At 70.3% G+C, this 55,864-nt stretch carries 51 protein-coding genes and 4 pseudogenes (1 of these 55 cut by a window edge); 31 read left to right on the forward strand and 24 right to left on the reverse strand.

All coding sequences use genetic code 11. The features are described 5' to 3' along the window. Positions 1–409: 409 nt before the first annotated feature. Positions 410–709, forward strand: coding sequence for a hypothetical protein (locus D4B81_RS15540; protein ID WP_122263608.1), 300 nt, complete (start codon positions 410–412; stop codon positions 707–709). A gap of 186 nt (positions 710–895) precedes the next feature. Here D4B81_RS15540 and D4B81_RS18220 read toward each other — a convergent pair whose 3' ends face one another. Continuing rightward, the gene (locus D4B81_RS18220) at positions 896–1,345 is read right to left on the reverse strand and encodes a hypothetical protein (RefSeq protein WP_161965206.1); all 450 of its coding nucleotides are present in this window, start codon (positions 1,343–1,345) and stop codon (positions 896–898) included. A gap of 158 nt (positions 1,346–1,503) precedes the next feature. Beyond that, a complete protein-coding gene (locus D4B81_RS15545; RefSeq protein ID WP_122263609.1) occupies positions 1,504–2,190 on the reverse strand; it encodes a DUF4145 domain-containing protein in 687 nt (228 codons plus the stop codon). A gap of 246 nt (positions 2,191–2,436) precedes the next feature. On the opposite strand from D4B81_RS15545, the gene D4B81_RS15550 reads away from it, so the two are divergent. Continuing rightward, a complete protein-coding gene (locus D4B81_RS15550) occupies positions 2,437–2,808 on the forward strand; it encodes a hypothetical protein (protein ID WP_161965207.1) in 372 nt (123 codons plus the stop codon). Between the two features lie 151 nt (positions 2,809–2,959). Here the strand turns inward: D4B81_RS15550 and D4B81_RS15555 are convergent, their stop codons facing one another. Further along, a complete protein-coding gene (locus D4B81_RS15555; RefSeq protein ID WP_122263611.1) occupies positions 2,960–3,613 on the reverse strand; it encodes an SMI1/KNR4 family protein in 654 nt (217 codons plus the stop codon). Positions 3,614–3,732: 119 nt separating this feature from the next. Here D4B81_RS15555 and D4B81_RS15560 point away from each other — a divergent pair, with 119 nt between their 5' ends. The 4 genes and pseudogenes from D4B81_RS15560 to D4B81_RS18230 all read left to right on the forward strand — a co-directional run bounded on the left by D4B81_RS15560 (position 3,733) and on the right by D4B81_RS18230 (position 9,837). Then, positions 3,733–4,203, forward strand: a complete 471-nt coding sequence (locus D4B81_RS15560) for a UPF0158 family protein (RefSeq protein WP_122263612.1) — start codon at positions 3,733–3,735, stop codon at positions 4,201–4,203. A gap of 730 nt (positions 4,204–4,933) precedes the next feature. Next, positions 4,934–5,116, forward strand: a pseudogene (locus D4B81_RS18965) (ISL3 family transposase); the annotation flags it as partial. Positions 5,117–5,381: 265 nt separating this feature from the next. Continuing rightward, positions 5,382–5,771: a trypco2 family protein gene (locus D4B81_RS18225; protein ID WP_161965208.1), complete on the forward strand. Its 390-nt coding sequence runs from the start codon at positions 5,382–5,384 to the stop codon at positions 5,769–5,771. A gap of 76 nt (positions 5,772–5,847) precedes the next feature. Continuing rightward, positions 5,848–9,837, forward strand: a complete 3,990-nt coding sequence (locus tag D4B81_RS18230; protein ID WP_161965209.1) for a P-loop domain-containing protein — start codon at positions 5,848–5,850, stop codon at positions 9,835–9,837. Positions 9,838–10,379: 542 nt separating this feature from the next. On the opposite strand, the gene D4B81_RS15575 is transcribed toward D4B81_RS18230, so the two are convergent. The 5 genes from D4B81_RS15575 to D4B81_RS15590 all read right to left on the reverse strand — a co-directional run bounded on the left by D4B81_RS15575 (position 10,380) and on the right by D4B81_RS15590 (position 13,655). Next, entirely contained in the window at positions 10,380–10,625 is a 246-nt protein-coding gene (locus tag D4B81_RS15575) for a ribbon-helix-helix domain-containing protein (protein WP_122263614.1), read from the reverse strand. Further along, the gene (locus D4B81_RS18235) at positions 10,615–10,866 is read right to left on the reverse strand and encodes a hypothetical protein (protein ID WP_161965210.1); all 252 of its coding nucleotides are present in this window, start codon (positions 10,864–10,866) and stop codon (positions 10,615–10,617) included. Before D4B81_RS18235 ends, D4B81_RS15575 begins: the two co-directional genes overlap by 11 nt. A gap of 371 nt (positions 10,867–11,237) precedes the next feature. Next, on the reverse strand, positions 11,238–11,735 hold the full coding sequence (locus tag D4B81_RS15580; RefSeq protein WP_122263615.1) for a DUF6326 family protein: 498 nt from the start codon (positions 11,733–11,735) through the stop codon (positions 11,238–11,240). A gap of 101 nt (positions 11,736–11,836) precedes the next feature. Beyond that, positions 11,837–12,583, reverse strand: a complete 747-nt coding sequence (locus tag D4B81_RS15585) for a hypothetical protein (RefSeq protein WP_237566043.1) — start codon at positions 12,581–12,583, stop codon at positions 11,837–11,839. 70 nt (positions 12,584–12,653) lie between these two features. Continuing rightward, entirely contained in the window at positions 12,654–13,655 is a 1,002-nt protein-coding gene (locus D4B81_RS15590) for an NAD(P)-dependent alcohol dehydrogenase (RefSeq protein WP_237566044.1), read from the reverse strand. A gap of 159 nt (positions 13,656–13,814) precedes the next feature. Between D4B81_RS15590 and D4B81_RS15595 the strand changes: the two genes are divergently transcribed. The 4 genes from D4B81_RS15595 (at position 13,815) to D4B81_RS15610 (ending at position 18,044) form a co-directional block, all read left to right on the forward strand. After that, positions 13,815–14,489 carry a TetR/AcrR family transcriptional regulator C-terminal domain-containing protein gene (locus D4B81_RS15595; RefSeq protein ID WP_122263617.1) on the forward strand — a complete coding sequence of 225 codons (675 nt, stop codon included), beginning with the start codon at positions 13,815–13,817 and terminating at the stop codon, positions 14,487–14,489. A 226-nt stretch (positions 14,490–14,715) separates the two neighbouring features. Then, positions 14,716–15,564: a nitrilase-related carbon-nitrogen hydrolase gene (locus tag D4B81_RS15600; RefSeq protein ID WP_122263618.1), complete on the forward strand. Its 849-nt coding sequence runs from the start codon at positions 14,716–14,718 to the stop codon at positions 15,562–15,564. Positions 15,565–15,589: 25 nt separating this feature from the next. Beyond that, positions 15,590–17,011 (forward strand): dihydropyrimidinase, encoded by a 1,422-nt coding sequence (gene hydA, locus D4B81_RS15605; RefSeq protein WP_122263619.1) that lies wholly within the window; start codon positions 15,590–15,592, stop codon positions 17,009–17,011. Positions 17,012–17,027: 16 nt separating this feature from the next. Next, a complete protein-coding gene (locus D4B81_RS15610; RefSeq protein WP_122263620.1) occupies positions 17,028–18,044 on the forward strand; it encodes a TIGR03842 family LLM class F420-dependent oxidoreductase in 1,017 nt (338 codons plus the stop codon). Positions 18,045–18,113: 69 nt separating this feature from the next. Here D4B81_RS15610 and D4B81_RS15615 read toward each other — a convergent pair whose 3' ends face one another. Further along, positions 18,114–18,548: a DUF6653 family protein gene (locus D4B81_RS15615; protein ID WP_161965211.1), complete on the reverse strand. Its 435-nt coding sequence runs from the start codon at positions 18,546–18,548 to the stop codon at positions 18,114–18,116. Between the two features lie 121 nt (positions 18,549–18,669). Between D4B81_RS15615 and D4B81_RS15620 the strand changes: the two genes are divergently transcribed. From D4B81_RS15620 to D4B81_RS15630, 4 genes are read left to right on the forward strand one after another with little or no spacing between them, the layout of a single operon-like run. Further along, entirely contained in the window at positions 18,670–19,422 is a 753-nt protein-coding gene (locus D4B81_RS15620; RefSeq protein ID WP_237566046.1) for a DUF4037 domain-containing protein, read from the forward strand. Between the two features lie 26 nt (positions 19,423–19,448). Further along, entirely contained in the window at positions 19,449–19,736 is a 288-nt protein-coding gene (locus D4B81_RS18970; RefSeq protein WP_237566047.1) for a hypothetical protein, read from the forward strand. Between the two features lie 38 nt (positions 19,737–19,774). Beyond that, positions 19,775–20,377 (forward strand): DUF2975 domain-containing protein, encoded by a 603-nt coding sequence (locus D4B81_RS15625; protein ID WP_161965212.1) that lies wholly within the window; start codon positions 19,775–19,777, stop codon positions 20,375–20,377. After that, positions 20,377–20,625, forward strand: coding sequence for a helix-turn-helix domain-containing protein (locus D4B81_RS15630; RefSeq protein ID WP_122263623.1), 249 nt, complete (start codon positions 20,377–20,379; stop codon positions 20,623–20,625). The genes D4B81_RS15625 and D4B81_RS15630 overlap by 1 nt, the downstream gene beginning before the upstream one ends. Here the strand turns inward: D4B81_RS15630 and D4B81_RS15635 are convergent. The 4 genes from D4B81_RS15635 to D4B81_RS15650 all read right to left on the reverse strand — a co-directional run bounded on the left by D4B81_RS15635 (position 20,565) and on the right by D4B81_RS15650 (position 24,114). Continuing rightward, positions 20,565–21,317: a polyamine aminopropyltransferase gene (locus tag D4B81_RS15635; RefSeq protein WP_122263624.1), complete on the reverse strand. Its 753-nt coding sequence runs from the start codon at positions 21,315–21,317 to the stop codon at positions 20,565–20,567. The genes D4B81_RS15630 and D4B81_RS15635 overlap by 61 nt on opposite strands. Further along, entirely contained in the window at positions 21,314–21,760 is a 447-nt protein-coding gene (locus D4B81_RS15640) for a helix-turn-helix domain-containing protein (protein WP_122263625.1), read from the reverse strand. Before D4B81_RS15640 ends, D4B81_RS15635 begins: the two co-directional genes overlap by 4 nt. Beyond that, complete coding sequence (locus D4B81_RS15645) at positions 21,757–23,358, reverse strand: peptide chain release factor 3 (protein ID WP_122263626.1); 1,602 nt, start codon at positions 23,356–23,358, stop codon at positions 21,757–21,759. Before D4B81_RS15645 ends, D4B81_RS15640 begins: the two co-directional genes overlap by 4 nt. Before the next feature lie 171 nt (positions 23,359–23,529). Continuing rightward, the gene (locus D4B81_RS15650; RefSeq protein WP_161965213.1) at positions 23,530–24,114 is read right to left on the reverse strand and encodes a cell wall-active antibiotics response protein; all 585 of its coding nucleotides are present in this window, start codon (positions 24,112–24,114) and stop codon (positions 23,530–23,532) included. Positions 24,115–24,210: 96 nt separating this feature from the next. Here D4B81_RS15650 and D4B81_RS15655 point away from each other — a divergent pair, with 96 nt between their 5' ends. Next, positions 24,211–25,833, forward strand: coding sequence for an SLC13 family permease (locus tag D4B81_RS15655; RefSeq protein WP_122263628.1), 1,623 nt, complete (start codon positions 24,211–24,213; stop codon positions 25,831–25,833). 64 nt (positions 25,834–25,897) lie between these two features. Here D4B81_RS15655 and D4B81_RS15660 read toward each other — a convergent pair whose 3' ends face one another. Then, positions 25,898–27,118: an endonuclease/exonuclease/phosphatase family protein gene (locus D4B81_RS15660; protein ID WP_122263629.1), complete on the reverse strand. Its 1,221-nt coding sequence runs from the start codon at positions 27,116–27,118 to the stop codon at positions 25,898–25,900. Between the two features lie 86 nt (positions 27,119–27,204). On the opposite strand from D4B81_RS15660, the gene D4B81_RS15665 reads away from it, so the two are divergent. From D4B81_RS15665 to D4B81_RS15685, 5 genes are all read left to right on the forward strand, one after another. After that, positions 27,205–28,716, forward strand: coding sequence for a purine-cytosine permease family protein (locus D4B81_RS15665; RefSeq protein ID WP_122263630.1), 1,512 nt, complete (start codon positions 27,205–27,207; stop codon positions 28,714–28,716). After that, positions 28,713–29,237, forward strand: coding sequence for a cysteine hydrolase family protein (locus tag D4B81_RS15670; protein WP_122263631.1), 525 nt, complete (start codon positions 28,713–28,715; stop codon positions 29,235–29,237). Before D4B81_RS15665 ends, D4B81_RS15670 begins: the two co-directional genes overlap by 4 nt. 104 nt (positions 29,238–29,341) lie before the next feature. Continuing rightward, positions 29,342–30,583, forward strand: a complete 1,242-nt coding sequence (locus D4B81_RS15675; protein WP_122263632.1) for an inorganic phosphate transporter — start codon at positions 29,342–29,344, stop codon at positions 30,581–30,583. Beyond that, positions 30,580–30,882 carry a hypothetical protein gene (locus D4B81_RS15680; RefSeq protein WP_122263633.1) on the forward strand — a complete coding sequence of 101 codons (303 nt, stop codon included), beginning with the start codon at positions 30,580–30,582 and terminating at the stop codon, positions 30,880–30,882. The genes D4B81_RS15675 and D4B81_RS15680 overlap by 4 nt, the downstream gene beginning before the upstream one ends. Continuing rightward, the gene (locus D4B81_RS15685; protein ID WP_237566048.1) at positions 30,879–31,250 is read left to right on the forward strand and encodes a DUF3349 domain-containing protein; all 372 of its coding nucleotides are present in this window, start codon (positions 30,879–30,881) and stop codon (positions 31,248–31,250) included. The genes D4B81_RS15680 and D4B81_RS15685 overlap by 4 nt, the downstream gene beginning before the upstream one ends. On the opposite strand, the gene D4B81_RS15690 is transcribed toward D4B81_RS15685, so the two are convergent. Beyond that, positions 31,234–31,638: a hypothetical protein gene (locus D4B81_RS15690; protein ID WP_122263634.1), complete on the reverse strand. Its 405-nt coding sequence runs from the start codon at positions 31,636–31,638 to the stop codon at positions 31,234–31,236. The two genes, D4B81_RS15685 and D4B81_RS15690, sit on opposite strands and share 17 nt — an antisense overlap. Positions 31,639–31,701: 63 nt before the next feature. Continuing rightward, complete coding sequence (locus tag D4B81_RS15695) at positions 31,702–32,115, reverse strand: aromatic ring-opening dioxygenase LigA (RefSeq protein WP_237566049.1); 414 nt, start codon at positions 32,113–32,115, stop codon at positions 31,702–31,704. A 105-nt stretch (positions 32,116–32,220) separates the two neighbouring features. Between D4B81_RS15695 and D4B81_RS15700 the strand changes: the two genes are divergently transcribed. After that, positions 32,221–34,833 carry a DEAD/DEAH box helicase gene (locus D4B81_RS15700; RefSeq protein ID WP_122263636.1) on the forward strand — a complete coding sequence of 871 codons (2,613 nt, stop codon included), beginning with the start codon at positions 32,221–32,223 and terminating at the stop codon, positions 34,831–34,833. 37 nt (positions 34,834–34,870) lie between these two features. After that, positions 34,871–35,302: an SRPBCC family protein gene (locus D4B81_RS15705; RefSeq protein WP_122263637.1), complete on the forward strand. Its 432-nt coding sequence runs from the start codon at positions 34,871–34,873 to the stop codon at positions 35,300–35,302. A gap of 54 nt (positions 35,303–35,356) precedes the next feature. Here D4B81_RS15705 and D4B81_RS15710 read toward each other — a convergent pair whose 3' ends face one another. Then, on the reverse strand, positions 35,357–36,133 hold the full coding sequence (locus D4B81_RS15710) for a methylenetetrahydrofolate reductase (RefSeq protein ID WP_122263638.1): 777 nt from the start codon (positions 36,131–36,133) through the stop codon (positions 35,357–35,359). A gap of 169 nt (positions 36,134–36,302) precedes the next feature. Between D4B81_RS15710 and D4B81_RS15715 the strand changes: the two genes are divergently transcribed. After that, positions 36,303–37,073 carry a DUF5995 family protein gene (locus D4B81_RS15715; protein ID WP_122263639.1) on the forward strand — a complete coding sequence of 257 codons (771 nt, stop codon included), beginning with the start codon at positions 36,303–36,305 and terminating at the stop codon, positions 37,071–37,073. Positions 37,074–37,103: 30 nt separating this feature from the next. Here the strand turns inward: D4B81_RS15715 and metH are convergent, their stop codons facing one another. Genes metH through D4B81_RS15730 form a run of 3 tightly spaced genes read right to left on the reverse strand, consistent with a single transcriptional unit; the run spans position 37,104 to position 41,660 of the window. Further along, positions 37,104–40,853: a methionine synthase gene (gene metH, locus D4B81_RS15720; RefSeq protein WP_237566050.1), complete on the reverse strand. Its 3,750-nt coding sequence runs from the start codon at positions 40,851–40,853 to the stop codon at positions 37,104–37,106. A 47-nt stretch (positions 40,854–40,900) separates the two neighbouring features. Continuing rightward, complete coding sequence (locus D4B81_RS15725; RefSeq protein WP_097188834.1) at positions 40,901–41,098, reverse strand: hypothetical protein; 198 nt, start codon at positions 41,096–41,098, stop codon at positions 40,901–40,903. A 52-nt stretch (positions 41,099–41,150) separates the two neighbouring features. After that, entirely contained in the window at positions 41,151–41,660 is a 510-nt protein-coding gene (locus tag D4B81_RS15730; RefSeq protein ID WP_202613723.1) for a CHRD domain-containing protein, read from the reverse strand. Between the two features lie 192 nt (positions 41,661–41,852). Between D4B81_RS15730 and D4B81_RS15735 the strand changes: the two genes are divergently transcribed. Then, positions 41,853–43,859: a hypothetical protein gene (locus D4B81_RS15735; protein WP_122263640.1), complete on the forward strand. Its 2,007-nt coding sequence runs from the start codon at positions 41,853–41,855 to the stop codon at positions 43,857–43,859. Between the two features lie 9 nt (positions 43,860–43,868). Here the strand turns inward: D4B81_RS15735 and D4B81_RS15740 are convergent. Then, a pseudogene (locus D4B81_RS15740) lies at positions 43,869–45,200 on the reverse strand (glycoside hydrolase family 3 protein); the annotation flags it as partial. Between D4B81_RS15740 and D4B81_RS19335 the strand changes: the two are divergent. From D4B81_RS19335 to D4B81_RS15770, 7 genes and pseudogenes are all read left to right on the forward strand, one after another. Continuing rightward, positions 45,200–45,610 (forward strand): annotated as a pseudogene (locus D4B81_RS19335) (hypothetical protein); the annotation flags it as partial. The pseudogenes D4B81_RS15740 and D4B81_RS19335 sit on opposite strands and share 1 nt — an antisense overlap. Before the next feature lie 25 nt (positions 45,611–45,635). Next, positions 45,636–45,887 (forward strand): annotated as a pseudogene (locus tag D4B81_RS19340) (hypothetical protein); the annotation flags it as partial. Between the two features lie 124 nt (positions 45,888–46,011). Next, complete coding sequence (locus D4B81_RS15750) at positions 46,012–46,428, forward strand: hypothetical protein (protein WP_161965214.1); 417 nt, start codon at positions 46,012–46,014, stop codon at positions 46,426–46,428. Continuing rightward, entirely contained in the window at positions 46,380–48,389 is a 2,010-nt protein-coding gene (locus D4B81_RS15755; protein ID WP_122263644.1) for a GH36-type glycosyl hydrolase domain-containing protein, read from the forward strand. The genes D4B81_RS15750 and D4B81_RS15755 overlap by 49 nt, the downstream gene beginning before the upstream one ends. Before the next feature lie 93 nt (positions 48,390–48,482). Next, positions 48,483–50,930, forward strand: a complete 2,448-nt coding sequence (treY, locus tag D4B81_RS15760; protein ID WP_122263645.1) for a malto-oligosyltrehalose synthase — start codon at positions 48,483–48,485, stop codon at positions 50,928–50,930. After that, positions 50,927–52,702: a malto-oligosyltrehalose trehalohydrolase gene (gene treZ, locus D4B81_RS15765; RefSeq protein WP_122263646.1), complete on the forward strand. Its 1,776-nt coding sequence runs from the start codon at positions 50,927–50,929 to the stop codon at positions 52,700–52,702. The genes treY and treZ overlap by 4 nt, the downstream gene beginning before the upstream one ends. Next, positions 52,699–53,322, forward strand: coding sequence for a hypothetical protein (locus D4B81_RS15770; protein WP_237566051.1), 624 nt, complete (start codon positions 52,699–52,701; stop codon positions 53,320–53,322). Before treZ ends, D4B81_RS15770 begins: the two co-directional genes overlap by 4 nt. 414 nt (positions 53,323–53,736) lie before the next feature. Here the strand turns inward: D4B81_RS15770 and D4B81_RS15775 are convergent, their stop codons facing one another. The 3 genes in view from D4B81_RS15775 to D4B81_RS15785 are tightly spaced (at most 32 nt apart) and all read right to left on the reverse strand, a layout consistent with a single transcriptional unit that may run on beyond the window. After that, positions 53,737–54,678: an NUDIX hydrolase gene (locus tag D4B81_RS15775; RefSeq protein ID WP_122263647.1), complete on the reverse strand. Its 942-nt coding sequence runs from the start codon at positions 54,676–54,678 to the stop codon at positions 53,737–53,739. Then, positions 54,675–55,628 carry a mycothiol synthase gene (gene mshD / locus D4B81_RS15780; RefSeq protein WP_122263648.1) on the reverse strand — a complete coding sequence of 318 codons (954 nt, stop codon included), beginning with the start codon at positions 55,626–55,628 and terminating at the stop codon, positions 54,675–54,677. The genes D4B81_RS15775 and mshD overlap by 4 nt, the downstream gene beginning before the upstream one ends. Before the next feature lie 32 nt (positions 55,629–55,660). Next, a protein-coding gene (locus D4B81_RS15785) for a winged helix-turn-helix transcriptional regulator (protein WP_122263695.1) crosses the window boundary here: on the reverse strand, positions 55,661–55,864 show its 3' portion. It continues 528 nt past the right edge of the window; the window shows 204 of its 732 coding nt (coding positions 529–732); its start codon lies off the right edge, out of view — the gene reads right to left on this strand; the stop codon is at positions 55,661–55,663.

A 55,864-nucleotide genomic window follows, 5' to 3' on the forward strand; every position in this document is an offset into this window, starting at 1 on the left:
GCTGGACGCGGTCGAGGCGGTCTCGAGGTGCTGCTGTACGAGCTCTGTCAGTGACTCTTTGGGCATCGGTTCTCCTCATCAGTGAGTGAACACTCTGGATCACACGCCTGCGGGTCTGGCTGGTGCTGTCTAGGCTAGCCAACAATCCTCACGGACACGTCCGGGTCTGCGCCGCCACCACCCGCCGCATCTGCCTGACCAGCGGACGCACACAACTGCGCATGGAGTGTGCACGCACGCCGGTGCCGCATGAGAACCAGACGCGCGCCTCTGCCGCCCTCCGCACATTGGGCCGGTGACGAGAAGCTCTTCCAGGAGTACCGTTTGCCTCTCGTCCACGTCGGAAGGTCGCAGGGTGAGTCGAAGGTCCGGCAGCGCGGGACGTCGAACCCGGTCGATCGCCTGTGCAATGAGCGCCGTTGCCCTCCTCAGCGGTTGCCAGGTCTCAGCGCCTGTCATCGAGGTATGGGTGGGAACGGATGATCGAGAACTGCAAGTAACCGTCGATTCGTGCAACCGTGAGCCGGAAGTCACCGTTGTGGAGACGGCCGAGGAGGTACTCCTTCAGGCACGCGTCGACCGCTCCTTCGCGGTGGCGACCAACGACTGTGCCGACGGCGCAATCGTGATGCTTGAGGAGCCCCTCGGGAAGCGTCCGGTGATGGACGAAAGCACTGGAGCGCAGTTGACCGTTCAGAAGACCGGCTAACGCTTGCCAGGGCCAGTCCACCTGGTAGGCAGCGCAAAGCCGCGAGAAGCACCCGCCCGGGACCCTTACTCTCATGCCGCTGTGATCGCGTAGCATCCGACCATACCGCCGGTCGCTCGTGCCGAAGTGCGGGTGACGCTGACTACTGGTACGCGATCACCTGGGGCAGCCTTGTCCGTTTCGGTTTCACTCGCACTGGTCGCATGCTCCCGTGGCAGGGAGTTCGACGAAGTGAACCGGGCAGGTCTTGACGCTGGCAGGCGCAGCACGGTCGGTGGCAGACCGAGCCCTTGGCGCTCGACTCTGTTGCGGTGCGGTGGAGAACTCGATGATGACGTACTGGTCGTACTCGCCACGACTTCCCGGGAAAGCACGAGCCGTCAGGTCAGGAGGCAGGTCGACGTCGCGGTCAACAGCGAGGTGATGCAGATGGAGGTAGAGGGGGACACGTGAGGTGCCTGCGGCAGGCTTGAGTGCCCAGTAGCTCTGCCTACGATACGCGTGATCGACGCGTTCCGACACAGCATCCAAAACCCGCCGCAACGTCTCACGGTCCACATCTGTCCATTGGGGATTGCGTGCCAGAAACTCGGAACGCGTGATGCGCTCGGGACCGCTTCCACTCCAGTCCTTCATCTTGCCTACCCTACGATGGGGGCATTGGACTGTTCGAATCAGCCCGTGACTCCCTGCTCCAGCACCTCTGTGAACGCACCTAATTGCCGCAGGTAGGGACCGAACGGTCGGAGCTGAGAGAGCGCCCGAACGCGTGGAGGCCGACCCTCCACAAGCGGCTAGGCTGTCGCCGAGTCGCGCCTGGCCTTCCGCGCGGCCCGCATCGCCCGCTTCTCCTCGGGCTGAACATAGAGGACGAGCACTGCCTCTTCAATCAGTCTCGCAACGTCTTCCACCTCATCTGCCGAATAGATGATGCCGGCATGAATGCTGTCGTTCCCGAGCATCCTCGCCTCGTGGAGATCCTGAATCAAATCGACGGGCAACTGACCCTGGAGGCTGTCGATCTTTGTGTAGAGGTCACGACCAGTGGCGTTTTGGTCCTTCACCAGCTCCTCGACGGTCGCGCGATACATTACGCCGGCCGCGCGGAACGCCGTGGCCCTCTCACAGATGCTCGCCTCGGCGAACAGGCTCCGCACCCCTGCAGGTGCTGCTTCGTGCAGCGTCCGCGGAGACTCGGACGGTGAGACCAGCGTGCGCCAAGTCTGAACTTCCTCCTCCCCGCCAGCCTCATCCGGGGGTAGTCTGGCCTCGGTTTCCAAAACGATCACTGACTTCTTGCAGTGCAGGCACTCCAAGATCATGACGCCGGTGTGCACCGGGTCGTTGGGGAACTCTCGACTCGTCGCCGAGCCCATGTGCGAGTAGAAGTGCGGTGAGGCGTAGTTGAGCGAATGGACAACTTTGAAAGAGCTGTCCCGCTTGTGCCAGGGACAGAATCCCACCCCATCCTTGAATAACATGCGTGTACCCCTTACGTCCGATCATCTGTTGGCCATGATGATCATCGCAGAGCATGCCGACTTCCCGGTGAGTGGCGGTGACCCGAGGAGTGGCCTGCTGCGATCCCCTGCTGGGCAGGGCACTCATCTGCCGCCGGTCGGTCGTCCGGCCCAAGCAGCGTTCGAAAGCGATGCGCAGCACGGTCCCGGCGGCGCATCCCGCGAGCGTGCCACACTTCTACTGACGCCGTGGGTCAGGCTCGGCCGATGGAGGTTTCGCCGGTGACCAAGAGTATATTCAGTGCAATCTCTGCATCGGGGCTAGCCGCCCTCTTTTTGACGGGGTGTCAGACCGACGGTGAGGATCCCCTCGTCGAGGCGGGGCGCGTCGCTCTCGACGATGCAAGGATTCCCGACGGCTGGCTTCAGGGCACGACGCTGAGCGTGACGTCCGATGCAGATGCTTTTCGAGTGGTCTACACGCTTGCTCAGCCACGTGAGCATCTCGAGTGGCCGGAGGCGACCTGCGCCATTGAGCACGGGGAGACCATCACGGCCATCGAGTGGCTCATTTCAAGGGAGAACGAGATCGAGGCTATGTCGCCCGTGTGGGATGAGGTCTCATGCCTCTCTGGGTGACTCGGCGGGCGGGTCTCTGACAGTTCGCGGACGGGCGCGACCCCCTCGTTCTTGCGCGCTGTGGAGTGCGCGCTTCTGCCGCATGTACTCAATCCGGCTCAAGCCTGCCAACGTGCGCCGCGCGAGGGCGCCCCGATCGCGGCATGTTGCGTTACGGGAGTCCGATCATGGCTTTCCAACGCACGGCGTGCTCGCCGTGAGGGTCGATCATCCCGTCGGTGGGGTTGCTGAAGATGTGCCACTGGCAGAACTCGGGGCCGGGCTGGCCAAGCGGGCTCCAACGCTCGAGCAGGTCGGTCAGACTGGAGGCCATGCGGTAGCCGTTCCCGGCGTCGGTGAGCCCGTGAGCCTCTAGGTAGATGACTTCACCGGCCCGCTCGGGGTGCAGATCGACGGCCAGGTAGTCACCGTTTCCTACCGCGCAGATGGGCAGCGTCTCGCGCCAGGGCTGACCGGCTGCGTCCCCCGGGTCGGGAAAGATGATGTCGACGGCCTGCTGCCTGTGCTCGTTGAGCAGGGGTAGGTGATCCAGCCGGAACCACGTCGAGCCGCAGAAGATGTCGTCGAATGGGGCGGGGAGGTCCGCCCCGTCGGGCACCCACCAGGACCACTCGACCTGTCGTGTGATGGTCAGGAACGCCGTCCGCAGGCTGTCCGGCAGCGTGAATCCCAGCTGCAATTCGACCGCTGCCACCTCCGTCTCGGTCGCCGGCGCATGCACTTTCTTGTCCTTAACGTCCAACCCAAACCGCTCAAGTGGCGCAGCACACCCATCGAGTTGACGAACCAGCTCCCCATGATCCATGGACGCACGCTACTGCCGGGGCGAGTGCGCCTGTGCGGCGGCATGGGGCCGCGGTACCCCATGAGGTGGCCGTGGGCGGACTGCTGCCACGTCGACGTCTTTCCTTCTACTGTGGGGTCATGCTCGAGCTCAGCCAGCTTGACTTGGACGAGATCGCCACGGCTCTGTCCGACCAGACCGACTACGACCACCGGTGGCTGATCGACCCAAAGTCGGGGCAGGTGGCTTTCTGGACCTCGGACACTGGCCTGGACGGGGAAAACCCCGTGGACTTTGAGGACCTGGATCTCACGCCCATCGATCCGCTCCCGTCGCACGTCTGGTATCAAGACATGGCCGACTTCGCGGACCGGATCAGCGATGATGCTGCGGGACGCCGACTAGCACGAGCCATTGCAGGCAAGGGCGCCTTCCGGCGGTTCAAGAACGCGTTGTACGAGGAGCTTCCCCAGCTCCTACCGGCCTGGCACGCCTTCCGAGAAGCCCGCGCCAACAGGCGAGCCGTCGAATGGCTCGCGGATGAAAGTCTCATCCCAGAGGAAGACGCCGACCAGTATCGAGAGAACCACCCCGACCCCGACGTGCCCTAACCACGGAGTCACTCAGCGCCCTTCGGGGGGCGCACTCATTTGCCGCGTGGAGGACGGCTGCGCTCGTCCGACTTTGCCGCCGATCGAGTGGCCGGTTCGGCACCGTGTCTGCGCCGGCCCTGTGCGTCAGGATGGGGTGAGACGCCAGCCCTGCTGACGTTCGCACTGCACGAGGCGAGATCGGACCACTACTGAGATGACGATTAGGACTGCTAACGTCGGCGCCGATGATGGGGTCATGTTCCCTTGCGCTGATTAGCCGAAGCGGCGCAAGTTCACCGCGGAGTTCAAGGCGGCGATCCTCGCCGAGTACGACGCGGCTGAGCGTGGCGTGATCCCGCGCCGGGAGGGCCTGTACACCTGCTGCCACATCATCGAGTGGCGAAAGGCCGCCTCTGCGGGTGCGCAGGCAGGGTTGGGCGACAAGCCACGAGACCGGCCGGGCGGGGGGATTCAGAACGCACAGCCGAGCGTCTGGCCAAGGGGCAATACGCTGCGGCGGAGGCGGGTGCCAGCTTTGTGACAGGTCTGCGGGCGTTATTTGCTCACTCGTGCACGGGTCCGCAGCAAAATTGGGCCTGTCCACCGCGAGGCCCTAGTTCCCACCAGCGCCGTGACCTGCGCTGTTCAGGTTGCGTCCTGGTATCGCCCGGGAGGCGCCTTGCTCCAGAACGATCACGGCGAAGTCGCTGTCCTCCTCCACCGGGGCAACACGAGCACGTGTGGCGGCGCCGCGGACGTCCTGGCCTACTTCGGTCGGACGCACACTAGCAACGGACCGACCGGGGCCGTGAATGGTCGGCTCGAGCACCGGCGCGGCCCCGAGGTCAGGTTCCGCAATCCCATCAACATCGTCGCCCCAGCCCTGCTCGAAGCCGGCGGATTCGGACCAGAGCTACGCCCTGAATTGTAAGGAGCCCCTTCACCGCGTCCGCTACCGCTCGGTCGCGGACAACGGCGCCACCGACGCCGCACCAGCACTACGTGATGGGCAGCGCCCTGACGCACGCACATCCGAAGGACGCGGGACGGACCGCGCTCTCGCCTCGTGGGAAGGGACGCGTCGTCCACAACCCGCCAGTCTCGGCACGGCATCGTCGCGATCACGACCGAGTGAACGCAGTGACAACGCGACCACGCATCCGTAGAATGGCGGAAGAACCGACCGAGGGGTAGACATGCTGAACTTACCGGGTCCCGAACGGGCCAAGGCGCTTGACCCGTTTGGCAGGATCGACCTAGCCGACGTGGTGGCCTACCTGCGCACGGAACTTAGCGATGCGTCGACCTTGTCTGAAGACGAGCATGTGCAGTTCGAGTTGGGTCCTATCGAGCTCACCTTGGCAGTCCAAGTCACCAAGGAAGCTACTGCTGGAACCGAGGTTGGAGGAAAAATACGATTCTGGGTTCTCGACGCGGATGCCAAGGCGTCAGCGTCGGCGTCCGCCTCATCACAGACGACCCAAACCATCAAGCTCACGCTGTCCCCCGTCGATCTGAGGAACCCGAATCGCGACCCCGCTACCCCGGTTCGGATAAGGGGGCGACAGGCTCTGGGGGAAGCGTAGGAACCATGTCTCTTGCGCACACGCTACATAGACTTGCTTTCCCACGCAGGAGTCTACGCCTCAGTTGGAGGCCGCAATGAGTGAGGGATTGCAGGCGGAACGGGTGACTCAAATACTGGCGGAGACAGAGGAAGGACACTTCCGTGGTTCTGGCTACTTGATTAGCCAAAACCTTGTTCTCACCAGCGGACATGTTATTGCCGGCGCGAAGAGTATCAATGTTGTTGTGTTCTCCCCCGAACACAGGGAGGAAGTCATACCGGCCCTTTCGTGGCTTCTTTCTGATGAGGACGTCCCGCACTTCGGTCTAGTTATACTGCCGCACGTCAACGTCTCAAACGATGAGAACCCGCCATTCGGCAGACTGAAGCGGCGAGCCGCAGTACTGACCGCGGAGACCTTGGGCTTTCCATTATACAAGCTTCGCCCCATCGCGGGCAATGACAGCAATGACGAAACGGGGTCTAGCCGGGTACTGGTAAGAGACTCCCTGCATGTGCCACAAGGAAAAATTGCGCTCCTTAGCAACTTGCGCAACGGCACACTTGCCCTGAGTACAGGCGAGGAACCTACTTGGAGCGAGGGGGCCGACAACCCGTGGGAGGGTATGTCTGGTGCGCCCGTGTTCATTGCTGAACACATCATAGGTCTTATTGACTGTAGATACCCGGGTGAATCGCCAGGTACACTAACAGTTCGCCCCATCGAAGACCTCAAGTCAATGCCCAGCCACAATCTTGAGTTCAGTACCATGCTTGGTCTTCCTGCGGATTTGGACAGCCTCCCCGATATGACTCAAGGCAGCAGCAGGACGAGTGCTGTCCTTGCAGCCTACGCGCGTGACGTTAGAGCGATCGCACCAGAAACTCTTTTTGGACGCAGCTCTGAACTTGCGGACCTCGTCTCTTTCATCGCAAGCCACGAACAATATCTGTGGTGGCAGGCGGGGCCCTGGGCAGGGAAGACAGCATTCTCTGCAACCATCGCTTTCGATCCGCCGGGCGGCGTCGAAGTCGCCTCATTCTTTATAACGGCCCGACTTCCGAGCCAGTCGAACTCAGCCGCGTTCCTGCTTGCGATGATCGACCAGTTGGCTGGCATTGCGGATGAGGCCAGAGTTACTTTGGATTCCCGACCTGGTCAAAGAGGACGCTATTTCGCCTTAATTGAGGCGGCAGGAAAAGCGGCCGCAGCAAGACGGCATCGGCTCCTCTTGGTTGTTGACGGCCTGGATGAGGATCAAGGTACGGGTCAGGAGAGCATAGCCTCGCTGATACCGGAAGTCCTGCCGGACAACGTCAAGGTTCTTGTTACTAGCAGAGCAAACCCGGGGCTCCCCCAGGACGTTGGCGCGAAGCACCCTTTGAGAGACTGCCTCTCGCCCTCCTGGCCCGAATCTGAGTATGCCGCTGAGGTTCGAGATCGAGCGGACGCGGAACTGGGAAGAATTCTCAAGTACGCGGAACCAACAGAGATCGCCATTCTTCAGGCAGTAACAGTATCCGGCGGCGGCCTGTCTGTTCATGACATCTGTGCAATCACCAAGATGCCGCGGTGGGTGATTCGCGACTGCCTCACACAGTCATTCGCACGCTGTCTACGATCTCGCTCGCCGGTTCATTCGCCGGCCACCGGACCAGTCTTCCTCTTTGCGCACGATAAACTCAGGGAAGCGGCGGAGGAAGCCTTGAGCGACGACCTAGAAGACGTTCGTTGCAACTTGATCTCGTGGGCAGACGGGTACCGCGATGATCGCTGGCCGATGGATACTCCCGAGTACCTTCTGCGATCATATCCTCGAGTGCTGGGAACGCACCTTCGAAAGAACGATACCGTTTCCATCGTTATCGACTTAGCGCGACACGAGCGCATAGTCTCGCGGACGGGGTCGGGGCTCTTATCGATGTCCGAATTGGCCGAGGCAGCAAGACTGCTAAAGTCAGACCATTCCACAGAGTCCGTGGCCGCTCAACTCGCCGCAGTCGGAATGGAGGATTTCGTGCGACAGTCCGACATCCCCGACATGCTGGTTGACGTGATAAAGGTTCACGCACTGCTGGGGGAGTTTGGACCGGCGGAGGGGAGGGTTTATTACCTTGGGACGATGTTGGAGCGCCTAGACGGCATGCTCGCCATTGCCGAAGCGGCAGCCGAGAACTCGGTCGTCTGGGCAAGGGAGTTGGCCCGAGACGCGTCTACCCTCATGCACACTGTGCCAGACGGGACGACGCGAAATCTGCTCCTACATCGTTTTGCGGTTCTGCACGCGCGCCTGGGGGAGGTCGAGCTGGCTAAGAGACGGATCCTCGAACTTTCCTCTCCCGAGCTGAGAGCCCGATGCGCGGTCGAATGCGCAGCTGGGAGTCATAGGCTGCCAAGCGATACCGTAGCGGACCTAAAGTCGGAGATTCTTTCCGAGCTTTCCGCCCGCAGCAGTGTCGAGCTTGGTGCAGCCTCACTGGATGCCTTTGGGGTCGACTTCATCAAGGCCGCCGGAGTAGAAGTTGCCACTCTTGGACGACGGATTGTCCAGTCACTACCGCACCCGCAGGCTGTCATGGCTCTCTCCCGCGCAACGCCTGTGTTCGTCGCTAACGGGAAGGCTTCCATTATTGAGGAGGGAGTGTCCATCTTGGGAACTTCGCGAGCAGCCGCCAGCGCAGCAATTGGACTAACTGCCGCGTATTGGGCCGCGGGGGATCAGGAGCAAGGCCTGAAGTGGAGGAGGGACGCGGAAGCGCTGCTGCGCAAAGAATCATCCGTGGTGCCCAGGTTTCGACTGCTCGGAGAACTGTCGGTCGTAGACGCTACGTGGCCTGCATTTTCTGCGGACGTCTCTCAAGGGTTACGACGGCACATCCTTTGGCTGCAAGATCGGCTCGGAGAGGATCGACCGGATGTCAGCGCGATGCTTGCGCTAGCGGAGACCGAAGGGACGACATTCAGGGATCACGCCAGCGAACTCGTTAGCAGGGCTGAATCCATTCTGCGGAAACGAAACAGGTCGCCCCACGTAAGCCGCGCTCACGCTGCTCTCTTGACAGCTTTCCTGTCAAATGGGGACACTGCTCAGGGAGTGCGGGCCGCTTGGGCTGCACCTGTCAATGACCGCGACCGCCTGTTAGAGCGGGTCTTTCGTTGGTCCGTGGACCATGACGACCTTGATAGCGCACTCCGCGCCTTGCCCAGAATGTCGTCAGGAGTGAGAATCGTTGAGGTTCTGGCGCCCGCTTTGGAGTCACTGCTGGATCAAAGGAAGTGGAGTTTTGTCCTCAGTTTGCTTGCGGAGGTTCAACGCATCAATCTGCCCCTTGAGGATACACTGGTCATTGAATTGTTCAACAATGCCATTGCGGATGATAGGACGGACGTGGCCACTGCAGCGGTCGCGTTGCGCGCGCAACGAGCGGCGGAATTTACTGACTTGCTGTTCATTGCTGACATGGTCACCGTGCGCGGTCACAGGGAGGACGTGTTGGCCATCGGTAGTCGACTGCGGGAGCTCACGAGGCACGGCCATGGCGGGGTTGGAGGGCTGGAAGGGCTTATTCGATTCGCAGCCCAGAGCAAGCAGCAGTTCTTACTACGGGGTCCGGACGATCCTGCTCTGGAGTCCCTAGTGACGTCGATGTTCGAAGTTGCCCTGCCGTTGGTCCCCGGCAAGGACGGCACCCAACGTGGTGACCATCTTGGAGGTCTCTTGAATAAGATTGCAGGCGACTTTCCAGGGCTCGATCTCTCTGAGGAACTGAACGTAGCGGCAAGCAGAATCGGTTGGAATCCCCGACTTCCGGGCTCGCTTTGGGCCCCCGGGCAGCCACGCCTAGCCGGCGCACTACCGGGAGATGAGGTGCAACGGATCGGCGCCGCACCCCAAAGGGCCGGGGGTGGGATCGCCCCCCCTCGCCCCCCTCTATACGACCCAGAAGTTGGGGACCACATTGAGGACCAAGGCACGGCAACTGCACAGGCACTCGAGATCTCAAGGGAACGCCCCGAGCTCTTGTCCCGAGTACTTCTCGTGTTGGAGGGACAAGCCATCGATTGGAACCTCGGGGGCTCCTAGTGGATCGGCCAGGGCCATTCTTGCATCACTTCGGTACCAGTCTTAGGTCGGTGCGCGGGATGAAGGGCACTTGACCCCAGTGGTCGGGACTGCTGCACGGGTAGGTGACATCTGTGACGGCTTCGAGGTGTCGCTGGAAGGGATGTGACCCGCTCCTCCGCGAGCTGGCCGGCGACGGGGGCCCCGTCACGGTGACGTGCCGGGTGCTGAGGATCGCTCGCCAGTCCTACTACCGGTGGCTGGCCAACCCGGTCACCGAGGCCGAGCTGGTGGCCGCCTACCGCCCGACGCCCTGTTCGACGCGCACCAGGACGACCCAGAGTTCGCTTCGAATCGCGCCAGCACGCATCCGCATTTCTCTGGTGGGCCAAGGACAAGTCGTAGCCCGACGCTACTGGCGGCAGCGCCGAACGTCCGCGCAGGCGGCCGTGATGCTCACTCTCATGCCGCAGGTCGCTCGCGTCAATTGGGTGTGATGATTCGCGGAACCTTCCCACCTGGACGTCACGGGACTGCTCACCCGGCGCTGGGGGCAGGACAGTTCAGGCGGTATCGAGGTAGCTCGAGAGCGCTTCGCGGACGACGGCGTCGGGCGACTGCCCATCTTTGGCGGCTCGCTCGTCGATGGCGTCCAGCAGATCCTCGGGCACCAGCTGAACCCGATGGAAGTGCGGATTCGGCTCGGAGGGGCGGGTCTTCAGGTCGTGGCCGGCCTCCGCTTCCTGGACCAGGTCGGCGACCTGCGCATCCGTGAGTCCGGGCACGCTGTCAGTGATCTCATAACTCATGCGTGTGCCCTCCTTTCGGGTAGTACCGCTTGCGCAACTTCATCGCGTGGATGACAACCTCGGCACCATCATCCCCTGCCACCGTGACGATCTCCAGTGGTCTGGCCGATCCGTCCACACCGACGTAGAGCCACCTGTCCGGGTCTTCGCCGACCTGAGTGCGTTGCCAGGCAGTGGCGACGGCGAGCGCGATGTCCGACGGCGTGCATCCGTGCTTCAGCGCCGATCGGAGGATCCTCACGAGATTGAGTCTGGCAGGAGCCACCGACACGGACGCACGCGCCCAACGGCAGCTCGGATCCTTCGCGCTTCCACTCTCGGCGCCTTTGACAAGGCTGTAGCCAGCCGCGCGAATCTCCAGCGCCATGTGGTCGCTGGCGTAGGCCGTCAGTAGGCCGTCACAGGTTCAGAACATCGTCTCTCTGCTGCGCTAGCTAACGACGTTTGTGCAGGTCAGCACCCTACAGGTGTCGACCACCTACCCCCTGGACGCCCTTTTAATCCGTAGGTTGTGGGTTCGAGTCCCACGGGGCCCACCTCAGCGTCTTTGCAGGTCAGGTCATCTGTGGCCCCTACCGGGTGGGCCCGTCACGAGGATGGGCACGCGGGCAGTCACGCCTGTTGCGGCGTGAGCAGCGGCTCGTCGTCGAGGCCAGCTGCCCCTGCAGGAGATGCGGCACGGCGGGGCCAGGCCCAGGCGGCGCGCAGGATGAACGCCAGGATCAGCACCTCGATCCCGATGTGCAGGCCGTAGTAGAAGGCCCAGTCCCAGGACGCCCCTGCGGCGTTGAACACCATGACGGGGACGTAGAGCGATGCCACGACGAGGTTCGTGGCACGGTTCACCCGCGCGGGCAGCGCCATGGAGAGCATCACCATCAGGGCCGGGATCCCGATCACCACGACAAAGATGGTCATCAACGCCGGGGTGATCTCGAACTCGAAGACGCCGCCACCGCGGATCTGGTCGATAGCGCCCGGCTGGTAGAGGTGGAAGTAGTCGATGTAGATGACGAAGAACATCAAGCTCGTCCAGGCCGCCGCAAGTTTGGCCTGCACGGGGATCGGCGGGTTGTCGAGAAGGCTGGGCGTGCTCGTTCGGGTGGTCATCGGTTCTTCCTTTCAAGAAGGGGGGGGTCCGTTCGCCGGGGTTGGCGCCACGTCTGAAAGTGCGTCGCACGGCTTGAGTCGTCTCGTCGGCCGCCACCACGTCAGCCCCGCCTGCGGATGAGCCGTACGCCGCTGCTCAGGAGCCAGACGAGCCACGCGGCCAGGCCCAGGACCCCGACGAACACCAGGGGCGAGCCATCTGCGATCGCGAGGTTTCCGGCGCCGGCCAGGATGAGCAGGCCGCCGCCAGCCGCGCCGAGCAACCGCTGCCACGGTGGGGTCAGCCCGCTGGCGTGGCCGGCAAACGCCGCACCGATGAAGGTCGCCCCGAGCGCGGGTAGCGAGAGCGCCCAGGTCGCGGCGTGGAGCTGCCAGAGCAGCTCGAAGGCGGGGGTCGGCTCCGTCAGGCCGTCCGCGGCGAGCACGACCGCGGTGTGCGTGGCGATGACGAGGGCGGATATCGCCGAAAGCGTCGCTCCGGCTGCCACCGCGAGCCGCGACCAGTCCGCCCCTGCACCGCCGCGGCGCTGCACGAGCCCTTGCAGTCCCGTGAGGAACAGCAGGAGCAGCGGCAGGTTCAGGGCCTCCAGACCCACGGCGATCTCCACGGCGCCCCGGTTGGCGGCATGGTAGGCGAGGACCTCACCAAGAGGATCGCCGTAGGTGGGAGCCGCCGTGCCGTCGCCAAGGCCGAGGAGCTGGGCCACACCACCCACGAACATCGCGTTCTGCACGATCACCGACGCGGCGTAGGCGAGCGCGACACCGCCGACGACTCGCGTCGTGGAAACCCGGTCCAGGACCTGCCGGTCCCCTCGCGCGGTGAGTTCTGCTTTCGGGGTCCACACGTCGTTGCTCCATCGTCAGTCGGGCGGCGGGTTGTCGGGCAGGTACGGGGTGTTGGTCCGGTTCGTGCCGTCAGAGGGTGACGACGACCTTCCCTCGGGTGTGGCCAGCCCCGACGTAGCGGAGGGCGTCGGCTGCCTCGTCGAGGGGGTAGGTGCGGTCGATGACCGGCGTGACCTGCCCGGTCGCAAGGAGGTCGGCCAGGGTGAGCAGGTCCTGGTGCTTCTCGACCGACGTGAAGGGCCTCAACCGCTGACGGGTGAACCAAGACAGCACACGCGCCTTGACGATCCGACCGAGAGGGCCGAGCCAGCGACCGCCGTGTCCGCTGTTGGGGATCAGGGTGCCGGCGGGCGTCAGCGCTCGGCGGACAGCCGCCAGGGGCTGGGCCTCCACGTTGTCGAGGATGACGTCGTAACGCTTCTCGGTGCCGGTGAAGTCAGTCCTCGTGTAGTCGACGACATGGTCGGCCCCGAGGGACCGGACCAGGTCGGCGTTGCGGGTGCTGCACACACCCGTCACCTCGGTGCCGAACGCCTTGGCGATCTGTACGGCGAAGGAACCGACCCCGCCCGATGCGCCTGTGACCAGCACCGTCTGTCCTGGCCGAACGCTCGCGACGTCGCGCAGGGCCTGCAACGCCGTCATGGCCGACGTGGGCACGGCTGCTGCTTCCAGGACCGACAGGCTGGAAGGCACGGGCACGAGGTGATCCGCCGGGACGCAGGCATACTCCGCGAGCGTCCCAGCGGTGCTCCAGCCGAACACCTTCTCACCGAGTCGGAGAGCGGTGACGTCCTCCCCGACCGCTGCCACCACGCCCGCGAGGTCCCGGCCGGGGATGCCGTGGCGGGGCCGGCGCAGCCCGAACACCAGGCGCAGCACGTACGGCTTGCCGGTCATCACGAAGTAGTCGCCGGGATGGACCGAGGCCGCGCCCACCCGGACGAGCACATCGCCTGGGCCGGGTATCGGTAGCGCGACCTCGGACGGCTCGAGCACGGAGGGTGGGCCGTAGCGGTGCTGGACGGCGGCCCGCATCGTCGTCGCCCGGGCCGGACTCGTCCCCGGCACCCCGTGTGCCGTGGCACTCGATGGCTGTTCGGCTTCCACAGAAAGCTCCTCACGTGCTGGATAGGTCAAGTTCGTACATCGTACGAAGTCAGTCGTACGATGTACTGTCGACGTACACCGTACGATTGTCAAGGACCACTCAAGCTGGTGAGGAGATCTGTGGCTGCGAGGAGACGACGCCAGGTCGCATCAGAGACGGGCTTGAGCAAGCAACGGGTGGTGCTCGAGGCGATCCGGCTCGCCGACCGCGAGGGGGTGGACGGGCTGAGCATGCGCCGGCTGGCTGGTGCGCTCGGTGCGGGCGCGATGTCGCTCTACCACTATGTGGCGAGCAAGGAGGAGCTGCTGGACGCCATGATCGACGCCATGTTCGCGGAGATCGAGCTCCCTCCCGAGCAGACCGACTGGCAGTCGGCGATGCGACGCCGGGCGGTATCCACTCGACAGGTCCTGGTGGAACACCCGTGGGCGAACGGCCTGATGGGGTCGCGGACAACGCCCGGGCCGGCGAACCTGCGCCACCACGAAGCGGTCACGGCCTGCCTGCGCAGGGCCGGCTTCTCGGTCGCGATGGCGACGCACGCCAACTGGCTGCTCGACAGCTACGTCTACGGGCACGCCCTGCAGGAGACCAGCCTGCCCTTCGACACCGCCGACGAGCTCGCGGACCTGGTCGAGGACGTCTTTCTGCCCCAGCTTCGACCGGAGGAGTTCCCCTACCTCAACGAGTCCGCAGCGGAGCTCCTCGCGGTCGGCTACGACCCGGCAGGGGAGTTCAGCTTCGGCCTCGACCTCATCCTCGCCGCCCTCGAGCCACTGAGAGCCTCTGCCTAGCTGGGCGTCGGGTACTGCGCGGCCTCGCCAGGCGCCTCGCGGTCGGCCTGCGCCGCCCGGTCCCGCACAGAAGGCGCGCAGCGCCGAACCGCAGCCCGGGAGACGAGAGACCCTGCCGGCGAGGCCGCTTCGTCGGTGCCCATTGCGCCGGCGGCCGGACCGGGACAGGATGGGCCACCCAGGCGGAGCGGCCGTTAGCCCTCCTCGGACCGACTGATGAGGCAGCATGACGACGGTACGCGCGGCGATCACCCAGACGAGCTGGACGGGTGACAAGGAGTCGATGCTCGACAAGCACGAGCAGTTCGCCCGGGACGCCGCAGCCCAGGGTGCCCAGGTCATATGCTTCCAGGAGCTGTTCTACGGCCCGTACTTCGGCATCACCGAGGACGTGAAGTACTACGACCTCGCAGAGGCGGCCGACGGTCCCATCGTGCAGCGCTTCGCAGCGCTCGCGCGCGAGCTCGGCATGGTGATGATCCTGCCGATCTACGAGGAGGAGCAGCCAGGCGTCTACTACAACACCGCCGTGGTGGTGGACGCCGACGGCGCCGTCCTCGGGTGCTACCGCAAGCACCACATCCCGAACCTCGACAAGTTCTGGGAGAAGTTCTACTTCCGCCCTGGCAACCTGGGTTACCCCGTGTTCCAGACCGCCGTCGGGCCCATCGGTGTCTACATCTGCTACGACCGGCACTTCCCCGAGGGCTGGCGCGAGCTCGGTCTGGGCGGGGCGCAGATCGTGTTCAACCCCAACGCGACCAAGCCCGGCCTCTCCAACCGACTCTGGGAGATCGAGCAGCCTGCGGCTGCGGCGGCCAACGGGTACTTCGTCGCCGCCCCCAACCGGGTCGGTCGGGAGGACAACGAGTACGGCGACCTCGCGGTGACCTTCTACGGCATGAGCCAGTTCTGCGACCCCCAGGGCAACCTCGTCGGGGACTACGGCTCGGGCGATCACGAGGAGGTGGTGGTTCGCGACCTGGACCTGGACATGATCCGTCAGGTGCGCAACGCCTGGCAGTTCTACCGCGACCGCCGCCCTGAGTCGTACACCCTGATCCCCAAGCCGTAGACCCGTTCCGTCGAGAGGGCACCCCATGGCCACCACACTGATCTCCGGCGGTACCGTCGTGAGCGCCACCGGGCGGGCCGCGGCCGACGTGCTCGTCGACGGTGAGACCGTGCGGGCGCTGCTGCAGCCCGGCAGCCCGCTGCTCGGTGCGGACGTCGCCGCCTCCGTCGACCGCGTCATCGACGCGACCGGCAAGTACGTCATCCCCGGGGGCATCGACGGGCACACCCACATGCAGCTTCCCTTCGGCGGCACCGAGGCCTCGGACACCTTCGAGACGGGCACCCGCGCGGCAGCCTGGGGCGGAACGACGACCATCATCGACTACGCCGTGCAGACCTACGGCCAGCGCATCCAGGACGGCCTGGCCGCGTGGCACGAGAAGGCCGCCGGCAACTGCGCGATCGACTACGGGTTTCACCAGATCGTCGGCGACGTGACGCCGGAGTCCCTGATCGCCATGCGCGGCCTGCCCGACGAGGGCGTCACGAGCTTCAAGATGTTCATGGCCTACCCGGGGGTCTTCTACTCCGACGACGCGCAGATCCTGCAGGCCATGCAGGTCTCCCGGGAGACCGGGATGCTGACGATGATGCACGCCGAGAACGGCCCGGCCATCGACGTCCTGGCCCAGCAGCTGGTCGATGAGGGCAAGACCGACCCCTACTTCCACGGCATCGCCCGGGCCTGGGAGATGGAGGAGGAGGCCACCCACAGGGCGATCATGCTCGCCAGGCTCACCGGCGCCCCGCTCTACGTCGTGCACATGTCGGCCAAGCAGGCCGTCGCCCAGGTCGCCTGGGCCCGCGACCAGGGCCAGAACGTCTTCGGCGAGACCTGCCCGCAGTACCTATACCTCTCCCTGGAGGAGCAGCTCGGTTCCCCCGGCTTCGAGGGCGCCAAATGGGTCTGCTCGACGCCGTTGCGCTCCCGGGCGGAGGGGCACCAGGACGCCATGTGGCAGGCCCTGCGCACCAACGACCTGCAGACCGTCGCCACCGACCACTGCCCCTTCTGCATGAAGGACCAGAAGGAGCTCGGGCTGGGCGACTTCCGCAAGATCCCGAACGGGATCGGCTCAGTCGAGCACCGGATGGACCTCATGTACCAGGGCGTCGTCGCGGGTCACATCACCCTGGAGCGTTGGGTCGAGCTGACCAGCACCACGCCGGCGCGGATGTTCGGGCTGTACGGCACCAAAGGTGTCATCCAGCCCGGCGCGGACGCCGACATCGTCGTCTACGACCCCGCCGGGCACACCTCGATCGGCTATGACGCGACGCACCATATGAACATGGACCACTCCGCCTGGGAGGGCTTCGAGATCGACGGCCACGTCGACACCGTGCTCTCGCGGGGCAAGATCATCGTCGACGGGAACTCCTACCTCGGCGCCAAGGGTGACGGCCGGTTCCTGCGGCGTGACCTCAGCCAGTACCTCGTCTAGAGAGAGCGGAACCCGGATGGAGTTCGGAGCGGTCCTGCAGACCAACCCCCCGGCGTCGCGCACCATCCAGCTCGCGAAGCTCGCGGAGGTGCAAGGTTTCAGCCACGTCTGGACGTTCGACTCGCACGTCCTGTGGCAGGAGCCGTACGTCATCTACAGCCAGATCCTGGCGCAGACCCAGCGCATCAAGGTCGGGCCGTTCGTCACCAACCCCGCGACCCGCGACTGGACGGTCACGGCCTCGGTCTTCGCGACGCTCAACGAGATGTTCGGCAACCGGACCGTCTGTGGCATCGGCCGCGGTGACAGCGCCGTGCGTCTCACGAACGGCAAGCCCACGACGCTCACCGAGCTGCGAGAGTCGATCCACGTCATCCGGGAGCTCGGCAACTCCAGGTCTGTCGACTACAACGGCTCGAACATCCGGTTCCCGTGGAGCCGGGGCTCCCAGCTCGAGGTCTGGGTGGCGGCCTACGGTCCCATGGCCCTGAAGCTGGCCGGCGAGGTCGGGGACGGCTTCATCCTGCAGCTGGCCGATCTCGACATCGCCGAGTGGATGATCAGGACGGTGCGGGAGGCCGCGGAGGCTGCAGGGCGGGACCCGCTGTCGGTGAAGTTCTGCGTCGCGGCACCGATGTACGTCGGGGAGGACTGGGAGCACATGCGCGACCAGTGCCGCTGGTTCGGGGGCATGGTCGGCAACCACGTGGCCGACATCGTCGCGAAGTACGGCTCCGACGGCGCCGTGCCGCAGGCCCTGACCGACTACATCCGCGGCCGGGAGGGATACGACTACAACCAGCACGGCAGAGCGGGCAACACCCACGCCGACTTCGTTCCCGACGAGATCGTGGACCGCTTCTGCGTGCTCGGCACGGCCGCTCAGCACATCGACAAGCTCCAGCAGCTCGCCGAGCTCGGCGTCGACCAGTTCGCCGGCTACCTCCAGCACGACAACAAGGAGGAGACGCTCCGCGTCTACGGCGAGACGGTGATCCCCGCGCTCACCGACCCCGTCTCGGCCACGGGGTGACCGCCCGGGTGGCATACCCCGCCACCCTGGTGGTCGGCGCGGGCACGGCGGTGAGGAGCGGGGACAGTCTCAGGTGGTCGACCGACCGGTCCCGCGCGTGAAACGGTCGGCCCACAGCTTCCACTGGCACAGGGTGAGAGCCATGAAGACCCCCGTGCCGGCGACCGCCGCGGTCTTCCTGTGCTGATGGCTGGCGACCATGGCGCCCACGAGGGATGCGCTCGCCAGGCTCGACAGGGCCAGGGTCAAGGGCTCGGACGTGGGGTCCCGTGTCCAGGACTCCTCACCCAGGATCGCCCGCGTCGCGAAGGACGACACGTCTCGGGCCGGTGGTGTCATCACCGGGTTGACCGCGAACCACACCCCGATGGGCACGTACAACCCCCAGCGCCGGTTCCACAGGGGCACCAGGAGCAGAGGTGCGCTCAGGAGCCTCGACCAGGCGCTGAACGGATGAGCGTGTCGTCGGAAGAGGAGGGTGTAGGAGCTCTGCCCGGTAGCCACGCGTCCAGCCTGACACCGCCATGCCGTCGGCGACAGAGCAAGGAGCGGGTCGCCGGCGGTCAGCAGGGCCACCGGGCTGGCCGCAGGGTCCACACTGGTGGCCTGGAGAAGGCGGAGGGCCATGTCGACGTTCGTTCCGGGAGCCGAGCTGAGCCGGCGGTTGTACGCGGAGGTCGTGCGGCCCCTCCTGAGCACGTGGTTCCCGGACCTGCCGCACTCGGCGGCGTTGCTCGGCCGGGGGTCGGAGGTGCTCGGCTTCGATGACGCGATGTCGACCGACCACGACTGGAAACCCCGGGCCCTGGTCTTCCTGGCCGAGGAGGGCGAGGCGCGCCACGGCGCAGCGGTCCGGGAGGTGCTGCAGCAGAACCTTCCCGCGACCTTCGCCGGTCACCCGACCGCCTGCGAGGTCCACACCGTCCGCAGCTACATCCGGCAGGAGCTGGAGCTGGACATCACTCTGGAGATCGAGCCACCCGACTGGCCGACACTGCCGGAGAGCGGGCTGCGCATGCTCACCTCGGGAGTCGTCTTCCACGACGAGGTGGGCCTGCAGGCTGCGCGGGACCGTCTGTCCTCCTACCCCCACGACGTCTGGCTGTACCTGCTGATCGCCGGTTGGTGGCGCGTCCACCCCGAGATGAACCTGGTCGGCAGGGCGGGGTCCGCAGGCGACGAGCGCGGCTCCTCGCTCATCGGGCTCGTCTGGTCGGGGACCTCATGCGGCTGGCCTTCCTCATGGAACGGCGGTACGGCCCGTACTCGACGTGGTTCGGGACGGCCTTCTCGCGCCTGGGGTGCGGCCCGGAGCTCACCCCGGTCCTGCGGGACGTCGGGCGCGCGGAGTCCTGGCAGGACCGCGAAGCTGCCCTGACGACGGTCTACGAGAGGCTGGTCCTGATGCACAACGCGCTCGGCCTCACCGCTCCCGTGGCACCTGAGGTCGTGCAGCTGTGGGACCGACCCTTCAGGGTCGCCTGGGCCGACATCCCGGGACTGCTCCACCCCTTGATCCATGACCCAGCGGTCCTGAGCATCGCGCAGAGATGGCCGGTCGGACCCGTCGACCAGTTCCGCGAGCTGTACTGGCCACCGAGGAACCGTCCCCTGCTGCGGCGCCTCTTCGACGAGCAGGATGCAGGCCAGTTGCGGGACCTATCGAAAGTCGATACCATCGAAGAACGATAGGGATGGCAGGGTGCCTCCCACGAACGAAGGGGCGTCCCATGACCACCACCTCCCGAGGCCAGCGTGACCGGCTCCGCTTCGACCGTCTCGACCGGCTCGCCACCACCGTCGTGCTCTGGTTCGTGGTCGGCGGGGCGGCGGCATACCCCCTCTTCGTCGCCCTCGACTGGGCACTGCGCCGCCAGGTCACCCTCACCGGTGTGCCCGTGGATCTCGGACCTCAGGACGCCGGTGTCGGCGAGGTCGTCGGTGGCCCCGCCGAGGCCGTCGTCCTGGTGGGCGACGTCGGCGCGGGTCACTTCACCCTGCTGATGCTGTCAGCCGTCCTGGCGGTCGTGGCGGCGGTCTGGGGAGGGGTGCTGCTCAGCCGGTTCCTCCACGACCTCGGTGCGGGTGCTCCCTTCGCCTCGGCGAACGTCCGGCGGCTGCGGGTCGTCGCGCTCCTGCTCATGCTCGTGCCGCCGGTCTCCGAGGCGGTCTACAGCCTGGCGAGAGGCCTGATCATCGACGCCGCGGGAGGCGTGGGCTTCATGCTCTCGTTCACCCCCGGGTGGCTGGTCGCGGGGCTGCTCGTGGCGGCCGTCGCCCAGGCGTTCGCCGCCGGGAACCGCCTCCAGGACGACGTGGAGGGGCTGGTCTGATGCCGCCGGAGGACGACCACCGCGTCGTGTGCCACCTCGACGACCTGCTGGCGGCCCGGGGGATGACGGTCACCGCACTCGCGGAGGCCGTCGGGGTCACCCCGGTGAACATCTCGGTGCTCAAGAACGGCCGGGCGAGAGCCGTCCGCTTCTCCACCCTCACGGCGATCTGCGACGTGCTGGGTTGTCAGGTGGGGGACCTGCTCAGCGTCGAACCGGTCTCCCTGTCCGTCACGGTCCCCAGGTAGACCGTGTTGGTGGAGGTGCGGTCCTGCAGAGGGTTCGGGAACTCGACGACCTCCGCGGTGACGTCGGTGAACACCGCCCTCAGGATCTCGAGGTAGCTCTCGTCCGGAGGGTCGTTGGACCACAGGGCGTAGACGCCCCCGGGCCGGATCAGCCTCGCGAGCGCCTCGGTCCCGGAGAGTCGGTAGAAGGGTGCGCTGCCGTCGGCGAGCAGGTGTCGCGGGGAGTGGTCGATGTCGACGACGACCGCGTCCGCGAGGGCGCCCGGGTGGTCGGGGTCGAGGCCGCCGCCTGCCGCCATCGCGAAGAAGTCGCCGTGCACCAGACGGCACCGCCCGTCCGTGGTGAGCTCCTGACCCAGGGGGACCAGGTGCTGCTGGTGCCAGGCGATGACCGGCTCGAGCGCGTCGACCACGACCAGGTCCCGGACCCGGGGGTCCTCCAGCACCGCTCGCGCCGTGTAGCCGAGGCCGAGGCCGCCGACGACCACCGAGAGGTCGGTGCCGGTGAGCCGGGCCAGCGCCAGCCGGGCCAGCTCCTCCTCGGCGACCGTGAAGAGGCTCGACATGAGGAACTCCTCGCCGAGCTTGACCTCGTGCACCTCCCTCCCGGTGACCGGCTCCCGGCGCCGACGCAGGCTCACCTCCCCGAGGGGCGTCGCAGCCCAGGCCAGCTCCTCGAAGCGTGCGCTCACGTCCTCGTCCCCGCCCGGCCGTCCCGAGCCTGCACCGGCAGCGGTGCGGCGTCGGGCCGCAGCTGCCCCAGCCGGCTGGTGAAGGCCTCCGCGCGCACGGTGGCGGCCTTGAGCTCGGCGACGCGCTCCTGGGCGGTGGCGCGGGTGCGGTCGACGACGGCCCGAGCGGCCGCGCGGCCGTCCTCGGTGCCCTCCGGTCCTCTCAGCACGTCCAGAGCCACGAGCAGGTCACGGATCTCTTCGATGGTGAAGCCCAGCGGCTTCATGGGCATGACCAGGAGGAGCCGCTCGATCCCGGCCGCGTCGTACAGCCGGAAGCCACCCTCGGTCCGCGCAGCAGGCTCGACCAGCCCCATCTCCTCGTAGTAGCGGATGGTGCGGTGGGACAGGCCGGTGCGCTCGGCCACCTCCCCGATGTGGACCAGGGCCGTCCCTCCCGTCACGAGACGTCCCGACCGCCGGTGTCGAACATGGGCAGCAGGCTGCCGGCGGGCAGCTCGGTCTCGACGGTGCCCATGCGCCACCTGTCGGTGAACAGGGCGACGAGGGTGCCGTCGGTGCGCCGCAGGACCTCGGCCCCGTGCTTGCCGTCGACGGCCGGGGTGGCGCTGGCCGTGGTGCGGCGCGCGATCCCGTAACCCAGGGGTTCCAGGACGGTCCGGGCGCCGAACTCGTGCTCGAGGCGGTGCGTGGCGACCTCGAACTGCATCGGCCCGACGGCGGCGAGGACGGGTGCCTGCGCGCCGCGGCGGTCGGAGACCAGAACCTGCACGACACCCTCCTGGTCGAGCAGGTCGATCCCGCGTCGGAACTGCTTGGACCGACCGGTGTCGCGGGCGCGCACGACGGCGAAGTGCTCGGGGGCGAAGCGGGGGAGCGGCGGGTAGCGCACGGCCGGGCCGTCGTGCAGGGTGTCGCCGACGTGCAGGGCGTGGGCGTTGACGAGACCGACGACGTCACCGGGGTATGCCTGGTCGATCGTCTCCCGCTCGCGACCGAAGACGGACTGGGCGTACTTGGTCTGGAACGGGCGCCCGGACGCCCCGTGGGTGAGGATCATGCCGCGCTCGAACCGCCCCGAGCAGACCCGCATGAACGCGACCCGGTCCCGGTGCGAGGGGTCCATCCCGGTCTGCACCTTGAAGACGAACCCGGAGAAGGGTGCGTCCACCGGCCGTGGCCGACCCTGGACGTCCTGCCAGGCCTGCGGCGGCGGCGCCAGGGAGGTGATCGCGGCCAGCAGCTCGGCGACACCGAAGTTGAGGACCGCGGCCGTGAACAGCACCGGTGTGGTGCGCGCGGCGAGGAACTCGGCCTGCTCGTGGACCTGCCCGGAGGCGGTCAGCAGCTCCAGCTCCTCCACCGCGGTGCGCCACTCCCGTCCGTGCCGGCGGGCGGCCTCGGCGGCGTCCAGCTCCTCACGGCGGGCCACGGTCGCACCGCCCGGGGTGCGGGTGAACTGGGTCATGGTGTCGGCGGCCGGGTCGAGCACGCCGCGGAAGTCGCCGGCGATGCCGACCGGCCAGTTCAGCGGGGTGGGGAGGATGCCGAGGCGGCTCTCGATCTCGTCCAGCAGCGCCAGCGGTTCCTGCCCCGGGCGGTCCCACTTGTTGATGACGGTGATGACCGGGGTCCCGCGGACCCGGCACGCCTCGAACAGCTTCAGGGTCTGCGGCTCCAGCCCCTTGGCGGCGTCCAGCAGCATGACGGCGCAGTCGACGGCGGAGAGCACCCGGTAGGTGTCCTCGGAGAAGTCGGCGTGACCGGGGGTGTCCAGCAGGTTGAGGACCACGTCGTCAACCGTGAGCTGCAGCACCGCCGAGGTGATCGAGATGCCGCGGGCCTGCTCCATGTCGAGCCAGTCCGAGACGACACCCCTGCGTGAGCCCTTGCCGTGCACCGCCCCGGCCTGGGCGATGGCGCGGGCGTGCAGGGCCAGCGCCTCGGTCAGGGTCGACTTGCCCGCGTCGGGGTGGGAGATGACCGCGAAGCTGCGCCGACGGGAGGCCTCAGCCGTCACGTCCGCGGAGGACGCACTCATGTGTCCCCCTGCGCGCCGGGCAGACGGGTGGTGCTGGAGGAGGAGGACATCTGCTCAGTCTAACGTTGCGGCAGAGTTGGTCGGTCAGCGTCGTCGCGCATCACCGACCAGCTCAGCGGCACGCCCGGCGAGGGGCACTGAGCGGATGCGCGTCCCGCCGGGCGGGTCTGATCAGGTGAACTTCCGCCACCACTTGGGCTCGACCTCGCCGACCGCCAGCGTCCGCACCCTGATCTCGCTGAACGCGCCGTAGTGCAGGACCTTGAGCCGCCACATCGCGGGGTCCCGCGCCCCTGGCGGGTCGGACTTCTCGTCGCTGAACAGGGACGCCCCACCTCCCCACTCCACGTCCACGCCGGGCGGGACGATGATCTTGCAGTCCGCGAACCCGCCGTAGATCCGCAGCTCGACCACGGGCGAGGTGACGACCGCCTCGCGCAGGTCGAGCCGGACCTCGGAGAAGCCCTGCACGAGGGACAGCACCGCCGGCACCTCCCACCGTCCGGTCCGCCGCACGGTGCTGAAGAACCCGGTCAGCGAGGTGCCCGGGTCGCCCGTCCGTGCCGGCAGGTGCGCGGCGGGACCGCCACCGTGCTGGTATGCCGGGGGCTGGGCGGGTGCGGCTCGCCACGGCGGGGTGTCCTCGGCCGCCGGTCCGCCGATGATGGTCATCGGCCGGTCGACGTCCTCGACCGGGCCCGGCAGGGGAGGGGCTGGATGCTGCTGCGGCTGGCGTTCGTCCGGTGTCCCCGTCATGGGCACAACCTACGCCGCGCCGCCGCCGGCCGACAGTGACGACTGTCACCGGCGGTAGGTTGATCGAGCCGAATCCGCGACGAAGGGGACACGACCATGAGCGAGCGCAGCCGCCCGGTTCCGGGAGACCACCTCCGGGACTACGGCCCCGACCCGCACCGCGGCGAGGAGGTCGAGCAGCGGTCACCGGGTGAGCGCGCCTCGGCGCTCGACCCGCGCACGCTCAAGATCCGGTGGGGCGGGCTGCTGGCCGGCCTCCTCGGCGCAGCGCTCGTCTACCTCCTCATGGGTGACGTCGAGCACCCCGCCAAGCTGACCGCGGCGACCGCGGTCCTCATGGGCGTCTGGTGGATGACCGAGGCGCTGCCGATCCCGGCGACCGCCCTCGTGCCCCTCATCGTGTTCCCGGTCCTGGGCCGGGACGTGAGCGTCGACGACGTCGGCGCCTCCTACGGCAACAACATCATCTTCCTGTTCATGGGCGGCTTCCTGCTGGCCCTGGCGATGCAGCGCTGGAACCTGCACCGCCGGATCGCCCTCGTCACCGTCCGCGCCATGGGGACCAACCCCGCCATGGTGGTCGCCGGCTTCATGGTGGCCACCGGGTTCCTGTCGATGTGGGTCAGCAACACCGCGACCGCGGTGATGATGCTGCCCATCGGCGTCTCGGTGCTCATGCTCGTCGCCAACCTCTCCGACGACGTGGACGCGCCCGCCTCCCCCGGTGACGGGAGCGAGATGGACCTGGAGAGCGAGGCGGTCAAGGAGGCCGTCATCAAGTCCAACTTCGGCACCGCGCTGATGCTGGGCATCGCCTACGCCGCCTCGATCGGCTCCCTCTCCACGATCATCGGCACGCCGCCCAACACCCTCCTGGTGGGCTACCTCGACGAGGCGCACGGCGTCTCCATCGGCTTCGGCCAGTGGATGCTCGTCGGCCTTCCGCTGGCGATCGTCTTCCTGGTCATCTGCTGGTTCCTCCTGACCAAGGTCCTCTTCAAGCCCGAGATCGACAAGATCCCCGGCGGCCGCGAGCTGATGACCGAGGAGATCGGCAAGCTCGGCCCGATGTCCCAGGGCGAGATCCGGGTGCTGGCGATCTTCGTGCTCGCGGCGCTGTCCTGGGTCTCCGTCCCGCTCCTCTTCGACGAGCCGCCGATCTCCGACGCCGGCATCGCGATGGCCGTCGGACTGCTGCTCTTCCTCCTGCCCGCGGGCGCCAACCGCGGGGTCCGGCTGCTCGACTGGGAGAGCGCCGTCCAGCTGCCCTGGGGCGTGCTCCTGCTCTTCGGCGGAGGGCTCGCGCTGTCGCGCCAGTTCGGCGACTCCGGCCTGACCGCCTGGATCGGCGAGCAGGCCTCCGGGCTCGGCGGTCTGCCCGTGGTGCTCCTCGTCGTCGTCTTCACCGCGGCGATCATCTTCCTCACCGAGCTCACCTCCAACACGGCGACCGCCGCGACCTTCCTGCCGGTCGCGGGCGGGATCGCCGGCGGGCTCGACGTGGACCCCATGCTGCTGGCCATCCCGGTGGCGCTGGCGGCCACCTGCGCGTTCATGCTGCCGGTGGCGACCCCGCCCAACGCGATCGCGTACGGCTCCGGCTACGTGACCATCCCGCAGATGATGCGGGGCGGGCTGTGGCTCAACCTCGTCGGCATCGTGCTGATCACGGTGACCGTCATGACCCTGGCCGTGGGGGTCTTCGGCATCGTCTACTGACCTCGGGTATGCCGTGGGGCCGGGTCCGCGCACGAGCGACCCGGCCCCACGGCATACACAGGACTCAGGGGCGGTGCGGCAGGCGCACGTCCACCCAGACCAGCCGGTGGTCGCTGGTCGGGAACGGGAAGGTGCCCACCAGCCGGAACAGCGGGTCGTCCGAGGTCGGCCAGAACACGCCGGCGTCGAGGATGCGCAACGAGGTGCTGGGCAGCACGTAGTCGACCCGCAGGTTGCCGGGCGCCCCGTCGGCGAAGTCGGCCGTGTCGAAGGCGGGGTCGCCGCGGTGGGTCAGGTTGGCACCGCCCTGGAGGGCGGCCTGCTCCACCGCGCCTGCGCTCGCCGGGGTCATCGAGGTGTTGACCCGGGGGTGCTCGAGCAGCTGGTGGATGGCACCGTCGAGGGAGTCCCCGTCGAGGGGGTCGGCGTTGTAGTCGCCGACGATGACGAACCGCTCGCCCGGCTTCAGACCGCCCGTGCCGCCCTCGTCGTCGTAGATGTAGGACGACTGCCGCGGCGAGCCGACGTAGTCGGCCCAGAAGCGGATCTCGTCGTGGTTGCGGCGGCCGTTGCGGTCCTCCGGGCCGTCGAAGGTCGGCGGCGTGGGGTGGGCGGCGAGCACGTGGACGACCTTGCCGCCGACGTCGACCGGCACGTCCCAGTGCGACTTGCTCGACAGCGGCAGCTCGGCCAGCTCGGCGGGGGAGTACCACCCTTCCGGCAGCACGTTGCCCGGCATGTCCGCCCAGCGGAAGTGCTGGAAGGTGCGGACCGCGTCCATGTCGATCGGGTAGCGGGAGTAGACGACCATGCCGTACTGGCCAGGGAAGAAGCCGAAGCCCCAGGCGTCGTCCGGCCCGGCGATCACGCCGTTGTTGTTGAGGTCGAACCCGCTGGGGACGCCGGTGTTGGACGGCGCGATGTAGGCGTAGGGGTAGTCGACCGGGTCGGCGCCGTTCTGGCCGACGGCCAGGTAGTTGTCGCGGAACAGGTCCTCGTTGCCCGGTGCGTAGTCGAACTCGTTGATGAGCACCACGTCGGGACGGGTGCGCTGGATGGTCTCGGCGACGTTGCGCGCCTGCAGGTTGTCGGGGGTCGACAGGTCGGCGGCGAGCTCGCCGTCCGCGTTGCGGTTGAGGGAGGCGTTGAAGGTCGCCACGCGCAGGTCGTGGTCCGGCGGCCCGGTAGGTCCGGGCGCGGCCTGCGCCGGGACCAGGGCGGCTCCGGCGAGCGCGAGGGTGAGGGTGGTGGAGGCGACGACGGCGCGGCGGGTCAGAGACGTCATACCCGGCAACCTAGAGGGGTATGGCGAACGCCGCACCCGGGTGCGGTGAAGCGCTGGTGGACGAGCGGTGTGGGAGAGTTCGTCCTATGAGCGAGAGGACCGCGACGACGCGGCTCAGCGAGTCCGAGCGGCGTCTGGTCGAGACCACCGGCATCGAGGTGATCGACGAGGGCCAGCGCACCGCGAAGCCGTCGGACCTGTTCTGGCCGTGGTTCGCCGCCAACGTGTCGGTCTTCGGGATCAGCTACTCCAGCTTCGTCTACGGCTTCGGCATCAGCTTCGTGCAGGCGCTGGTCGTCACCGTCGTCGGGATCGTGCTGTCCTTCCTCGCCTGCGGGATCATCGCGATCGCCGGCAAGCGGGGGTCGGCCCCCACGATGGTCCTCTCGCGGGCAGCCTTCGGGGTGAACGGGCAGAAGGTGCCGGGGGTCTTCTCCTGGCTCATCTCCATGGGCTGGGAGACCTTCCTGGCGATCATGGCGGTGCTGGCCACGGCGACGGTGTTCCGCCAGCTCGGCTGGAGCGACGGGACGACGACCAAGGTGCTGGCCTGCGCGGTGATCGCCGGGCTCATCGTGCTCGCCTCCGTCGCCGGCTACCACACGATCATGCGGATGCAGTCGGTGCTGACCTGGGTCACCGGTGCGGTGACGATCGCCTACGTGGCGATGACGCTGGACCGGGTCGACCTGGGCGCCGTGATGGCACGGGAGGCCGGGCCGCTGGAGGCCGTCATCGGGGCGCTCGTCCTGCTGATGACAGGCTTCGGCCTGGGCTGGATCAACATCGCCGCCGACTGGTCGCGCTACCAGCGCCGGGACGCCCCGGGCGCCTCGATCGCGTTCTGGAACACCCTCGGCGGCGCGCTGGCGCCGACCCTGCTCGTCATCTACGGACTGCTCCTCATCGGCTCCGACCCGGCGCTGGAGGAGGGCATCGTCAACGACCCGATCGGCACCCTCGCGACGATCCTGCCCCTCTGGTTCCTGGTGCCCTTCCTCCTCGCCGCGGTCCTGGCGCTGGTGAGCGGCGCGGTGCTGGGCATCTACTCCTCGGGGCTGACCCTCCTCTCGCTGGGGGTGAAGATCCCCCGCCCGACCGCGGCCCTCATCGACGGCACCATCCTGACCCTGGGCACCATCTGGGTCGTCTTCTTCGCGCAGAGCTTCCTCGCGCCGTTCCAGAGCTTCCTCATCACCCTCGGCGTGCCGATCGCGGCGTGGGCGGGCATCCTCATGGCCGACGTCGCGCTGCGCCGCCGCGACTACGACGAGCGGGCGCTCTTCGACCGCACCGGCCGGTACGGCGACTGGAACTGGGTCGCGATCGGGATCATGGCGGTCGCCTCCGTCATCGGCTGGGGACTGGTCATCAACCTCTTCGCCGACGCTGCGCCGTGGAACAACTGGCAGGGCTACCTGCTCGGGCCGATCGGGGGCAGGGAGGGCACCTGGGCGTGGGCCAACACCGGCGTGCTCGTGTCCCTGGCCATCGGCTTCCTCGGCTGGCTGGCCCTGGGCCGCTCGATCGTGCGCCGGCAGGAGGAGGGCCTCACGCCCGCGGCCGACGCCCGCCCCGACCGCGTGGTCACGTCGTGACCGCTGAGCCCTGGCTCGTGGTGGTCGACGCGCAGCGCGTCTTCGCCGACCCCGCGTCCCCGTGGTGCGCCCCGCGGTTCGCGGGGACGGTCGAGCCGATCCACCGCCTCGTCGCCCAGCACGGCGATCGGGTGGTCCAGACCCGGTGGGTCCCTCCCCACGTCAAGCACGGGTCCTGGGTCCCCTACTTCGAGCAGTTCCCCTTCGCCGACCGTGAGCCGCACGACCCCCTCTTCGAGCTGGTCGAGGAGATCGAGGGCCTGCACCTGCCCCACACGGTCACCGAGCCGACCTTCGGCAAGTGGGGGCCGCAGCTGCGCGGGGTCGTCGGTCACGACGCCCACCTCGTGCTCGCGGGGGTCGCCACCGACTGCTGCGTCCTGTCGACGGCGCTGGCCGCGGCGGACGCCGGCTGCCTGGTGGAGGTCGTCGCCGACGCGTGCGCGGGCAGCAGCGACGAGGCCCACGAGCGGGCCCTCGAGGCTATGCGCCTCTACGCGCCGCAGATCCTCGTGCGCTGACGGGCGGTCCGCCCGTCGGACGGAGGCCGCCGGGATCGCCGCTCGGGCGTCCCGAGCACGACCGGCGCGTGAACGCCGGGTGAACGGGTGCACAATGGTCGCTCGTGAGCGCCGAGCTGACCGTCCTCGTGCTGGTGGTCGTCGTGGCCCTGGCCTTCGACTTCACCAACGGCTTCCACGACACGGCGAACGCGATGGCGACCTCCATCGCCACCGGTGCGCTCGCGCCCCGCGGGGCGGTCGCGCTGTCCGCGGTGCTCAACCTCGTCGGGGCGTTCCTGTCCGTCGAGGTCGCGCTGACCGTGACCAACTCGGTGATCAACATCCAGGACGCCGACGGCGCACCACGGCCGGAACTGCTCGGGGACGGTGGGCTCGCACTGCTGGTCGTGCTGCTCGCCGGCCTGGTCGGCGCCATCCTCTGGAACGTCCTGACCTGGCTCCTCGGCCTGCCGTCCTCCTCCTCCCACGCGCTGTTCGGCGGGTTGATCGGCGCCACCGTCGCCTCGCTGGGCTGGGGCGGGGTGAAGTGGGTGGGCGACGGGAGCAGGCTGGACGGGGTCATCGGCAAGGTCGTGCTCCCGGCCCTGATGTCGCCCGTCATCGCGGTGGCGGTCGCGGCCGTCGGTACCTGGCTGGTCTACCGCATCACCCAGGGGGTCGCCGGGCGCTACCGGGAGAACGGCTTCCGCTGGGGCCAGATCGGGTCCGCGTCCCTGGTGTCCCTGGCCCACGGGACCAACGACGCGCAGAAGACCATGGGCATCATCACCCTCGCGCTCATCGCGTCCGGGCAGTGGACCGACACCGGGAGCGTGCCGTTCTGGGTCAAGGCCTCCTGCGCGCTCGCGATCGCCGTGGGCACCTACCTGGGCGGCTGGCGCATCATCCGCACCCTCGGGAAGGGGCTGGTGGAGATCTCCTCGCCGCAGGGGATGGCCGCCGAGTCGTCCTCGGCCGCCGTCATCCTCACCGCGAGCCACCTCGGCTTCGCCATCTCCACGACGCACGTGGCCACCGGGTCGATCCTCGGCTCCGGGGTCGGCCGCCGCGCCGAGGTGCGGTGGGGCGTCGCCGGCCGGATGCTCGTGGCCTGGCTGATCACCCTGCCGATGGCCGGTCTCGCCGGAGCCCTGACCTGGTGGATCGGGAGGCTGGCCGGTGGCGGGGCCGTGGCCGCCGCCGTGATGACGGCCCTGCTCGTCGCCGCCTGCTGGTGGATGTGGCGCCGCTCGCGGCAGCGACCGGTCAACAGGCACAACGTCAACGAGGACTGGGACGGGGCCGCGTCACCCGACGGGGGCACGACGGCACCCGCCCGGTCGACCACGGAGGTGGAGTGGTGAACGGGCTGCTCGGCCACGCCCTGCAGGGCGCCGCCCAGGTCCTCCTCGTCGGGCTGCTGCTCGGCGCAGGCCTGCCCGCGATCTTCGCCCTGGGCATCCGGGCCCTCGCCTGGGCCGAGGGCGGGGACGCCGAGGTGTCCCACGCGGAACCGCAGCCCCTGGGCCGGTTGCTGGCCTACCTCTGCTTCGCGGTCGCGGGGATCGGCGTGCTCCTCGGCCTCGCGGTGATCGTCAGCGGCGGCGTCGGCATGGAGCTGGTGATGGACGGCCTGGTCCCGACCATCAGGAGGGAGGGGTGAGCGTGGCGGAGCCGGAGCGTCGGCCGGGGGTCATCTCCCGGGTCGTGAGCTGGCTGCGCGCGGGCTACCCGGACGGGGTCCCGACCGGGGACTACGTCGCCCTGCTCGGGGTGCTGCGCCGTCGGCTCGGCGAGGCCGAGATCCAGGCCATCGCCGAGGAGCTGGCCGCGCAGCGCGACCTGGGCCTGACGTCGGAGCGCGTGCGTGAGCTGATCCGTGAGCACTCGCTTCTCGACCCGCACGAGGAGGACGTCGCCCGCGTCAGCGAGGTGCTCGCGAGTACCGGCTACCCGGACGAGGACGAGGACGAGGACGAGGCGGAGGGCGAGCAGGACGAGGCGGGCCGAGGCCTCAGCCCCGACCCCTGAGCACCGCGAGCAGCGCCAGCCCGTAGGCCTCCTCGGCGTCGGGGTGGACGAACGTCTGCGGCGCGCCCTCGATCAGGGCGACCACGGCATACTCCCGGCCCTGCATCCCCAGGCCCACGAAGTCGTGCCCGAGCACCGCGCGGAGCTGGTCCTCCCGGGGTAGCCACAGGGTCTCCTCCAGGTTCACGGAGTCCAGCGCCCACTCGGTCACCCCGTTGAAGCCGATGACCGACCCGCCGACGAAGGTGTGCACCTCGACCGTCATGTCGGCCAGGTAGAAGACCTCCTCCCCGAGGGCAGGGCGGTCGACGACGAAACGGTCGCCCGGCAGGGGCGACCAGTTCAGTCCGGCGTCGAGCAGGCGTCGGGCGAGCTCCGTGGACAGCATCGACCCAGTATGACGAGGGGCCGGCCTGCGAGCAGGCCGGCCCCTCGTGGCGTGCTGGGGAGGTCAGGCGCGGGCGGCGACCCGGTCCCGGGCGTCGTCCGGGCGGGCGCGCAGGCCGATCCCTCCGAGGATCATGGCGACCCCGACACCCATCGCCATCGCGGCGACGCCGAAGGCGACGACCGAGGTGAAGAGCGAGGCGCGCAGGAACGAGGCCGACATCGCGACCTGGCGCAGGGGGTCCTCGCGGTCCAGCTCGGCGTAGGTCTTGCCGCCGGTGGACTCCAGGGCGTGCTTGTCGATGATCTGGGCCTGGGAGTAGGCGGAGAACGGGCCGTCGACCGTGTCACCCTGCAGGAAGGCGGCGTCGTCGGCGACCGTGACGTTGGCCCGGCTCAGCTCCTGGCTGACCAGGACGTAGGTGGCTCCGCCAGCAATGACGAAGATGAGTCCGAGGACGATGAGGATGGTACCCATGGCGCGGCTGGTGCGCATGTCTGTGTGCCTTTCTGGCGGTGGTTGACGCGTCAATACTACACACAATAGGAGTAATGCCGTCCGACATGCCGGACAATGGTGCCAATGCCCTCCGAACCCACCCTGACCGACCTCGTCCCCCCGGGGGCGGCCGCGAGCGACCCCGACGCCCTCTACGAGGTGTTCGCGACCTGGGCGCAGGAGCAGGGACGGCCGCTGTACCCGCACCAGGAGGACGCCTTCCTCCACCTCCTCGACGGCAGCAACGTCGTGCTCGCCACGCCGACCGGCAGCGGCAAGTCGCAGGTCGCGACGGCCGCCCTGTTCGCGGCGCTCGCCGCCGACCGGGTGGCGTTCTACACCGCCCCGATCAAGGCGCTGGTGAGCGAGAAGTTCTTCGACCTCTGCCGCACCTTCGGAGCCGAGAACGTCGGGATGCTCACCGGTGACGCCGCCGTCAACGCGGACGCCCCGATCGTCGTGTGCACCGCGGAGATCCTGGCCAACATCGCGCTGCGAGAGGGAGCCGGGGCCGACGTCGGCATGGTCGTCATGGACGAGTTCCACTACTACGCCGAGCCCGACCGCGGCTGGGCCTGGCAGGTGCCGCTCCTCGTGCTGCCCCAGGCGCAGTTCCTGCTCATGTCGGCCACGCTCGGGGACATCTCCGGCATCACGGAGGACCTCTCCGCACGCACCGGCCGGGAGACGGCCTCGGTCACCGGCACCGAGCGCCCGGTCCCGCTGCACTTCGCCGACAGCCTGGTGATGACGCACATCACGGAGACCGTCGCCGACCTGCTCCTGGAGCGGCGGGCGCCCGCCTACGTCGTCCACTTCACCCAGAAGGAGGCGCTGGAACGCGCGCAGGCGCTGCTGTCGACCCCGCTGCTGAGCAAGGAGGAGAAGGAGGCGGTCCGCGAGAAGATCGGCGCCTTCCGGTTCACGGCCGGCTTCGGGCGGACCCTGTCCAAGCTGGTGCGCCACGGCGTGGGCGTGCACCACGCCGGGATGTTGCCGCGCTACCGCCGGCTCGTCGAGCAGCTGGCCCAGGACGGGCTGCTCAAGGTCATCTGCGGCACCGACACCCTCGGCGTCGGCATCAACGTGCCGATCCGCACGGTGCTGTTCACCGGGCTGGCCAAGTACGACGGGACGCGCTCCCGGATCCTGCGGGCCCGCGAGTTCCACCAGATCGCGGGGCGTGCCGGGCGGGCGGGCTACGACACCGAGGGGTATGTCGCCGTGCAGGCCCCCGAGCACGCCATCGACAACTTCAAGGCGGTGGAGAAGGCCGGGGACGATCCGAAGAAGCTGCGTAAGGTGCAGCGCAGGAAGCCCCCGGAGGGTTTCATCAGCTGGACCGAGGAGACCTACGCCAAGCTCGTCTCCGCACCGCCGGAGCCGCTGGTGTCCCGGATGCGCGTCGACCACTCGATCATCCTCAACACCGTCGCCCGGGCCGGCGACCCCGTCACCAACCTGGCCCGGCTTCTCCGGGACAACCACGAGGAGCCCCGCGCGCAGGCCCGTCTGCAGCGCAAGGCGATCGCGCTGGGCCGCTCGATGCTCGACAGCGGCATCCTCGTGCGGGCGGACCCGCCGGGTCCGGGAGGCCGCACCGTGGACCTGGCCCCCGGCGTGGCGGAGAACTTCGCGCTCAATCAGCCGCTGGCCCCCTTCGCCCTGGCGGCCCTGGACCTGTTCGACCGGGAGGACCCGGCCTACGCCCTCGACGTCGTGTCCGTCGTGGAGGCGGTGCTCGACGACCCGATGCCGGTGCTGGTGGCGCAGCGCTACCGTGCCAAGGGCGAGGCGGTGGCCCGGATGAAGGCGGACGGGATCGAGTACGACGAGCGGATGGCGCTGCTGGACGACGTCACCTGGCCGCGCCCGCACGCCGAGCTGCTCGAGGGCACGCTGGCGATCTACCGGCAGACGCAGCCGTGGGTGCGCGAGGACGCCCTCTCCCCGAAGTCGGTCGTGCGCGACATGTGGGAACGCGCGATGAGCTTCACCGAGTTCGTCGGGTTCTACCAGCTCGCACGCTCGGAGGGGGTGCTGCTGCGCTACCTCACCGACTGCTACCGCACGCTGCGCCAGACGCTCCCTGCGTCGGCGCTCACCGAGCAGCTCGAGGACGTCGTGCACTGGCTCGGCGAGACGATCCGCCAGACCGACTCCTCGCTGCTGGAGGAGTGGGAGGCGCTGACCGACCCCGACCTCGTCGCGGCGGCGCTAGCCCGCGAGGCCGCCGGGGAGGCGGCCGTGCCGACGCGGCCGATCACGAGCAACGAGCGCGCGTTCCGGGTGATGGTCCGCAACGCCGCCTGGCGACGCGTCGAGCTCGTCGCCGACGACGCCTGGGAGGCGCTGGGCGAGCTGGAGGCACAGGTCGCGGCCCTGCCCGAGGCGGCCCTCGAGCCGCTGATGTCCCGGCAGGACTGGGACGAGGCGATCGAGGGCTACTACGACGAGCACGGCTCGGTGGTCCTCGACGCCGACGCGCGCGGCCCCCTGCGGCTCGCGGTGGAGCCGTTGCCGGGGGAGCGCTCGGCGATCACCGACGGCCGCCCGGGGCGGGTATGGCGTGTGGTCCAGACCCTCACCGACCCCGCCGGGCACCTCGACTGGGTGATCGAGGCGGAGTGCGACCTCGACGCCAGCGACCTCGTCGGCGAGCCGGTGCTGCTGGCGACGGCGATGCGGCGCCTCTGAGCCCTAGGGTGGTCGGACACCCGCGAGAGGACACGCCATGACCGGCACCGACGGACCCGGGATCGTCGTGAGCCAGCACGTCCCGGCACCCGTGGACGTGGTCTGGCGGTCGTGGGCCTCCGCCGCGGGCTGGGCACGGTGGTGGTGGCCGCAGTGGCCGGACACCGTCTACGAGGTCGACCTCCGCCCCGGCGGGGGCTACCTGGCGCGCAGCGCTGTCGGCAGGGCCGGCGTCGAGGGCGAGGTCGTGGCGGCCGACCCCCCTGGAACCTTCGAGCTGACGTGGCGGTGGGACGGCGAGGGTGTCGAGGACCGGGTGCTGGTGCGCCTCGGGACCGAGGGGGAGGGGACCCTGGTCACGGTGCGCCACCGGACGTCCGCCCCCGGGCCGGACAGCTACCGCCAGGGCTGGGAGTTCGTGCTCGGCAACCTCGCCCGGGTGCACTCCGCGGCCGACGAGCGGCTCTGACCGGGGGACGTGACCCTGGATCACCCCGTGAGCCTGTGTCACGTGGCCGCAGGGTCAGAGCACCCCGTCGAGGTAGTCGAGGACCGAGGTCCGCACCGGCATGAGGTAGACGTGCTGGCCGTGCTCCTGGGCGACGTCGATCACCCGGCGTGCCAGGTCGCGCTGCCACTGCAGCGTCAGCTCGAAGTCCCTCGGGAAGGCGACCATGTTGCGCCGCCTCCAGTAGCCGACCGACGCCGGCGTGGTCACCGTCGTCGCCCCCCACCACACCTCGAGGTCCTCCGGGAGCAGCGCCGACCACGCCCGCAGGTAGGAGGTGTCGAAGAAGGGCTGGGTGAAGACACCGGCCGCGCCCGCGGAGAGCTTGCGCTCCAGGTAGCGCATCTCGGCGGCGATCCCGTTGCGGTAGGGGTCGAGACCGGCATACACCTTGACGTGCGGCAGCTCGGCGCGGAACCGACGGATCACGTCGACGGCGTCCACCGGGTAGGTGTGGTGGGTGAAGTAGTCGGCGTCGTCCCCGGAGACCACGAGCACCTCCTCGACACCGTGCTCCACGATGGCCTCGGCCATCGGGAGCGGGGCGTCGGGGTCGACGTCCGCAGCCCGCACGTGCGGGATCGCCGGATAGGCCCTGCCGTCGGGTCGCGCGGGAAGGGCGCGCAGCACCCCGCACGCGTCCCAGCTGCGGAGCTCGAACTTCAGCAGGTCGGGCACGTTGATGGTGCTCACCCACGGCAGGCGGGATGCGATGTCGCCCACCTCGGCGGCCAGCGACTCGGCGCTGCGCGGGACGAGCTCGACGGAGATACGGGTCTGGGGGCCGGTCATTGCGGCCCATTCTGGCGATCTTCGACGCAGGTCGCGAAATCGGCGTCGGGGGCGAGGCTCCTGCGGCCAGGACGGCCGACGACCGAAGGCCAGGGCTGATGCGCACGGTCCAGGACGTGCCGACCGATCGTCTCGTTGCGCGACGCGCGGCGCGGTGGTCGAATCAGCCATGGGACTGCGCGACCTCCTCACCTCGGTCCGGCGGCGGCTGCGGCTGCCGCCCGTGGGCAGGGGCCGTTCTCCCGTCCCCCCGCACCAGCTCCCGGACGTCCCCTCCGTCGTGTCCGCGCTCCGGACCCTGCACGAGGAGCTGCCGCCCGGGGACGGCGTGCGACAGTTCAACCGGATGTACCTCCAGGTCACCGAGCTGGTCGGCCGACGACTGGGGGAGGGCTACTTCCGGAACGCGGAGTTCATGGAGCGCCTGGACGTCGTCTTCGCCCACCTCTACCTCGACGCCGTCCGCGACGACCGGGAGGGGCGGGTGCTGCCGCAGTGCTGGGAGCCGGTCTTCGCGAGCCGCGCGGCCCCGCTGGCACCGATCCAGTTCGCCGTCGCCGGCATGAACGCCCACATCAACCACGACCTCCCCGTGGCCGTCATCACGGCCTGCGAACAGCTCGGTCTGAACCCCCGCAGCCGTGGCGTGCGGGAGGACTACGACAAGGTCAGCCTCCTCCTCGCCGAGGTGCACGAGGAGGTGCGACGGTCCTTCGTGCGCAGCGTGATCCCGGAGGTCGACCGCGAGCTGAGCCCGCTGCTGACCCTCGTCGGCTCGTGGAGCGTAGGCCGCGCCCGGGACGCGGCCTGGGTCAACAGCGAGGTGATGTGGGCCCTGCGCGCTACCCCGCAGCTGCGCGAGGAGTTTCGGGTGAGCCTGTGCCGGTCCGTCGGGCTGGCGGGGCGGACGCTGCTGGTCCAGGTGCCGGAGCCGGTATGAGGCCGCGCCTCGCCGGTCGGGGGCCAGGGGTCAGCGCAGCAACGGACCCAGCCAGCGCTCCGCCTCCTCGACCGACCAGCCCTTGCGTGCGGCGTAGTCCTCGACCTGGTCCGACCCGATCCGCCCGACGGCGAAGTACGTCGACTCGGGGTGCCCGACGAGCAGGCCGGAGACCGCGCTGTTGGGGCGCATCGCGCCGTGCTCGGTCAGCGTCATGCCGGCGGCGCGCTCGGCGTCGAGGAGCCGCCAGAGCGTCTCCTTCTCGGTGTGGTCGGGCTGAGCCGGGTAGCCCGGGGCGGGGCGGATCCCGTCGTAGCGCTCCTTGATGAGCTCCTCGACCGGCAGCTCCTCCTCCGCGGCGTAGCCCCACAGCCGCACCCGCACCTCGCGGTGCACCCACTCGGCGAAGGCCTCGGCCAGCCGGTCGGCCAGCACCTGCACCATGATCGCGCCGTAGTCGTCGTGCTCCTCGCGCAGCTGTGCGGCGAGCTCCTCCGCCCCGTGCACCGAGACGGCGAACGCGCCGACGTGGTCGCCCTCGGGTGCCACGAAGTCCGCGATCGCGGCATACCCGCCCTGGCTGCGCTCCCGCTGCTGACGGAGGGTATGGAGGCGCGTCGGCTCGTCCTGCGCATCCAGGACGATGTCGTCCCCCTCGCGGTGGGCCGGCCACAGCCCCACGACGCCACGCGCGCGCAGCAGCCGCTCGTCGAGGAGCCTGCGCAGCCAGCGCTGCCCGTCCTCCCACGTCGTGCGGGCCTGCGGGCCGACCTTCGGGTCGTCGAGGATGCGCGGGTAGGAGCCGCGCAGCTCCCAGGCGGTGAAGAACGGGGTCCAGTCGATGATCTCGACCAGCTCCTCCAGCGGCGGCTCGACGACCTGGGTGCCGAGGAGCGCCGGCGCCACCCCGACGGGCCGGTCGACGGCGCGCGAGGACGCCCGGGCCGCCTCCAGGGGCACAAGTGGGACGTCCTTGCGGCCGTGCCGCTCCCGCAGCTCGCCGTAGGTCGTCGCCAGCCGGTCGCGCAGCTTCTCCTCCGCGCCGATCGCGTCCGCGACCACCCCGACAGCTCGGGACGCGTCGAGGACGTGGGCGACGGTGCCCTCGTAGGCGGGGTCGATCTTCACGGCCGTGTGCGCCGCGGAGGTGGTCGCGCCGCCGATGAGCAGGGGGGTGGTCAGACCGCGCCGCTGCATCTCGGTGGCGAGGGAGACCATCTCGTCAAGGCTGGGGGTGATGAGGCCGGAGACGCCGACGACGTCGGCACCGAGCTCGTCGGCCCGGGCGAGGATCACCTCGGCCGGCACCATGACGCCGAGGTCGGTGACCTCGTAGCCGTTGCAGCCCAGGACCACCCCGACGATGTTCTTGCCGATGTCGTGCACGTCGCCCTTGACCGTCGCGAGCACGACGCGCCCCTTGAGCGAGGACCCCGTGCCGTTGCCGGCGGCCTTGGCAGCCTCGAGGTAGGGGGTGAGGTGGGCGACCGCCTTCTTCATCACCCGGGCGGACTTGACGACCTGCGGAAGGAACATCTTGCCCGCGCCGAAGAGGTCGCCGACGACGTCCATCCCGGCCATGAGCGGCCCCTCGATGACGGCCAGCGCCGAGCCCAGCTCCTGGTAGGCCTCCTCGGCGTCCTCGACGACGTGGGCGTCCAGCCCGTGCACCAGTGCGTGCCGCAGACGGGAGGCGACCGGCTCCTCGCGCCAGGCGAGCTTCGCGGCGGCGGTCGGGACGGGGCCGCCCCCGGCCTCCGTCTCGGCCTTGATCCGCTCCGCGAGCTCGATCAGCCGCTCCGTCGCGTCCGCCCGGCGGGCCAGGACCACGTCCTCGACGCTCTCGCGCAGCTCCGGGTCGAGCTCGGCGTAGACACCGAGCATCCCGGCGTTGACGATGCCCATGTCCAGCCCTGCGCGGATCGCGTGGTAGAGGAAGACCGCGTGCATCGCCTCGCGGACGACGTTGTTGCCACGGAAGCTGAAGGAGACGTTCGAGACGCCGCCGGAGACCAGCGCCCCGGGCAGGTTGGCCTTGATCCAGCGGGTGGCCTCGATGAAGTCGAGCGCGTAGCGGTCGTGCTCCGACATGCCCGTGGCGACGGTGAGGATGTTGGGGTCGAAGATGATGTCGTGGGCGGGGAACGGGTCCGGCAACGCGTCGGAGGGCTCGGTCAGCAACCGGAAAGCCCTCTCGCACACAGCGATCCGGCGCTCGTAGCTGTCCGCCTGCCCGGTCTCGTCGAACGCCATGACGACGACGGCGGCGCCGTAGCGGCGCACGACCGCGGCCCGCCGCAGGAACTCCGCCTCGCCGTCCTTGAGCGAGATGCTGTTGACCACGCCCTTGCCCTGGATGCAGCGCAGCCCCGCCTCGAGGACCTCCCAGCGCGAGGAGTCGATCATGACCGGCACGCGGGCGACGTCCGGCTCGCCGGCGAGCAGGTTGAGGAAGTGCGTCATCGTCGCCGGCCCGTCGAGCATGCCTTCGTCGACGTTGACGTCGATGAGCTGGGCACCGGACTCGACCTGCTGACGGGCGATCGCGACCGCGGCGTCCCAGTCCTCCTCCTTGACGGCCCGGGCGAACCGGGGGCTGCCGGTGAGGTTGGTCCGTTCCCCGACGTTGACGAAGTTGACCTCGGGGGTGATCGTGAACGCCTCCAGCCCCGACAGGCGCAGGTGCGCCGCGCCCTGGTCGGCCGGGGCGGGAGGGTCGGACGGGATATCGCGGATCGTCGATCGGGGGGCGACCCCGTCGACCGCGGCGGCGATGGCCGCGATGTGGTCCGGCGTCGTGCCGCAGCAGCCGCCGACGATGTCGAGCAGGCCCTCGCGCGCCATGTCCCCCAGCACCCGGGCCATCTGCTCGGGGGTGTCGTCGTAGCCGCCGAAGGCGTTGGGCAGCCCGGCGTTGGGGTGGACGGAGGTGAGGGCGGGCGAGGCCGACCCCAGCTCGCGCAGGTGGGGGCGCATGGCCTCGGCCCCGAGCGCGCAGTTGAGCCCGACCGAGAAGAGGTCGGCGTGCTCGGTGGAGATGGCGAAGGCCTCCGGGGTCTGACCGGAGAGGGTACGGCCGGAGGCGTCGGTGATGGTGCCCGAGAGCATGACCGGGACCCGGTGCAGACCGGCGTCTTGCCTGGCCGCCTGCACGTCCGCGATCGCGTGGAGGGCGGCCTTGGCGTTGAGCGTGTCGAAGACGGTCTCGACGAGGAGCAGGTGGGCGCCGCCCTCGAGGAGGGCCGCCGCCTGCACGGCATACGCCTCGCGCAGCTGGTCGTAGGTGACGCTGCGCAGCTCGGGCCGCTCGACGTCGGGGGAGAGGGAGAGGGTGCGGTTGGTCGGGCCGAGCGAGCCGGCGACCCAGCGGGGCCGACCCGTCTCCGCCGTGACCTCGTCGGCGACCTGCCGGGCGACGCGCGCGGCGGCGACGTTGAGGTCGTGCACCAGGTCCTGGGTGCCGTAGTCGGCCTGGGCGATCGAGGTGGCGCTGAAGGAGTTGGTGGTGAGGATGTCGGCCCCCGCCTCCAGGTAGGCGCGGTGGACGTCGGCGATGACGTCCGGCCGGGTCAGCCCGAGCAGGTCGAAGTTGCCCCTCAGGGCCGTGTCGCGGTGCGCCGCCCACTGCGGGCCGTCGCCGTGGAAGTCCTCCTCGGTCAGGTCGACCTGCTGAAGCATCGAGCCGTAACCGCCGTCCAGGACGAGGATTCTGCCGTCGGCAGCCGCCCGCAGGGCCGTCAGGACGGGCGATGCTTCGGTCGGGGCGGTCTCGGGCAGCACCTCCCCACTCTAGGTGCCGTGGGGTCAGGCGCCCAATCAGCGACCGCTCACCGCATCTTGCTCTGCTCCCAGCGCTCGGGCAGGTTGTTCCACCCGCAGACCGGGCAGATCATGAACTCGGGGTGCTCGTGGCGCGGGGGCTCGTCCGCCAGGGCGGCACGGGCCTTGTCGATGACCGCGCGCAGCAGGCTCGGCTTGCGGCAGGTCGGGCACTCGGTGGTCTCGGTGGTGTCGTGGTCTCCCATGGGACGAGAGTGGCAGGCCCGGACCGTCCTGACAACGGTCGAGGCCGGGCGGTCAGCGGATCTGGCCGCGGACCTCACCGCCGGGGAAGTCCCCGGGACCGGTGTTCGTCTCGCCCGTGCCGTCGTTGGTGTGGACGTTGACGTAGGCGTCGCCCGCCTCGAACGCGGTGATGAGGTCCTCCATCGACATCCCGGCCAGCGGGCCGATGAGGTCGTCCTCGGTGATGGTGCCGGTGGCGAGCACGCCGTTCGTCGCCCCGCCGCCGAGGGGGAGCGGGCCGGCCAGGAAGGCCACCACCGGTCCGTTCGTGCCGGCCTCACCCAGGTGGATGTGCGCCGCGACGACGTTGTCGATGTTGGCGACGATCAACCGGTAGTCCAGCTCCGTCCGGTCGCCGGACAGCTTGAGCACCGTCGTGCCCCGCGCCCTCGTCTCCCTCTCCGGCACCTCGTTCGCGCTGCTGAGCCGGGCGGTGTAGGTGTCGGTCGCCTGGGCGGGTCCGACGAGCCCGAGGCTCACCAGGACCACCACCGGGGCCAGCACGAGACGGTTCGTCCTCACCGCATCCTCCTGGGCTTCGTCGCCGGGCCGGGCGGGGCGCTCGGCCCTCGGTTCATGGTCGACCGCCCGGGGGCAGGTGTCAACGCCGTCCGAGTGTCCCGTGTATCTGCCGGCCGGTGCCCGCCTCCGAGCAGGTGCAGGACCCGACCGAGAAGAGGAACCGTCATGGGTGCAGCACCGACACGCCGCAGGATGTCGTCCGTCCGGAGGGCCGAGCACGACCTGGCCCTCGCGATCGAGGCGGCGTCGGCCGACGAGTCGTCCCCACCGGTCGACAGCGACGACGACGCCAGGGTGTCCGCAGCCGTCGACGCCATCCTGGCGAGGGCGGGGGGAACGGAGATGGACGAGGCGGGGGCGGACTCCGGTGTCCTCACGCCGCGTCCTCCGGCTCGCGTCGTGGTCCGGCTGGACGCCCTCGAGGTCACCCAGGAGGTCCAGGACCTGCCGCACTCGGTGCCGCTGGTCGCGGGCAAGTCGACCATCGTGCGGGCCTACCTGAGCAGGCCGGGCACCGCCGTCACCGTCCGGGGGGAGCTGCGGGTCGCGCGCTCGGTCCGGGGGCCGTGGCGCAGCGTGCCCTCGCTCGGCACCGCCCAGCTCTCACCGTCCCGCCAGGGGACGACGCCGGAGGACCTCCGCTCGCGCCGGGCCGACCTGCGCTACAGCCTCAACTTCCGCCTTCCCGCCGACCTGGTGGCCGACCCCGGCACCCTGTGGCTGCGGCTGGGGACGCTGCGCCGCTCCCGCGGGGTCGGCGCCGTCCCCTCGGTGGCCCACGTCCGGCGGCACCGCCGCACGCTCAGCCCAGGCGTCCCGCTGCGGCTGCGCCTCGTGCTCCTCCCCTACACCTCCGGCGGCACGACCCACACCCCCACGGCCACGGACGTCGACCACCTCCGGTCCTACCTCCGCCGCGCCTACCCGGTGAGCGAGGTGCTGATGACGACCCGGACGGTCCCGGCCTCCAGCCCGGCCCCCTTCACGGCTGCGCAGGTCAACGCCCAGCTGGCCGCGATCCGCGCGGTGGACGTCGCCACCGGCACGGACGCCCGGACCCACTACTACGGGATGGTCTCGTCCGGCGGGTTCTTCATGAGGGGCCAGGCGTCCGGCATACCGGGCACGCCCCAGCCCGCCACGGTCGCCTCCGGGCCCACCGGCAGCTCGGGGTTCGCCTGGGACACCGACGGGTCGTGGGGCGACTGGTACGGCGCGCACGAGCTCGGGCACACGCTGGGCCGTCTGCACGCGATGTTCTGCGGTGCGGGCGGCGGCGGTCCCTACCCGTTCGCGAACGGCCAGCTCTCCGACGCGGACCAGGCGTTCGTCGGGATCGACGACGGCGAGACCGCGCTCGGGCTGCCGACCAGGGTGTGGCAGCCGATCACCTCGCACGACGTCATGACCTACTGCGACGACCAGTGGCTCAGCTCGTTCACCTACCAGGGCATCTACGACCGCCTGGTCGCCGAGAACGCCCTCGCCTCCGGCGCCGTTCCGGGCGCGGGGGCCGGCGCCGACGGGGGAGGATGGGGTATGCGTCTGTTCGCCTCGCTCAACCTGGACCGTGCCGAGGGGTCGATCGCCGCGGTGCTGCCGACCGAGCTGGTCGGGGAGGCAGCCGTCGACAGCGCCGCGGACGAACGGGACGCCCGGGACGACCGTGGGGACGGGGCGGGGCGGACGGCCACGGTGGTCAGCCAGGTCCTGGATGCCGACGGGACGGTGCTGGACGAGCGTCCGGTCCCCTTCGTCCTGAGCAGCTGCGAAGACCCCGACGAGGACGTGACCGCCACCGTCGACGCGGTGCTGCCGGACCGGGAGGGCGCGGCCGTGGTCCGCCTGCTCGTGAACGGCACCGTGGTGGCCGAGCACCAGGTCGGCGGCCGGGCCGTGGCGCCCTCGCTGCCGGACACCCAGACCGACACCGGGGGAGACGGGCCGGGCGGGGACGGGCCGGACGTCCTCCACCTCGAGTGGGCGGCCCCGGGCGCGTCGGGCTCGCAGCGGTACGTCGTGCAGGTGAGCAGCGGTCCCGACGGCGAGGTCTGGGAGACCGTCGCGGTCGACCTCGCGGAGCCGGTGCTGGACCTGCCCGGTGACCAGTTCGAGACGGAGACCGTCCGGGTCCGCGTGCTCGCCACCACCGGCACGGGCACGGTGGAGGTCCAGGACGTGCAGGTCCAGCTCCGCTGAACGTCCCGGTCAGGCCCCTGGGCGCACCCACCGGTAGCCGCACGGCAGGAGCGGGTCGTCCAGGCCAGGCTGGTCGGGCGGGTGCTGGCGGACGTCGTTCATCGACCTCGGGAGGTCGAAGGGCAGCCGCCCCCTGGCCTGTCCGCGCAGAGCGGCGACGAGGGCCGGACCGCTGGTGCCGTAGCTCGCGACGACCGCGTCCGCGGCGTCGATCACGGGCCCCACCACGGCCGGGCGGTCGAGGGTGATGTCGACGACCAGCGGGCAGGAGGCCCTGATCCGGGACAGCCGGACGGGCAGCCCGGGAGGGAAGTCGAGCGAGCCCGCGCGGAACCACGCCTCCAGGAAGAGGTCCGAGCGCGGCTCGAAGGGCGCCTCGAGCCGCACGACGGCCAGGTCGGCGTCCTCGGGCCGTCCCACGACGGTGCCCAGCGCGGTCGCGTCCTCCGCCGACAGTCCCTCCACGTAGACCCGGATGCCCCCGTCGCGGAGCGGCAACAGCCCGCGTGGGTCCTTCAGCACCGTGACAGAAGCAGCCTGCGCCGCCAGCCCGGCGGCGACGAAGTCGTGGCACCCCACGGTCTCCGCCGCGACACCCTCGTCGACGTAGGGATCGTCGAACAGACCGAGGCGGAACTTCACGAGCAGCAGCCGTGCCGCCGACTCGTCGATCCTCCTCTCGCTCACCCGGCCCAGCGCCACCAGCTCCGCCAGGAGCTCCACGCACTCCTCCCCACCGAACTGGTCGCAGCCAGCCTCGAGCATCAGCTCCATCCGCCCGAGGGGGTCCAGGTGCTCGACGCCCCACGCCCGCGCAGGGAGCACCTGGTCACCGACGTGGTTGTCGTTGATGAGCTCCCAGTCGGAGAGCACCACCCCGTCGTAGCCGAGCTCCTCCCGGAGAAGACCCTGCAGGATGCGCCGGTTGAAGCCGAAACCCACCTCGGGCACCGGCTCGCCGGCCAGCTCGAGGCCGACCGGCATCCCGTAGTAGGGCATCATCGCGGCGACGCCGGCGGCCACCGCGTCCCGGAAGGGCTCCAGGTGGTCGGCGAACCGGCCGGCCGGGTAGACCTGCTCCCGCCCGTACGGGAAGTGCGCATCCTCCCCGTCCTTCTGGGCGCCGCCGCCGGGAAAGTGCTTCGCGGTGCACGCCACGGAGCCCGGGCCGAGGCTCTCGCCCTGCAGGCCACGCAGGAACGCCACCCCCAGCTCCGCGACGACCGCCGGGTCCTGCCCGAAGGTGTGCTGCTGGCGCGCCCAGCGCGGCTCGGTGGCCAGATCGATCGTCGGGTGCAGGGCGGCCCGGATGCCGACCGCGACGTACTCCCGACGGACGACTGCAGGTCACGTCCACGGGAGCCCCCCGCGCGGCGTCCGCTCACGGCGTCTCGCTCCTCCTGCACCCCGCCACCGAGCTCGAGGACGGGCTTGCCGGGTTGTGGCTGCGGGTCCGGGCCGAGGGCACCGACGCCCACCAGCCGCACGCGCTTCTCGGCACCGCGTCGGGCGGGACGACATGCAGGCGGGAGGCGTCCTCGAGCGGCGGTGCCCGTCTCGTCCGGCACGGGCTGGTCGACGGTCTGCGCTGGAGCTGGTCGCTCTCGTTGCTCGAGGAGCAGGTGGAGGGCCGGGCCGGCTGGTCGTGGGAGGTGCTCGTCACCAACGAGCGGAGCCAGCCGGTGGAGGTCGACCTGGTCCACGCGCAGGACCTGGCGCTGTCCCCCGCAGCGGTCCTGGCGGCCAACACCCTCTACCCCAGCCAGTTACCTCGACCTCACCCCCGTCGACCTCGGGAACGGCGGGACGGCGGTCGCGGTGCGCCAGAACATGCCCGGCCCCACGGCGCCGTGGGCACTCGTCGCCTGCCGCACCCCCGCGACCCGCTGGGCGACGGACCTCCTGCAGCTGACGGGGCGCGGTCTCCCCGAGGGTTCCCCGTGGCCCGGGCTGCGGCGCGACCTTCCCACCACGCGGCTGCAGCACGAGCACGCCGCGGCGGTCCTGCAGTCGGACCCCGTCACGCTGGCGCCGGGGACGAGCTGGCACAGCGGGTTCGTCGTCGTCACGCTGGCCGACCACCCCGGGGCGACGTCCGACGCGGACGCGACCGAGCTCGAGGGTGTCGCCCGGCCGGGCGAGGCGCTCCGCCATGCCGGCACCGACGAGGGCTCGGGAGAGCGAGGGGCCAGCCTTGTCGGGACGGGCGACGGCACACCTGCCGGTGCGGGCCCTCACCGGCGCCGAGCTCGACGACCTCGCCGGCCCTCGCCGCGACCACCCCGAGACCGTCGCCGGGACGGTGCTCAGCTGGTTCGACGACCACGGCGCCGACCTGGTGACGGCGGCGAAGCAGGCGGCCGTGCTCAGACCGCACGGGCAGATCCTGCGCCCGCTCGGGGAGCACGACGTCACGACCACGGTGTGGATGGACGGCAGCTTCTGCTCCCACCTCACCAGGGTCACGCCGCGCTGGGACGCTCGTTGTCGCTGCGACCGAGCCCGCTCGGGCTCGGCCGCGTGCACGGGCTGCGCGTCGCCATCGACCTCGGGCAGGGTTGGCAGCTGATGGGGACGCCGTCCCTGTGGCGGAGCGCGCTCGACTCGGCCACCTGGTGGTATGCCGTGGACGACCACCTCCTGCGCGTGCACGCCGACGGGCCGACCGCGGACGGACGGTGCCGGGTGGCCGTCGAGACCCTGCAGGGTGAACCGGTGCCGTCGATGGTGCTGCTGGCCCTCGACTGGAGCGGGGCTCCCGGTGCGACCGGAGACGTGGACGTGGCGGGCGGGGCCCTCACCGTGCGCGCGCCGGCGGATGCGCTGTCCGGGGCCGCCCCCGACGCGCGTCTGGAGGTGCGCGTCGACGGGTGCGAGCTGAAGGAGGTCGGCGACGACGCTGCCCTGTTCTCGGACGGTACGAGTCGTGGCGAGCCGGTGGTGACGATGAGGCTCGGGGCGGCTCGGTCCTGGTCGGTCGAGCTGACGGCACGCACGACCGGCGCGGACGGCGACGGCCCCCCAGCCCGGGAACGCGGGTGGTCCGACGTCGGCCGAATGGTCGGGCTCGGCACCGAGGCTGCGGGTCCTGCGGCGGACCTGCTCAGGCGGCTGGACGCGATCACCGGGTGGTACGCCCACGACGCGCTGGTCCACTACCTCTCGCCGCGCGGCCTGGAGCAGCACACGGGTGGAGCCTGGGGCACGCGTGACGTCTGCCAGGGTCCGGTCGGGCTGCTGCGGGCCTGGGGCGCCCACCCGCAGTGGCGCGAGCTGCTGCTGCTGATCTTCCGGGCGCAGCACGAGCGGGGCGACTGGCCGCAGGCCTTCGACTTCCTGCCGGCGCACCGGGTGGACGTGGTGGACACCGCACACGGAAACGTCGTCTACTGGCCGCTGCTCGCGCTCGGTCAGTACCTCGTCGCCACCGCCGACCACGGGATCCTGGACGAGGACGTGACCTTCACCGGAGACGGGTCGCCGGGATCGACCGCCTCGCTGCTCCATCACGTGCAGCGGGCGCTGGACGCGGTCGAGAGCACCTTCGTCGGGGGATACTCGTTGCCGGCCTACGGCCACGGCGACTGGAACGACTCGCTGCAGCCGGCCGACCCCGGGCTGGCACGCCAGATGGTGTCCACCTGGACCGTCGTCCTCCAGGCCGAGGCGCTGCGGCGGCTGGCCGACGTGGTCGGTGAGCGGCACGTCGAGACGGCGTCGCGTGACGACCGCACCGGGCTGCACTACTCGCTGCTGCCGATGATCCACGCGATCGCCGGTGACCTGCTCAGCCCCGAGGAGGCACGGGCGCACCTCGCGATCGTCGCGGAGCACCTCACCGGGCCCGACGGCGCCCGGCTCTTCGACCGCCCCGTCGCCTACCGCGGCGGACCGGTGGAGATGTTCCAGCGGGCGGAGGCCAGCACCTTCTTCGGCCGCGAGATCGGCATCATGTACGTCCACGCCCACCTCCGGTACGCCGAGGCTCTGGCTCGTGTCGGGGACGGAGCGGGACTGCTCCGGGCGCTCGCCCGCGCGGTGCCGATCGGCGTCACCGACCTCGTCCCCAGCGCCGCACCCCGCCAGGCCAACGCCTACTCCTCCTCCTCCGACGGGGCGTTCGCCGACCGATACCAGGCCTCGAGGGACTACGACCAGCTGCTTGCCGGCGAGGTCGCGCTGGAAGCGGGGTGGAGGGTCTACTCCAGTGGCCCCGGCCTCTTCCTCGAGGTGCTCACGCAGGGGATGGTGGGGCTCCGGCACGCGGGCGACGAGCTCGAGCTCGACCCCGTGCTCGACCCCGCGCTCGGCTCGGTGAGCGCCACGCTCGAGACCTCGGTCGGTGCGTTGCGCGTCGAGATCCGCGCCGGGGAGGCGGGCTTCGGCCCCGTCTCGGTCACCGCCGGTGCGAGGCCGTTGTCGGTCCGGCGCCTCGAGAACCCTTACCGCGTAGGCGGTGTGGCCGTTCCGATCTCCGAGGTGGCCGCGGTGGCAGGCACGGGAGAGCCGGTCGTCATCCAGCTCGGGTGAGGTGGCGCCGTCGCGAGGAACCGCCCGCCTGGTCGCGCCGGACCGCGCGCTCGGTCGGCAGAGGGCCGTGAGTGCTGGGACACTGGACCGGCCATGACGAACCCCGACACCGCCGAGCGCCGTCCCCTGACCGCCACCTACCGCATGCAGCTCCACGCAGGATTCACCTGCGACGACGCCCTGGCCGCGCTGCCGTACGTCGAGGAGCTGGGTGTCAGCCACGTCTACCTCTCGCCCGTCCTCACCGCGGTCCCCGGCAGCGAGCACGGCTACGACGTCCTCGACCACTCCCGGGTCAACTCCGAGATCGGGGGCCGACCGGCCCTCGAGCGGCTCGCTGCGGCGGCCCACGCCCGCGGCATGGGCGTCGTCGTCGACATCGTCCCCAACCACATGGCCCTCGTCTCCCCGTTCTGGCGCAACGCCCCCCTGTGGCAGGTCCTGCGCGAGGGCCCGACGTCGGGGCGCGCGCACTGGTTCGACGTGGACTGGGAGCACCTGGGCGGACGGTTCGGCATACCCGTGCTCGGGCAGCCGCTCGAGGACGCCCTCGCGGCCGGGGAGATCGAGGTCGGGACCGGCCGCGAGGACGAGGGGCCGGCGGCGGGGCAGCCGGTGGTCCGCTACTTCGAGCACGTGCTGCCCGTGGGGACCGGCACCGAGCACCTCACGGACGACCTGCCGGCGCTGCTGGAGGCCCAGCACTGGCTGCTCGGGCACTGGCAGGACGCCGCCGACGTGCTCAACTACCGCCGGTTCTTCGAGGTGGACGGGCTGATCGGGGTGCGCGTCGAGGAGGCCGACGTCTTCGAGGAGACGCACGCCGAGCTGCTGCGCCTGCACCACGACGGCGTCGTCGACGGCTTCCGGATCGACCACCCGGACGGTCTCGCCGACCCGGGCGGCTACCTGGCCATGCTGCGCGCGCACCTCCGTCCCGGTGCCCCGGTGTGGGTGGAGAAGATCCTCGAGGGGGCCGAGCGGCTCCCCTCCGCGTGGGCGTGCGAGGGCACCACGGGGTATGACGCGAACGCCGCCGTGCTCGGCGCGCTCGTGGACCCCACCACCGCGGACGTGGTGAGCACCGCGTGGTTCGCGACCGGTGGCGAGCCCGACCTCGACGTCGAGGTCGAGCGCTGCAAGCGGCAGGCCGTCGACGCGCTGCTCCAGCCCGAGGTCACCCGCCTCGTGCGGCGCGCCAAGGAGGCGTTGCCGCACGCCGACGAGCACCGGCTGCGTGCGGCGCTGACCGAGCTGCTCGTCGACGTCCACGTCTACCGCGCCTACATCCGCCCCGGCGAGCTCCCGGAGCCGGCGCTCGAGCAACCCCTGCTCGACGCGATCGAGCGTGCCCGCGCCACCCGGCCCGACCTCGAGGGCGAGCTCGTCGAGCTCGGCCAGCTGCTCCGCCGCCCGGACGTGAGCGTCGTCGACGCCGCGGCGGCCGCCGACCTGTGCGTGCGCTTCCAGCAGACCACCGGGCCGGTCATGGCCAAGGGGATCGAGGACACCGCCTTCTACCGCTGGCACCGCCTGGTCGCCCTCAACGAGGTCGGCGCGGACCCCCGTGCCGGGGAGGCGCCGGAGGTGACCACGCTGCATACCTGGGCGGTCCACCAGGCGAGGCACTGGCCCCTGGGCCTGACGACCCTGTCGACCCACGACACCAAGCGGAGCGAGGACGTGCGCGCGCGGATCCTCGCGGTCGCGGGGGACGCCGAGGCGTGGCGCTCGCTCTCGGCCGCCGGCGCGGCCGCGGCGCAGCGGCACGGCGTCGACGCACCCACCGCGCACCTCGTCTGGCAGACCCTCGTGGGGGCCGGTCGGGTCGAGCCGCACCGGCTGCACGCCTACCTGACCAAGGCCGTCCGCGAGGCCAAGCTGCACACCACCTGGGTCGAGCCGGACGAGGACTACGAGGCGCGCGTGCTCTCGCTGGCCGACGAGATGGTCTCGCACGAGGGGGAGGTCAGCGCGGCGATCGCCGAGGCGGTGCGCGACAACGAGCAGACGATCCGCACCCTGACCCTGACCCAGAAGCTCGTCCAGCTGACGCTGCCCGGCGTGCCGGACACCTACCAGGCCGCGGGGCTCGCGCTCGTCGACCCGGACAACCGTCGCCCGGTGGACTACGAGGAGCGGCTGGAGCGGCTGCGCCGGCTCGACGCGGAGGGACGCCCGCACGACCTCGCCGACGAGGTGCTGTGGCTGCGCTCGCGGGTGCTGCGGCTGAGGTCCTGGCTCCCGCAGGCCTACGGCCCCGGGGCCGGCTACCAGCCCGTGGAGGCCGGGCCGCACGTGCTCGGCTTCCTGCGCGGCGGGGTGGCGGCCACCCTGACCATCCGGGCGCCGCGGGCGCTCGGCGGCGCGGGCGGGCTCGGCGGGACGCGGGTCCCGTTGCCCGCCGGGCACTGGCGCGACGCGCTGACGGGCACCGACCACCACGTCGACGAGGAGGGCGTGCTCGCCGTCGACGTCTTCGCCGCCGGGCCGGTCGCCCTGCTCGTGACGGCCCGCGACCTCGAGGAGGGACCCCGGTGAGCGGACGCCCGAGCCCCGCTGCCGACCCCCGCACCTACCGGCTCTGGGCGCCCGACGCCTCGGCCGTCGAGCTGCGGCTGGGGGCCGGCTCCGCTCTCGCCGTGCCGATGGCGCGGGTGGACGGGGGCTGGTGGGAGGTCGCCGCCGACCCCGGGGACGGCCGTTACGCCTTCGCCCTGGACGGTCGCCCGCCGGTGCCCGACCCCCGCTCGCGGCACCAGCCGGACGGGGTCCACGCGCCCAGCGCGCTGGTCGACACGTCGGCGTTCGCCTGGACCGACCACGGCTGGCGCGGCGTGCCGCTGCAGGACGCGGTCGTCTACGAGCTGCACGTCGGCACCTTCACGCCCGAGCGCACCTTCGACGGGGTGGTCCGCCACCTCGCCCACCTCGCCGACCTCGGGGTCACCGTGGTCGAGCTGATGCCGGTCGCCGCGTTCCCGGGGCGGCACGGGTGGGGCTACGACGGGGTCGCGCCGTATGCCGTGCACGCCCCCTACGGCGGTCCCGAGGGGCTGGTCCGGCTCGTCGACGCCGCCCACGCCCGGGGGCTCGCGGTCTGGCTCGACGTCGTCCACAACCACCTCGGGCCGAGCGGCAACTACCTCGGCCAGGTCGCCCCCTACTTCACCGACCGCCACCACACCCCGTGGGGCGACGCGGTCAACCTCGACGGCCCCGGCAGCGACGAGGTCCGCGCCTACCTGCTCGACAACGTCCGCCTGTGGCTGGAGGACTACCACCTCGACGGGCTGCGCCTGGACGCGGTGCACGCCCTCCACGACGAGCGGGCCGTCCACCTCCTCGAGGACCTCTCCGCCCTCGCGGACGAGATCAGCCGGAGCAGCGGCATACCCCGGAGCCTGGTCGGGGAGAGCGACCGCAACGACCCGGCCACGGTCGCGCCCCGCGCCGGCGGCGGGGTCGGCGGGACGGGCCTGCACGGGCAGTGGGCCGACGACGTCCACCATGCGCTGCACGTCGCGCTGACGGGGGAGGACCAGGGCTACTACGCCGACTTCGCCGACCCCGGCGCGCTGCCGAAGGTGCTGGGGGACACGCCCTTCTTCCACGACGGGACGTGGTCGAGCTTCCGCGGGCGGCGGCACGGCCGGCCGGTGGACCCCGCGGTCACCCCCGGGTGGCGGTTCGTCGCCTCCCTGCAGACGCACGACCAGGTCGGGAACCGGGCGATGGGCGACCGGATCGGGCACGGCATCCCGGCGGGTCGGGCGGCGGCCGGGGCGGCGCTGCTGCTGACCTCCCCCTACACGCCGATGCTGTTCATGGGCGAGGAGTGGGGCGCCTCGACGCCGTGGCAGTACTTCACCGACCACGAGGAGGAGGAGCTGGCCGCGTCGATCCGGGAGGGGCGGCAGCGGGAGTTCGCCGAGCACGGCTGGGCCGGCCAGGTCCCGGACCCTCAGGACGAGGGGACGGTCTCCGCGTCGACGCTGCGCTGGGACGAGGTGGCCGGCGGGGGTCACGCGGAGCTGCTGGGGTTCTACCGCGAGCTGATCCGGCTGCGGCGCACGATTCCGTCGCTGCGGTCCACGCCGCTCGGCGAGGGGCGCGTGTCGCGGCCGGAGGAGGGCGTGGTCCTCGTGGAGCGTGGTGACGTGCGCGTCGTGGCGGTGCTCGGGAGCGGGTCGACGTCGGTGCCGACGCCGGACGGGGCGGAGGTGCTGGCGAGCTTCGGCGAGGTGACGGCAGGGGACGGGCGTATCGTCGTGGGGCCGGAGTCGGTCGTGGTGGTCGGAGGTCGAGGATGAGCGGGATGCGGGAGCGGCGGCCGTTCCACCGCCCGACGCTGCGCCCGTCCGAGGTCCTCGAGGACGTCGCCGGGGGGATCGACCCGCTCGAGGCCGTCGAGGCCGCGCACCGCACGGCCGAGCTGGTGGTGGGGCGCGGGCGGGACACCGACGACCCGCGGCTGACCGCACGGCTGGTGGCGCTCGTGCAGGAGGTGGGCCTCTCGACCGTCGCGGAGATGTGGGCCGACCGGCCGGCGCGGACGCTGCCCGGCGCCCTGTGGCGGCTCTACCTCCTGCACGAGTGGGTCCAGCGCCAGCCCGAGGAGACCGCGCGGCTGTTCGCCGCCGGTGCCGGGCACGCGGAGGTCTACCGGGCCATCGCCGGCGTGGCCGAGCCGCCGGACACGGAGGGCCTGCGCAGGCTCACCGAGCAGATCCTCACCGGGGTGTTCACCGGTGACCTCGCCATCGCGCTCGAGCGGGCCGCCGCGTTCTGCCAGGTGATGGCGGTGGGACTGGCCGAGCCCGGTGTCGAGCACGTGCCGCTCGAGCAGGTCCGTCGTGGCGCGCGGATGCGCGACACCGCCGACGACCTGTCCGCCTGCGCCCGGCTCTGGCGCCTCGGCGACCTGCACTGACCGCGAGCGCGTCGTTCGGCGGCGCCATCCACGTGGACGCCGTGAGCCCGCTGTGCGACGTCCGCCTCTGTGGTGGCTGACTGTTCTCAGGGCGACACCGGGCCACCCCGGTGCTCGGCACGAGGACGGTGCCTCGAGGCTGGCGCGTGCGGAGGAGACCCGCCTCACACCGGGAACAGACGGCAGGCCGGGCCCGTTGGACTGGTCGCGTGCCGGGCCGCGGCAGCCCCGGGCTCCAACATTCGCCGCCTTGAGCGGCCTCGCGCCGAGAGGCGCTCCCGGTCCGGCACGCACCAGCTCCCACCTGACGGCGGCGGCCCCTCACGGTCGGTCGGACGCTCTCCGGGTCGGTCCGCGACCTCCCCCTCCGTCAGTGGGGTGGTGTCGTCCGTCAGTGGGGTGGGAGTGTTGTCGTCAGTGGGGCGGGCGGTGTCGCTCGACCGCCTCCACCGTGGCATCGGCTCCCGTGCCGCGCATCGTGCACACGAGGATCTCGCCCTTGTCCAGTGACGTCCTCGCCAGCCCCGACAGGAGCTGGCGGTCGCCGCGCGACAGGACCGACCCGGCCCGTCGCCGCAGGGTCGACAGCACCGGCCCGAACAACGGCCCGTGGCTGCACAGGACCGTGGGCCGGGCCGCCTCGAGCACGCGGGCCAGGTGCTTGTCGACCTTTCCCGGGCGTGCCTCGAAGCCCTCCTCCGACAGCCCTTTCCGGGTGAGGAGCTCGGCCCCGCTCGCGTCGAGGAACGGCCGTACCGTGGCGACGCACCGTTCGGCCGGGCTGGAGAGCACGGCCACCGGCGCGTAGGCCTGCAGCACGGGGACCATCCGGGCCGCCTGCCGGCGGCCCACCTCGTCCAGCGGTCGCAGGGGGTCGGGCCGGGACCAGCTGCCCCGGGCGACCGCCACCGCATGACGCACGACGAGCAGCGGCCAGGTCGCCAGCCGACCTTGCGTCAGCAGCCCCGCCACGGCGTCGAGCTGGTCGCGGTCGCGGGCGTAGGTCAGCCGCCCGGCCGCTTCCTCGACCCCGAGCCAGGCGACCTCGTCGACCTCGTGCTCCAGCTCGCCGGTGCCGTCGACCACCTCCGCGGCCCAGTACCGCACCCGCTTCCACCCACCGCTCTGGAGCGTGTACGCGGACTCGGGAAGCGGCATACCCAGACGCACCCTCAGCCCCGTCTCCTCGAGGGTCTCCCGCGCAGCGGCGGCCGCCCAGTCCTCGCCGCGGTCCAGCTTGCCCTTGGGCCAGGACCAGTCGTCGTAGCGCGGCCGGTGCACGAGCGCGACCTGCAGGCGTTCCCCCGTCCCGCGGAACGGGACCGCGCCGGCAGCCCGCACCGTGACCCGGTTCACGAGGCGTCTGGGCCTGCGGCGTACATGACGTCGACGGCGGAGCGCTCGAAACCGAGCTTGCCGTAGGTCGCGATCGCCGCGGCGTTGTCACCGTCGACGTACAGGGTCGCCGTCTCGCAGCCGACCGCGCGCAGGTGGTGCAGCCCGAGCACCGTGATCGAGCGACCGAGACCGCGGCCCTGGTAGTCCGGGTCGACGCCGACGACATACACCTCGCCCGTGGAGGAGCCCGGCTCGACCTTGGTCCAGTGGAACGCCGCCAGTCGCGGCCCGCCGTCCGGGTCGCGCGCCGTGACGTCCTCGACGAGGAGGAAGCCCTGCGGGTCGAACCACGGCTCGGACTGGCGCTCGCGCAGGTCGGTGCCGGTCATCCGTCCCTGCTCGGCGTGGTGCGCGAAGGCCCGGGCGTTGACCGCCAGCCAGGGCTCCTCGTCCGACCCGACGCGGAAGGGCCGGACGACGAGGCCCTCCGGCAGGTCGCGCACCTCCGGCAGCTCGCACCACTCCCCACGCAGCGGAAGGCTCATCTGCCACAGCTCGCGCACCACGACGAGCGAGCGCGAGGTGTAGAGGCGTCGGGCGTCCTGGAGGTCGCCGTGCGACCACAGCCGCACCGACGGCCACCGGCGGAGCGCGTGGTCGAGGAGCGCGCCGCCGACGCCGCGGCGACGGTGGTCGGGATCGACCACGAGCTCGGCGGAGGGAGCCTGCGCGTCACCCTCGTCGACGTGGCCGTAGGCGACGACCCGGTCGTCCTGCGTCGCGACGAGGTGCGTGGAGGCGCTCCCGGTCGGAGCCTCCTCGGCGACCCTGCGCGCCTCGAGCACGGTCTGCTCCGACAGGGGGCGGACGCCGTCGTGCCGGGCGGCCCGGACGGCGAGGGCGAGCACGTCGCCGGAGAGACGCGGAGGCAGCGTGCGCAGCTCCTCGACGGTGATGGGGCCTGGCATGGGCGCCAGTCTCGCACGACCGGCCGACCTCGTCAGCGATGGTCGCCCCGCGGCCCGCTGAAGCGGTAGCCGACGCCGCGGATGGTGCTGATGAGCGACTCCCGCTCCGGTCCCAGCTTGGCGCGCAGCCGTCGGATGTGGACGTCGACGGTCCGCGTGCCCCCGTAGTAGTCGAGCCCCCAGACCTCCTGCAGCAGCAGGTCGCGGGTCACGACACGCCCGGGGCGCTGCACGAG

Origin of the sequence: Ornithinimicrobium cerasi, assembly GCF_003702705.1 — a bacterium.
Taxonomy (GTDB): Bacteria; Actinomycetota; Actinomycetes; order Actinomycetales; family Dermatophilaceae; genus Ornithinicoccus; species Ornithinicoccus cerasi.

What these genes read in the sequence shown, in the direction of transcription:
- D4B81_RS15540 (WP_122263608.1), top strand. Translation starts at nt 410, where the DNA reads ATGAGCGCCGTTGCCCTCCTCAGCGGTTGCCAGGTCTCAGCGCCTGTC.
- D4B81_RS18220 (WP_161965206.1), bottom strand. Translation starts at nt 1,345, where the DNA reads ATGAAGGACTGGAGTGGAAGCGGTCCCGAGCGCATCACGCGTTCCGAG.
- D4B81_RS15545 (WP_122263609.1), bottom strand. Translation starts at nt 2,190, where the DNA reads ATGTTATTCAAGGATGGGGTGGGATTCTGTCCCTGGCACAAGCGGGAC.
- D4B81_RS15550 (WP_161965207.1), top strand. Translation starts at nt 2,437, where the DNA reads ATGGAGGTTTCGCCGGTGACCAAGAGTATATTCAGTGCAATCTCTGCA.
- D4B81_RS15555 (WP_122263611.1), bottom strand. Translation starts at nt 3,613, where the DNA reads ATGGATCATGGGGAGCTGGTTCGTCAACTCGATGGGTGTGCTGCGCCA.
- D4B81_RS15560 (WP_122263612.1), top strand. Translation starts at nt 3,733, where the DNA reads ATGCTCGAGCTCAGCCAGCTTGACTTGGACGAGATCGCCACGGCTCTG.
- D4B81_RS18225 (WP_161965208.1), top strand. Translation starts at nt 5,382, where the DNA reads ATGCTGAACTTACCGGGTCCCGAACGGGCCAAGGCGCTTGACCCGTTT.
- D4B81_RS18230 (WP_161965209.1), top strand. Translation starts at nt 5,848, where the DNA reads ATGAGTGAGGGATTGCAGGCGGAACGGGTGACTCAAATACTGGCGGAG.
- D4B81_RS15575 (WP_122263614.1), bottom strand. Translation starts at nt 10,625, where the DNA reads ATGAGTTATGAGATCACTGACAGCGTGCCCGGACTCACGGATGCGCAG.
- D4B81_RS15580 (WP_122263615.1), bottom strand. Translation starts at nt 11,735, where the DNA reads ATGACCACCCGAACGAGCACGCCCAGCCTTCTCGACAACCCGCCGATC.
- D4B81_RS15600 (WP_122263618.1), top strand. Translation starts at nt 14,716, where the DNA reads ATGACGACGGTACGCGCGGCGATCACCCAGACGAGCTGGACGGGTGAC.
- hydA (WP_122263619.1), top strand. Translation starts at nt 15,590, where the DNA reads ATGGCCACCACACTGATCTCCGGCGGTACCGTCGTGAGCGCCACCGGG.
- D4B81_RS15610 (WP_122263620.1), top strand. Translation starts at nt 17,028, where the DNA reads ATGGAGTTCGGAGCGGTCCTGCAGACCAACCCCCCGGCGTCGCGCACC.
- D4B81_RS15620 (WP_237566046.1), top strand. Translation starts at nt 18,670, where the DNA reads ATGTCGACGTTCGTTCCGGGAGCCGAGCTGAGCCGGCGGTTGTACGCG.
- D4B81_RS18970 (WP_237566047.1), top strand. Translation starts at nt 19,449, where the DNA reads ATGCACAACGCGCTCGGCCTCACCGCTCCCGTGGCACCTGAGGTCGTG.
- D4B81_RS15625 (WP_161965212.1), top strand. Translation starts at nt 19,775, where the DNA reads ATGACCACCACCTCCCGAGGCCAGCGTGACCGGCTCCGCTTCGACCGT.
- D4B81_RS15630 (WP_122263623.1), top strand. Translation starts at nt 20,377, where the DNA reads ATGCCGCCGGAGGACGACCACCGCGTCGTGTGCCACCTCGACGACCTG.
- D4B81_RS15645 (WP_122263626.1), bottom strand. Translation starts at nt 23,358, where the DNA reads ATGAGTGCGTCCTCCGCGGACGTGACGGCTGAGGCCTCCCGTCGGCGC.
- D4B81_RS15650 (WP_161965213.1), bottom strand. Translation starts at nt 24,114, where the DNA reads ATGACGGGGACACCGGACGAACGCCAGCCGCAGCAGCATCCAGCCCCT.
- D4B81_RS15655 (WP_122263628.1), top strand. Translation starts at nt 24,211, where the DNA reads ATGAGCGAGCGCAGCCGCCCGGTTCCGGGAGACCACCTCCGGGACTAC.
- D4B81_RS15660 (WP_122263629.1), bottom strand. Translation starts at nt 27,118, where the DNA reads ATGACGTCTCTGACCCGCCGCGCCGTCGTCGCCTCCACCACCCTCACC.
- D4B81_RS15665 (WP_122263630.1), top strand. Translation starts at nt 27,205, where the DNA reads ATGAGCGAGAGGACCGCGACGACGCGGCTCAGCGAGTCCGAGCGGCGT.
- D4B81_RS15690 (WP_122263634.1), bottom strand. Translation starts at nt 31,638, where the DNA reads ATGCTGTCCACGGAGCTCGCCCGACGCCTGCTCGACGCCGGACTGAAC.
- D4B81_RS15695 (WP_237566049.1), bottom strand. Translation starts at nt 32,115, where the DNA reads ATGGGTACCATCCTCATCGTCCTCGGACTCATCTTCGTCATTGCTGGC.
- D4B81_RS15700 (WP_122263636.1), top strand. Translation starts at nt 32,221, where the DNA reads ATGCCCTCCGAACCCACCCTGACCGACCTCGTCCCCCCGGGGGCGGCC.
- D4B81_RS15705 (WP_122263637.1), top strand. Translation starts at nt 34,871, where the DNA reads ATGACCGGCACCGACGGACCCGGGATCGTCGTGAGCCAGCACGTCCCG.
- D4B81_RS15710 (WP_122263638.1), bottom strand. Translation starts at nt 36,133, where the DNA reads ATGACCGGCCCCCAGACCCGTATCTCCGTCGAGCTCGTCCCGCGCAGC.
- D4B81_RS15715 (WP_122263639.1), top strand. Translation starts at nt 36,303, where the DNA reads ATGGGACTGCGCGACCTCCTCACCTCGGTCCGGCGGCGGCTGCGGCTG.
- D4B81_RS15725 (WP_097188834.1), bottom strand. Translation starts at nt 41,098, where the DNA reads ATGGGAGACCACGACACCACCGAGACCACCGAGTGCCCGACCTGCCGC.
- D4B81_RS15735 (WP_122263640.1), top strand. Translation starts at nt 41,853, where the DNA reads ATGTCGTCCGTCCGGAGGGCCGAGCACGACCTGGCCCTCGCGATCGAG.
- D4B81_RS15750 (WP_161965214.1), top strand. Translation starts at nt 46,012, where the DNA reads ATGCCGGCACCGACGAGGGCTCGGGAGAGCGAGGGGCCAGCCTTGTCG.
- treY (WP_122263645.1), top strand. Translation starts at nt 48,483, where the DNA reads ATGACGAACCCCGACACCGCCGAGCGCCGTCCCCTGACCGCCACCTAC.
- D4B81_RS15770 (WP_237566051.1), top strand. Translation starts at nt 52,699, where the DNA reads ATGAGCGGGATGCGGGAGCGGCGGCCGTTCCACCGCCCGACGCTGCGC.
- mshD (WP_122263648.1), bottom strand. Translation starts at nt 55,628, where the DNA reads ATGCCAGGCCCCATCACCGTCGAGGAGCTGCGCACGCTGCCTCCGCGT.